Source organism: Streptomyces sp. GDS52, assembly GCF_052246875.1.
Taxonomy (GTDB): Bacteria; Actinomycetota; Actinomycetes; order Streptomycetales; family Streptomycetaceae; genus Streptomyces; species Streptomyces cathayae.
Genome location: NZ_CM125966.1, coordinates 113293 through 169631 on the forward strand (window position 1 = coordinate 113293; position 56339 = coordinate 169631).

The following is a 56339-nucleotide window of genomic DNA, read 5'->3' on the forward strand; positions in this document are numbered from 1 at the left end:
GGATCTCCCTCGGACCGTGATCGGTCAGGACCTGGCAGTGCAGGTGGTCGATGACCAGCGTTGCCATGCCTTCTCACCCCTCTTCTTCCTCGTGGAAACGGGACACGGCCGATCAGCGGGGCACTATGGACCTGCACGCGGAGCGTGCCGGTGATGGGGCTCACCGCAAACCGCGGCAGTATGCCGCTGACGGCCCCGGTCCCATGGCGTGACCAGGGGGAGGCGGTGGAAATCGACGTGATCGTGGAGATCCACGAGGGATCCCGCAACTAATACGAGAGGGACCACGAACTGCACCGCATCCGGCTGGACCGCATGCTGTTCACCTCGACCGAGTACCCGGCCGACCACGGCTTCACCGAGGGAACACTCGAGCGCGACGGGACCCGCTCGACGCACTTGTCATGGTCGGCGAACCGACGTTTCCCGGATGCCTGATCGAATGCCGGGCTGTCGGCATGTTCTGCATGAAGGACGAGCGCGGCCCGGACGAGAAGATCCTCTGCATGCCCGCCCACGTCCAGGACACAAGGGACAGCCCCGCCCTCGACGAGTTGGAGATCACCTACTCCTTCGAGACCCATAGGGCCTCGCGCCCGGCAAGAGCGCCAAGTCGCACTGGGCGGGCTAGCGGCCCGGTAGCGGTTTTCCGCGGCTTGCGAAACTGCTCACTCCAGGCAGCCGCCCCCGGAAAAGGAGGTTCAGCTCTGCGCCCGTGCCTCGGCTCTCGGTGCTGCCTCCAGTCCGGCAGCAGGAGAGTCGCACGCTCTCGCGCGTTGCACCCGCTCGGACGCGACGGGGCCCTCCCCCGAGGGGGAGGGCTGGGGGAGGGTCCCGCGGGGTGGGCCGGTGGAACGTCAGGCGGCGACCGGGGTCTGTTCGGCCGTGCGTTGTTCCGCGGTCCGCGGGCCGTTGTGGCGGGTGAAGAGCCGGTCCAGGCCGAAGGCGCCGGAGCCGGTGAACACCAGCAGGAACATGGCCCAGCAGTACATGGCCGCGCCCTCGCCGCTGTTCTGGAGCGGCCACAGGGCCTCCGGCTGGTGCACGCTGAAGTAGGCGTAGGCCATGGCGCCCGACGATATGAACGCGGCGGCCCGGGTGCCCAGGCCGAGCAGGACCAGGCTGCCGCCGACGAGTTCGATCACGGCCGCGTACCAGTTGGGCCAGGCCCCGGGTTCGGCGGTGCCGCCGCTGCCGTGCGCGCCACCGAGCACACCGAACAGTGCGGCGGCGCCGTGGCAGGCGAACAGCAGCCCGACGACGATGCGGAAAAGGCCGAGAGCGTACGGCTCGGCGCTGTTGAGGCGTCCGGACATGTGGGAGGTCTCCTTCGGTAGACCGGTCCGGCCCGAAAGGGACCGGACCGGGGACGGGGACCGAGTCGAAACCCCGCATCAGGTGCACCCCATTCATGCCCGCAAATGCGACAGTCGACTTGGGGGTGACGCGGGAATGAAGGGTCAACCGCTTGCCGTCGCGGGTGAATACGGCTCGACCCCGCCCTCACGCTCAAGGGTGTAACCGTATGCACACCCAGAGTCACACTCTGCGGCCAGGTGTGACTTCGCGCGAGCCGAGCCGAGCCGAGCGTGTCCGCGTCACCCGCTCGGTCCGGTCTCCGCCACCGCCCTCAGCCGGCCGCCCGCGGCCGTCCCCGGTGCCGGGCGCTCCGCCACGCGCGCGTGCTCCAGTCAGCGGGTGCGGCAACGCCGCCAGGAACACCCGATCGCCCGCATCGAATCGTGGCCCGCTCCGGGCCGGCCGCCGCTCGAGCACCGTGATCTGATGACGCAGCGCGAGAATCCCCACGTCCTTGCCCCGGTCGCTCATCGGCAGCAGGCGCAGCACGGCGAACGCGTTGGTCGCCCCCAGGCAAGCCAGTCGCAACAGCACGATCGATCATGTTGCCGCGGCCATCGACGGCCGCGGCAGAGCGCCGATTCGAGCGACGGCCCTCAGGGTCCGGCACTCCCCCACACCGGCTCCCAGCAGGACGGATGAGGATTTCGACACGGGCAGCGTCGGCGTGCGGTGCAGTCCTACGTGACAGCGACGAACCTGCGGTGCCAGGCGAGCAGGGCAGTGGGGGTGACCGGGAAGACCTCGCGCCAGCGTCGCCGGGGTATCAGCACGGACAGAGCGGCGCACCGGAACCGGTCGCCGGCTCGGAGCGGACCGGACCGGACCGGACCGGCGATCTGACGGCGCAGGACCGCATTCTCGCGCCGCGGCGCGAGCAGCTCAACGTCCTTGGCGGTGTCGCGGCGGGCAGCATCGACGGGACGGACAGCAACCCTCCGGGCCACCTTGTACAGCAGGGATACGGTCACGCGGACATGCTCCCGGGGCCGAACCGCACCACTCCCACCTGCACCGCCGGCTTTTCGAGCGGGACAAGGGGCAGCTTCGTCGCCGATCCCGGTACTGCTGTGTCCGGCGGCGACCACATCGACGGGCACTGGTAAGCGGAGAGCCTGGCGGCCGGCTCCCCCCTCCCCCGGCCGTGTTCAGTCGTGCCCACGGACATCCGTCCACCACTATGGCGGGAAGGATCCGATCTGCCTGGAGGTCTTGCATGCACCGTGATGGTTTTCCTGCCCCGGATTCCGGGCTCCTCCTCACCCACTTCCTGACGGTGGCCGACGTAGCCCGATCTCGCGCCTTCTACACCGACGTTCTCGGCGGTGAGGTGGTGCTCGAGGAGAACCCCTGCACCATCAAGCTCGGCAACGGATGGATCATCATGAACCCGGGCGGCGGCCCCACCCCGGACAAGCCAGACGTCACCCTGCGCCCGCCCACCGACCCCAGCACGGTCAGCGGCTTCCTCAACCTCCGCGTCGCCGACATCGAGACATGCCACCGAGAGTGGAGTGCGAAGGGCGCCGAATTCCTCACGCCACCCATCGATCGCACGGCCGAGCTGCGGTGCTACTTGCGCGACCCGGACGGCTATCTCATCGAAGTCGGGCAGGCCACCGGCATGCTGCACGGCGTCTACGCCGACCCGCCCGCCGGTACCGGCTAGTGCCGCATCAGACACGTTCACCCCGTTGACGACCTTGCGTAACGGGTGTCGGCGCCGTGGCGATTCCGCACCGTCGGGACCGCATCCTCGCTGCGCGGTTCAGGATGCAGCCGCCCTTGTGGACTGTCAGCCGGGATCGGTCGGCGGTTCCGCGGTACCGACGATGAAGCTGCCTCCCACGGTCCGGACATCGGCTGACCACCCCAGCGCGGCGAGCTTGTCCGTGAGTTCTCCGGCGTCGTGGAAGACCTTCACGACGCGATACGGGCTGCCGTCGTCGAGTCGGCGCTGCACCGCAGGGATGGGCTGCTGGACGAGAACTTCCTCGCGGGCGGCCTCTGCGGGGCCATCGTCGACGAAGATCGCTTTGCCGTGCGGTGCCAGCGCGGCGGCGATGGTGTTCCAGAAGTCCGGTAGGCGGGACGGCGGGATGTGGGAGAGCCAGAAGGCGAAGAACACGGTGTCGTAGCGGCGCGGCGGCCGCCAGGTGAACAGATCGGCCTGAATGAACTGGACGTTGGGGGAAACGACCCGCGCACGCGCGATACCCAGCGTCTCGTCCGACACGTCGACGGCGGTCACAGAGCGCGCCCGAGCAACGAGCGCCCCGGTCCACTGACCCGTTCCGCAGGCCAGCTCCAGCACGTCCCCGACAATCGGGAGGTCGTCCGCCGTAGCCAGCAACTCCCGCAGTTCCTCGCGCTCGGCATAGGGCCGGTCGTATCCGCCCGCGTGGGCCCGGTAGTAGGCGATCTGCTCCGTTAAAAGGGCATCCTCATCGCTGTCCACGGCCGCGACCCTACCGATCGTGTCAGCCTCCCGTCCCGCCCAGTGCGGCACCGGCGACAACCCGCAGGGCACGCTCCCGTGGCCTGCGCCTCTCCTCGCCGCACCCTGCCTCCTGCGGCGGACAAAGTGCGGCCGCCCGGCGCCCCCGGGAGGGTCGGACTGCCCCGGCCCGGCAGGACGCGCCCCGCGAGCCCGCGCGTGTTCCTCGAGCGCCCGGCCCGGGGCTGCGGCAGATGCGCGCCGGGCGACGTGGGGAGGGGCCGGGTGAACGCCTGCTGTGCGGCGTTCCCGGCCGGGCCGGGTCAAGTTGCCCGGCACCGGGCGGAACGCTCCGAAGGTGGCCCGCCCTCCACCGCCATGCAGCACCTGGGCATGACGCTGTCCCTGTGAGAGCAAGCCGCTGGACGCGCCCCAGGCCCGGAAGCGAGGTGCGTGGCGAGGTGGTGGTGACCGGCCGTGCCGGGCACCTGCGCAGCGGTGGCGGGGTGCGGATCGGCGAGGCGGTCTGTTGCCGTCGGCCGGGATCCGGAATGCTCCTGCGGCATGAGTAGACCCGTGAGACGCACCATCCGCATGCGCCACTGGATCTGGCCCGTCGTCGCCGTCGTGGTCGCGGCGACGTTCAGCTGGAGCTCGCCCGCGGGGGCGGACGGTGACCGGACCGGGCTGCCGGAGGCCATCGACACGCTCCTCGGCGACGCCCGCATGGACGGCGGCGCCGCAAGCGTCGTCGTCGCCGAGGCGAAGACCGGCGCCGTCCTTTATCAGCATCTGCCGAGCGGGCGGCTCATGCCCGCCTCCAACACCAAGTTGCTCACCTCGGCCGCGGCCATGGCGCTGCTCGGCCCCGACCACCGCTTCACCACCGACGTCCTGTCGACCGGTACCCGGCACGGCTCCGTGCTCGACGGCGACCTGTATCTGCGCGGCACCGGCGATCCGACCCTGCTCGCCGAGGACTACGACCGGCTCGCCGCCGCGCTCGCCGACTCGGGGGTGCGGCGCGTCACCGGGCGCCTGGTCGCCGACGACACCCGCTTCGACGACCAACGGCTCGGCCGCTCCTGGGCCTCCGACGACGAATCCTCGTACTACTCGGCGCAGACCTCCGCGCTGAGCGTCGCCCCCGACACCGACTACGACACCGGCACGGTCCTCGTGCATGCGGCGCCGGGGGACAAGCCCGGCGACCGGCCGCGCACCACCGTCACCCCGGCCAACCACTACGTCCACCTCGACGTGCGCGCGACCACCGTCGACCGGGACGGCCCGAGCGACCTCACCGTCGAGCGGCAGCACGGCGCCAACACCGTCACCGTCAGCGGCACCCTGCCTGTGGGCGGCGCCACCGCCAAGGAGTGGGTCAGCGTCTGGGAGCCCACCGGCTACGCCGCGGACGTCTTCCGCGACGCGCTGGCCGCGCACGGCGTGCGCGTCACCGGGGCGACCCGGCTCGGCGAGGCGGCTCCGAAGGGCGCGCGCAGGCTCGCCACGCACGAGTCCATGCCCCTCAAGAAGCTGCTGATCCCGTTCCTGAAGCTGTCCAACAACATGCACGCCGAGGCGCTGACCAAGGCGATCGGATACGAGACCTCCGGGCGCGGCACCTGGGATGCCGGCCTCGCCGGCATCAGCGGCTACCTCAAGCGCGTCGGCGTCGACCCGGGCAAGCTGCGCCAGGTCGACGGTTCCGGGCTGTCCCGGATGAACGGAGTCCCCGCGGACCAGCTCGCCAAGCTGCTCCTGTCGGTGCGCACCGAGCCCTGGTACGCCGACTGGTACCGGGCCCTCCCGGTGGCCTGTGACCCGAACCGCTCCGTCGGCGGTACGTTGCGCTCGCGTCTGTGCGGCACACCGGCCGCGCTCAACGCGCGTGGCAAGACGGGGTCGTTGACGGGCGCGTCGGCCCTGTCGGGATACGTCACCGACGCGGGCGGACGCGAACTCGTCTACAGCGTCGTCCTCAACAACTACCTCGTCGGCTCGGTCAAGAGCATCGAGGACGCCATCGTGGCCACCCTCGCCTCGTCCGACGAGAACCGGGCGGTGACGGTGCGGCCGAAGGCCGTCCGGAGCACGGAGAGCAACGGGGACCTGGAGTGCTCGTGGCGCAAGCCGGCGCAGTGCTGAGGCACCCCTGGGCGCTCGCGCGGGCCGCCGGGCAGTCCGCGCCGAGCAGGGCCAGGGCTCAGCGCGCGCCGCGCCGGGTCGCGTAGAGCGGCGGTGCGCGGGCGGCAGCGGTGACCGGGGCGAGGCGCCCGGTGGCAGGGCCCGCGTGCTCCCTCAGCCGGCCGCCGCCCGCCACGCCGCAGTCGATGCCTCCGAGGAGGCCGTTCACGGCGAGGGTCATGTCCCGGTTCAATGGAGGAGGACGACCAGGAGCACGTGCTCACCGTCTGGGAAGAGGGACCGGGTCGTAGGGGCGGAGCCGAACGACGGCGAGCCCACAGGGCCAACATCACGCTGAGCTACATGTCACTTGGCCCCCTGTTCGTCAACGGCGCCTGCGTTCGACGCGCGCCCGGGAGGCGCACGTGGGGAGAATGAAGCAAGAGTCCGTGGCGGGGCACTACCTGAACTGGGGAGCAGCGGTGGCCCCCCCTCTCGAAGGTGATGACGATGCCGGCGTGGCGATTTCGGGACTTCCACGACGATGATCTGGACCGCGCCATCCAGCTCTGGGACCAGAACCAGCAGGTGGACGAGGCTCCTGCCGTTTTCCCGGTATCGGAGGTCGTGGCCGCAGCCAGGGCCGCAGGACCGGCCGTGGTGGCGGTGGTCGGCGACGAACTGGTGGGCGTCGGCGTGGCGCAGGTCTCCGGCGAGAGGGGCTGGATCATCCTGGTGGCCCTGGCCGGGACGTGGCGCAGCCGCGGCATCGGAAGCTTCTTGATCGCCGAGCTTGAGCGGCGCTTGCGGTCCCAGGGAGTCCGCCGGATCGGCGCGCTCCTGGCCCCGGGGGCGACGGGAGCCGTTGCCTTGGAAAACTCGGGCTACCGGTCCCGGACCGGGTTCGTCTTCTACGAGAAGGTCGAGCAGCTCGGTGCGAGCTACGCCGGCCTCCTGGCGGAGCTGGGGGGAAGGATGCTTCCAGGGGATCTGTGGGACGGCCTTGCGGGAATGGAAGAGGTGAAGGAAGCCATCGAGCGGCGGATCGTGCTGCCGCTGGCCCGGCCCGCGCTGGCCGAGCAGTACGGAGTGAGGCCGCCGAAGGCGGTCATCCTCTTCGGGCCGCCGGGCACCGGCAAGACCAGCTTCGCCCGAGCGGTTGCCTCGCGGTTGGGGTGGCCCTTCGTGGAACTCTTCCCGTCCCGGCTTGCGTCGTTCCGGGAGGGAGGACTGGCGGCCTCGCTGCGGGAGGTGTTCACCGAGCTGGCCGATCTGGAGACGGTGGTTCTCTTCATCGACGAGGTCGAGGAGATCGCTTCTGCCCGGTCCGGTACGGCTGTCGACCCCAGTCATGGGGTCACCAACGAACTGCTCAAGCTGATCCCCGGCTTCCGCGACCACGACGACCGCCTGTTGATCTGCGCCACGAACTCCGTCCGCTTCCTCGACCCTGCGTTCCTTCGGCCCGGCCGCTTCGACTACGTCATCCCGGTCGGCCCGCCCGATCCGCAGGCCCGTTCGGCGGTCTGGCAACGCTACCTCGGGACCGCCGCCGCCCATGTCGATCTCCGCCGTCTGGTGGAGGCAAGCGCGATGTTCACGCCGGCCGATATCGAGTTCGCTGCTCGCAAGGGCGCCCAGACCGCCTTCGAACGCGAAGTCGCCCAGGGGAAAGGCGCACCGGCCGACACGGAGGACTATCTGCGGGCCATCGCACAGACCCGTCCCACACTCACCGACCAGGCACTGACGGACTTCGCCGAGGACACCGAGGAGTACGTACGCATGTGACTCTGCGCGTCATCCCGCGAGTTCGCCGTGGTCCTTGGTTCTTCGGCATGGGGCCTGACCAGGCACCTCGTCGCCTTCGGCCTGTGCGTCTGTGCGTCTGTGCGTCTGTGCAGGACTCATGACGGTTCTTCAGAAATCCCGGGGGTCCGTCATGATCTATGCGGATCCCTCACTTCCGTCTGCCGGGCTGACCTGCAGCAACGGGAGATGAAAGCCAGGACGAACCCGCAGGATGTCGCATCGCACACGCCGCTCGCGGCGGAACTTCTTCAACCACTCCGTCACCCGCTACCGCGACCTCTCGGGGCACGTCCAAGGAGTGCGTCGCGGCGGGTCATCCGGGCACGAGCACGGCGGCACCGCTGACCCGGTCGGCGGCCAGGTCCCTCAGAGCCTGGTCGGCGCGGCTCAACGGATACGGGCTGACGGTGACCCGCACACCGATCCGCGCGGCCGTGTCCAGGAAGTCGCGGCCGTCCTGCCGGGTGTTGGAGGTGACGCTGCGCAGATTCCGCTCTTCGAAGAGGTGACGGCGGTAATCGAGCACGGGGATGTCGGTGAGATGGATGCCCGCCACGGCGAGCGTTCCCGAACGGTCCAGTGCCTCCAGCGCCACGGGCACCAGATCCCCTACCGGCGCGAACAGGATCGCCGAATCCAGTGGTTCGGGCGGGCGGTCGTAGGCGCCGCCCACGGAGGAGGCACCCAGGTCGAGGGCGAGTTCACGGGCCCGTGCCGAACGGGTCAGCACGTGCACGGTTGCCCCTTCGGCCAGGGCGACCTGCGCCGCCAGATGGGCCGAGGCCCCGAAGCCGTAGATCCCGAGCCGGCCGTCGGGTGGCAGGGCGCTGCGGCGCAGAGCCCGGTAGCCGATGATCCCGGCACACAGCAGCGGTGCCAGCAGCACGGCGTCCTGGCCGTCCGGGAGCACGTAGGCGTAGTCCGCCGGAACCAGGGTGACATCGGCGAAACCGCCGTCCGCGTCCCAGCCGGTGTAGAGGGAGGCCGGGCAGAGGTTCTCGCGACCGGCCCGGCAGTAGCGGCATCGGCCGCAGGTGCTGCGCAGCCACGCCCCACCGGCTCGGTCGCCGACCCGGAACCCCGTGACGGACTCGCCGACGGCGGCCACGCGGCCGACGATCTCATGACCGGGAACGGTCGATGCCCGGTGCGGGCGCAGGTCGCCTTCGGCAAGGTGCAGGTCCGTGCGGCAGACGCCGCACGCCTCGACCCTCAGCAACAGCTCACCGGGCCCCGGCGAGGGCACGGTACGCCGCACGGACACCAGTGGGCCGTCCGCGATCGGACCAGGACTCTCGACAGCCCACCCGGTCAGCATGTTCGAAGCCGACGCGCGCACCATGCTCCCAGCCTGGCGCCGGCCGACAGGTCCGGCAAACGCTCGCCACAGCACGGCAGGCCGCAACCGCACGCCGCTCGGTGCGGCAACGGCCCTCGGCCGTTCGGGCGGCACTGTCATATTGGCCGGCCGGGTGGGATGACCGTCGGGTTGATCACGGTGGAGGGGGTTGTCCGTGTCGTCCGTGCCACCGTCGTACAAGGGTGTGGGGCTCGTGAAGTCATCGCTGCTGGTGGGAGCCCACGCGCACGACCCCTCGGCGGTGGCCGGGATGCCGCACCAGTGGTCACCTCGCTGCGATACCGGGCCGCCCGGGCGCTGCTGCCCGTGTCTGCGGTCCTGCTGCGCCGGGACACGGCCAAGGACGCCGAACTGCTGGTGCCGCGGCACGAGAACGCGGTGCTGCGACGGCACCTCGCCGGTCCGGTCCGCTACCAGCCCGCGGACCGTTTCTGGCCGGCCGCGCTGTCGCCGCTGATACCGTGCCGGCGTCGGAGCCTTCTCTTCCCGGTCACGCCGGGGACGCTGCCGGCCCGGCACCGCAGGCCGAGCGCCAAGAAGGGGGACTACGCCGACCGACGCCGCACCGGCCGCCCTCCCCCGGCCGCCACGCTCCAGTAGCGGGTTCTGCCTCTGGCACAGGAGAACCCGCGGTGGTGCCACCGGCGGATCCAGGGTGAGCCGGCCCGGCCGGGGCAGCCGAGCGCACCGTCCACCATCCGGGAAGTCCCGTGCGCGGCCGGCAGCGGCCCGAGCCGGCGCGTATTCCTCACCACCCAGGCCGAGGGAACCACCGCGGCGGACTCCTTCCACCTCGACACGATCACCGGCAGGTGGCCGCACGCACCGGCGTTCGGCGAACACGGCACCCGCCGGCTCCGCATCACCGGCATCACCACCCACCCCACCGCGCAGTGGGCGACCCGGTAGGCCCACCATCCGGCCGCCGGCCTCGGCGCACGCGTCGAGTCGCTCCGCCTCGTTCTCCGCAACCACGACAGCAGGGACACCGACTCCTTCGACGCTGTCTTCGCGGCCGAAGCCATGGACCTGCTGCGCAGCGCGCCCCAGGCGCCGCGTGGGGACGCCCACTGCGAGCGAGTGATCGGCACGATCCGGCGCGAGGTCCTCGACCACCTCCTGATCGTGAACCAAGCCCCCGCCCGTCAGGCCTTCGCCGAGTACCGGGAGCACTGCAACACGCATCGGCCACACCGATCACGAGACCGACGACCACCCGAAGCCCGGAAACAGCCGGCGGTAGGGCACGATCGCGGGGGCTCGCGAGCGGGGAACTGGATCCCCTGTGACTCATGCCCGTTCACGGTGGCCACCCTCATGGTGCGGATGTCGACGCTTTCGACGTCCCTCGGGCTCAGCCGGCCAGGCGGGACCGGTCGGCCGTGATGTGGGGTGGGCCGAGGCGTTCGAGCAGGAGCCCTTCCCGGGTGGACCACGGGCAGATCTCGACGCTCCTGGCCCCGCAGGCTTCCATGAGGGCCTGTGCGATCAGGGCTCCGGCCAGGGACTGCTCGGCGCGGTGCCGGGAGATGCCCGGCAGCTTGGCACGGCGAGCCGGTCCCGCATCGGCCAGCAGGGAGACTGACGTGCGCAGCTGGGGTAGCGCCAGCCGCCGTCCGGCTCGCGGTGCCTTGCCCTGGGCGGCGGCGCCCGGCCGCTTTCTCCGGTGGCCGGCTGCACGGGCCCAGCCGGTCCACGGTCTCGATGGCCGCCTGCTCGCACTCGGTGAAGGACCAGCCGATGGAGCACTCCCAGCGGAAGGTCGGGCTGGAGCCTCCGCCGGCGCTCGCGATCCAGGTGAGCAGTTCATGGGAGAACCCGGCCCCGTCCACCCGGAACAGGATCTTCTGTCTGCGCCACCAGGGCAGTTGCGCTACCGCGCGAGTGAGGATATCGATGTTCACGCTTGCGTCGTTGGCCGTGACGTTGCCCGAATACAGCCGGGTGGCGAACTGTTGGCGTTGTCACGTTGCTGGGTGCGTGACTGCCTGATGGTGCGTCGGGCATGGTGGCTCGCGTTCAGGCCGTGGTGGGTCGGCCGGCCGTGCCGGTGCTCTGGTCCCAGTTGACGAAGCGAGTGGTCATCGCGGCTCGGTGAGCCGAGGCGGTCATCAGGTGGCGGCATGGCCGGAAGTGGGGCGAGATGCCGCTGAACACGGACAGGAACCGCTGCGCCCCGCCGACACTGCGGAAGCCCTTCATGGCGCGCTCGCGCTGCCGGGTGGGCCGGTGGCTGTTCTCCGCCCGGTTGTCGAGGTACTTCGACTGCCGGTGCTCGACGCAGGACATGACCCCGCGGTGGGCGGCGCCGTGGGAGCGGAGCCTGCCGGTGACCACCACCCGAGGCACCACGCGCGTCTTCTTCATCAGGTGGCGGAAGAAGCGCCGGGCGGCGGCTTCGCCCCGGCGGCTCTGCACCAGGAGGTCCGGGACACTGCCGTCGGCGTCGACGGCCCGCCACAGGTACTTCCGCTCTCCGTTGATCTTGATGAGGGCCTCGTCCAGGTGCCACGCGTCCCCGGGCCTCGGCCGTCATCGGCGCAGTCCGTTCGCGTAGGCCTGCCCGAACGTGGCACACCGGCGGCGGACCGTCTCGTGGGAGACGACGGCACCGCGCTGCGGCATCCGCTCCTCCACCTCACGGAACGACAGCGGGAGGCGGAAGGACCGCCCCACGCAGGGGGAGATGCCCTCCACCGGGTACCGGTGCCCCCGGTACGACGGCGACGCGTCCCCCACGGACACCTCCTCCGACGTGATCAACCCGACGGTCATCCCACCCGGTCGGCCAACGTGACAGTGCCCCAGACCTCACGGACGAGGCGGGCCTGGGACATGGTGCCGTTGTCGAGTTCGAAGAGGCGGGGTGAGGGGGCCGAGGGGGATATCGGGGTGTGTGGCCATGGGCGCCAGGTCGAGCCGCTTGTCCATGTCGAGGCGGAAGGTCCCGTACAAGGTTGGTGTTCGACCAGAACAGCGCGGTCAGCCTGCGCCGGCCCTCATCCGTGTGTCTCCATGTCCCGGCCGGTTCGGCGAGGACCTGCTGAAGCAGCAGCGTGTTGACGTGCACGAGAGCCGACTGGAGCAGGTGCAGGGCGAGCAGGGAGGTCTCGGCGTGCTCCTTGTCCGGGCCGGTGAGGGCACCCTCCTCGCCGTAGTGGAGGACCGGAGGCCGCTGCCGTCGTGACGCCGCGGGGGTCAGCGGGCGGACTCGCCCGGGCCCGGGGTCGGTCTGTGAGCGATGGTCCGCTCGAGCCTCCGGTCGGGGACCAGCCACATCAACGCGACGCCGGCATAGATTGCCACCGCGAGCCAGTCGCTCAGGAAGGACAGCCCGATGCCGCTCGCATACAGCAGCGGCGAGACCTTGCCCTTCAGGTCCCTGCCCACGGCGGTGGCGAGCAGGGACTCTGCACCCTGGTCCCGGGTGATCGTCTTCTGCAGCGTGTAGTAGGCCAGGGCAGCGGCGAGCAGGTCGATGCCGTACGCGGCCGTGGGGACGGCGGCGAAGTGGTTCTGGCCCATCCAGGCCGTGGTGAAGGGGATCAGGGAGAGCCAGAACAACAGGTGCAGGTTCGCCCACAAGATCACCCCGTTCACCCGATCGGTCGCCTGCAGCATGTGATGGTGGTTGTTCCAGTAGATGCCGAGGTAGACGAAGCTGAGCACGTAGGTCAGCAGCACCGGAAGCCCGTCGTGCAGGGCCGCCCAAGTGGTGCCGTGCGGGGTGGGCAGCTCGAGCACCATGACCGTGATCAGGATGGCGATGACCCCATCGCTGAACGCTTCCATCCGCTCGGTTGGCATGAGCCGATGCTAAAGCTCTGCCCGGGAAGTGAAGCTTTTCCTTGATCGTGGACACCTGGAGACTGGGACCGGCCGCCGACGTGGACGTGGACGACAAAACCGGCGAGGGCGGAGCTGCGGAAGGTGATGCGGCGGGCGCCGAACAGCGGGCCCGGGTTGATCACCAGGTAGACGCGGACAGGGCGGCCGGCCATGACGTGGCCTCGCGACGGGGGGCAGCCCCGTGCGGGCCGCCCTGTACCCCGTCGCGGGCCGGGGCCCGGTCGGACAGGACCGGGGCGCCAGACGGGTTCCGGCAGCCTGCCGGACGTCGCCCTGCTCGAGGGCCGCGGCGGGGGCGCCCTCCAGTGGGTGCCGCTGATCCACAGGGATTTGCCGACGGTGACGGTGTGGCGGGTGAACGCGGCGCGCAGCAGATCAGCCGAGGGGGCAAGGCGGGCGGCGACGGTGTGGCCGTGCTCGCCGGGGCGAGAGTGTCCGAGTTCGGGTGTACGTAGAGTAAGGCAAAGGTCACACAAGCCGCTTTTCGAGCAAATTCTTCGAAGGAAGGCCAGAACATGAAATTCGCAGTCATCGGCGGAACCGGGCTGATCGGGTCACGGGTCGTGGAAAACCTGAACGCGGCCGGACACCAGGCCGTACCGCACTCCCTCTCCACCGGCGTGGACATCATCACCGGCCAGGGGCTGGAGGCGGCCGTGGCGGGCGTCGACGTCGTCATCAACCTGACGAATTCCCCGACCTTCGACGCCGCCTCGCTCGCCTTCTTCCGGACTTCGATGGACCACCTTCTTGCCGCGAGCGAGAAGGGCGGGGTCGGGCACTTCGCCATCCTCTCGATCGTCGGCGCGGACCGGGTGCCCGACCTGGACTACTACCGGGCGAAGGTGCTTCAGGAAAACATCCTCAAGGCCGGGCCGATCCCGTATTCCATCGTCCGCGCCACGCAGTTCATGGAGTTCATGGAAACGGCCCTGGCCATGACCGCCGACGGCGACACCGTTCGCCTGCCACGCACGCCGATCCAGCCGATCGCCGCTGCGGACGTCGCCGGCATCGTCGCCGAAGTCGCCACCGGCAGCCCTCTGAACGGCGTCCTCAACATCGCAGGTCCCGACGTCCTCCCCCTCGACGAACTCGGCCGGCTCACCCTGGCCGCCAGGGGCGACGGGCGCGCTGTCGTCACCGACGACAGCGCCGGCATGTTCGCCGCCGTCCACGGCGAGGTCCTCACCGCCCCGAGCGACGCCCGCATCGCCCCCACCCACTACACCGACTGGCTCTCCTGAACGGTCCCGCGACCTGCCGCGCCAGTCCAGGGCGATGCGCGCGTCGCTCCCACTCCGATTGCCTCAAAGAAGAGGAAACGCCATGTCGCACAACGAGTCGTCCGGCGGCGCCCTCCTGCCGGCCCACGTCAGCAAGGTCCTCGCACAAGCAGGGGTTGAGACTGGTAAGCCCGCATGGCGAGGTGTTGCGTAGCGGCCCCGCAGCCTCAACACGGGCGAGTCCGACTGTCATCACGGGACCCGTTGAATGCGGTGACGAGTTGGTTCGTGGTGACGATGGCCTGGGCGTAGGTGGGCCGTTGAGTTCGTGAGCGGCGTGCATCATCTCGGGGCTGAGGACCGCGGTGGCGTCGCTGACCAGCGTCAGGTGGTAGCCGAGCGGCACTGTCACGTTGGCCGACCGGGTGGGATGACCGTCGGGTTGATCACGTCGGAGGAGGTGTCCGTGGGGGACGCGTCGCCGTCGTACCGGGGGCACCGGTACCCGGTGGAGGGCATCTCCCCCTGCGTGGGGCGGTCCTTCCGCCTCCCGCTGTCGTTCCGTGAGGTGGAGGAGCGGATGCCGCAGCGCGGTGCCGTCGTCTCCCACGAGACGGTCCGCCGCCGGTGTGCCACGTTCGGGCAGGCCTACGCGAACGGACTGCGCCGATGACGGCCGAGGCCCGGGGACGCGTGGCACCTGGACGAGGCCCTCATCAAGATCGACGGAGAGCGGAAGTACCTGTGGCGGGCCGTGGACCGGGACGGGAACGTGCTGGACATCCTGGTCCGGCCCCGGCGCGACCTGAAGGCGCACTGCGGTTCCTTCGCCGGCTCCGAAGGATCTGGAGTACGTGCCGCGGGTGATGGTGACCGACAAGCTCCGCTCCTGTGGCGCGGCCCACCACCAGGTCATGCCGGGCGTGGAGCACCGCACCTCGAAGTGCCTGAACCACCGGGCCGAGAACTTCCACCAGACAACCCGCCGGCGCGAGCGCGCGATGAAACGCTTCACCTCACCTGGCTGCGCGCAGCGGTTCCTGTCCGCGTTCAACGGCATCTCGTCCCACGTCCGGCCCCGGCGTCACCGTCTGGCCGCGGCCCGGTACCGCACCGGGATGAACCAGCGCTTCACTGTCTGGCGGCAGGTTACCGGCGCCACCGCGGCGGCCTGATCACGGCGCCCCGCGCGGGCGAGCCATCACCCCGGCGAGCCGTCAGCACCACCCGACCCAACAACGTGACAGTGCCCTACAGACCGGCTGGTGCCTCTTCGGTGGCGACTGCGGGGGTGTCGCGGATTCCCATGCGCAGGTGTTCTACGTGGTAGAGCGCCTGGTCGAGGAGCTCGGCGACGTGGTTGTCGTAGAGGGCGTAGACGATCGAGCGCCCGTGGCGTTCACCCGTGACCAGTCCGAGGTTGCGCAGCAGGCGCAGTTGGTGGGAGCAGGCGGAGGCTTCCATGCCGACGGAGTCGGCGAGGTCGCCGACCGAGCAGGGGCCTTCCTGGAGCCGGGCCAGGATGTACAGGCGTGAGGGGGTGGCGAGGGCCTGGAGGGTCGCAGCGACGTCGGTTGCCCCCGCCGCGTCCAGTCGCTCGCGCGAGGTGGCGTTGTTCCTGTCGTCGGCTCCGTGACCCATGGTGCCCATCCTAGCGACCACACATGAAAACCTGTTCAGATATTCCTGTACCATGAGGGCCGTTGCCCCGCCCACCCGCGAAGGGTTGCTCCGTCATGCCCTCTGTCCTGGACCGGCGGCCCGCGCAGGCCGCCGTCGGGCCGCGTCCCTCCTTGCCGCGGCGCCGCACGCGCGTCCTGGCACTGCCGGAGGCTCGGTGGGCGCTCGCGGCGCTGGTGCTGTTCCTGCTCGCCCTGCCGCTGTACCTGCTGGGCGCCCCGGGGTGGCTGTGGGGGACGCTGTTCGCCACCGTCTACGTCACTGGCGGCTGGGAGCCGGGCTGGGAGGGGCTGAAGGCCCTCAAGGACAAGACGCTGGACGTGGACCTGCTGATGGTCGTCGCGGCGCTCGGCGCCGCCTCCATCGGCCAGATTCTGGACGGTGCGCTGCTGATCGTCATCTTCGCCACCTCCGGCGCCCTGGAGGCGGTCGCGACCGCCCGCACCGCGGACTCGGTGCGCGGCCTGCTCGACCTCGCCCCCTCCACCGCGACGAGGCTCCTGCCCGACGGCACGGAGGAGAGCGTCGACGCCGCACGGCTGAAGGTCGGGGACACGATCCTGGTGAGGCCCGGCGAACGGGTCGGCGGTGACGGCCAGGTCCTCACCGGAGCCGGCGACGTCGACCAGGCCACCATCACCGGCGAGTCACTGCCGGTGGCCAAGCAGGCTGGGGACGAAGTGTTCGCCGGCACCGTCAACGGCACCGGAGCCCTGCGCGTGCGCGTCGAGCGCGACCCGGCGGACTCCGTGATCGCCCGGATCGTGACGATGGTCGAGGAAGCCTCCGAGACCAAGGCCCCCACCCAGCTGTTCATCGAGAAGATCGAACAGCGCTACTCGATCGGCATGGTCATCGCGACCCTGGCCGTTTTCACCGTCCCGCTCACCTTCGGCGACGAGGTGCAGTCGGCCCTGCTGCGGGCGATGACCTTCATGATCGTCGCCTCGCCGTGCGCGGTCGTGCTCTCCACCATGCCGCCGCTGCTGTCCGCGATCGCCGACGCCGGACGCCACGGCGTCCTCGCGAAGTCCGCCGTCGTGATGGAACGCCTCGGACAGATCGACGCCGTCGCGCTCGCTGCCTCGGCCGAGCACCCCAGCGAGCACCCGCTGGCCCGCGCCGTCGTGGACGCCGCCCGCGGACGCAGTCTGATTCTTGCCGACGCGGGCGGCTTCGCCTCCGTCCCCGGGCGGGGTGTCAGGGCCACCGTCGACGGCCACGCCGTCCAGGTCGGCTCCCCCGCCCGGCTGCTGCCCGCCGACGCCGACCCGGCCCACCAGAAGGTGGTGCGGGAGCTGGAGGAGGCCGGGCGCACCGCGGTGGCGGTGCTGCGCGACGGAACACCGGTGGGGGTACTGGGGATCGCCGACCGGCTGCGGCCGGACGCCGCCACCACCGTCGCCGCACTCACCCGCCTGACCGGCCGCACCCCGGTGCTGCTGACCGGTGACAACGAGCGCGCCGCCCGGCGCCTGGCCGCCGAGGTCGGCATCACCGACGTCCGCGCCGGGCTGCTGCCGCAGGACAAGGTCACCGCCGTGCGGGAATGGCAAGAGCAGGGCCGCAAGGTGCTCGTCGTCGGCGACGGCGTCAACGACGCCTCCGCGCCGGCCGCCGCCCGCTCCGGCATCGCCATGGGCAAGGCCGGCTCCGACCTCGCCCCGGAGACCGCCGACGCCGTCGTGGTCCGCGACGAGCTGGCCACCATCCCCACCGTCGTCAACCTCTCGCGCACCGCCCGCCGCCTGGTCAGCCAGAACCTGGCCCTCGCCGGAGTGTTCATCACCGCCCTGGTCGCCTGGGACCTGATCGGCACCCTCCCGCTGCCCCTCGGCGTCGCCGGACACGAGGGCTCCACCGTCATCATCGGCCTCAACGGCCTGCGCCTGCTGCGCGAGGCCGCCTGGACCAACCCCGCCAAGGACACCGCGTGAGCAGACGAACCCGCCGTACCGCCCCTGCAACGGGAGCGGCACGGCCCACCATCACCGTCTGCCGTGGCTGCTGCTGCGGCACCCCCAAGATCCCCGGCCTCGACCACACAGCCCAACTGCGCGACCTGCGCCAGGCCGTGGACGGCGCCGCGACCGTACGAGTCACCAACTGCCTCGACGCCTGCGAACGCGCCAACGTCATCGTCGTCCAGCCCTCCACGGCCGGCCGCAAGGCCGGCGGGCTCCCCGTCTGGCTCGGCCTGGTCAACGACCCCGACGCCACCACCGACATCACCACCTGGGTCCAGGGCGGCGGCCCCGGCCTGGCCGAGCCACCGGGCATCCTTGACCTGTACGCCTTCCAGCCCTCCCGCCGCGTCCGGCACGAACTCGAGGACTGACCCGCTCGCCGCCGGACGCAGCGGCAGGTATTGCGGCGGTCCTGCTCAACGCCGTAGGGCTCGGCGGGTGCCGATAAATCACCCGCCCAGGCCACGGCCTTGGTCGGCCATCTCTGATGTGGCTGCCGGCTACCCCACTGTCTTCACCCGGGCGAGGGAGGACGACATCATGACCGGTCGTGCTGCTGCGCCTGGCCTACCTCGCCGCCACCGACATCTTCACCCTGCTACGTCTCCTGCTGATGAGCGACCGCGAAAAAGACGTGGAGATTCTCGCCCTGCGGCACCCACTGCTCGTCCTGCAAGGCGAGGTTGCCCAGCCCGCGTTCACCGACACTGAACCGCCCCGGGTCCGGTAGAGATCTCAGTTTGTGGTTGTGACCTGTGGTTTTGCGGCTGTGAGGTAGGAAGCGGCCTCGTATTCGACGGGTGGGACGTGGCCGATCTCACCGTGGAGTCGGCGGTGGCAGTGAGCGGTTTTCAGGAGTTCGGCGATCTCGCGGGCCGCATCACGGGCCGGGCGACCGACACCGATCAGGGTGGCGGAGGCCGGGCCGGTCCAGTCGCCGTAGCCGAGCAGGTGCAGGCGCGGCTCATCCACCGCTCGGGTGCCCGCAGTGGCGATGTGGCCCCGTACCCCGCGCAACCCGAGGGGCGCCAGGTGCGAAAGTGCCGGACGGAAACCGGTGCACCAGATCACCGTGTCGGCCGACGCCCGTCTCCCGTCGGCCCAGAGGATTCCGTGCCGGTCGAGCCGTAGGAACATCGGTGATGCCTTCAGCAGTCCGGCGTCCCGGGCCTGGCGCACAGGCGGTACGGCGACGATGTCGCCGAGCGCGGCGACGCCTGCGGTGTCGGTGCGGCCCTCGTCCAGGGCGCGGCGGCGGGCGGTGGCGACGTCGAACAGGGCGCGGCCGTCGATGTCGTCGGCCAAAAACCGCGGTGGCCGCTGGGTGACCCAGGTCAGCTCGGTGTCGTGGGCGAGGTCGGCAGCGATCTGGGCGCCGGAGTTGCCGCCGCCGACCACGATGACACGCTGGCCGGCGAAGTCGCCGGGGCGGCGGTAGCCCACGGTGTGCAGCTGCCGGCCCTGGAAGACTTCGCGTCCCGGGACGGCCGGCAGGAAGGGGCGCGTCCAGGTGCCGGTGGCGCTGATGACCGCGCGGGCCTGCCAGGTGCCGGTGTCGGCCTGGATGCGGAGGAAGGGCCCGTCGCGGTGCACGGCCTGGACGAGAGCGCCACGCTGGACGGGAAGGTCGTACCGCTTCTCGTAGTCCGCGAGGTACGCGACCACGTGCGAGGCATCGGGATATGTCTCGCCGGGCTGGGACGGCATGAGCCGGCCGGGCAGGGACGAGTGGGCGGCCGGGGAGAACAGGTGCAGGGAGTCCCAGGCGTGCTGCCAGGCGCCGCCCGGCGTGGACTGGCCGTCGAGGATGACGAAGTCCACGCCCAGGCGGCGCAGGTGGTAGCCGGCGGCGAGCCCGGCCTGGCCGCCGCCGATCACCACCACCTGTGGCGTCCGCGTCACTCGGCGACTTCCCGCCCGGGCGGGAAGATGAGGGCCACGAGCGCCAGTCCGACCACGGCGCCGATCAGCTGCATGCCGATGAAGCCCGCGACCGAGCCGGGCGCGATGCCCGCGAACGTGTCGCTGAAGGCACGGCCGATGGTCACCGCGGGGTTCGCGAAGGACGTCGACGAGGTGAACCAGTAGGCGGCGCCGATGTAGGAGGCGACGGCGACGGGGGCGAATCGCAGCTGGTCGGTGCGGGCCAGGCCGAAGATCAGCAGGATCAGGCCGGCCGTGGCGACGACCTCGCCGAGCAGCAGGTGCCCGGCGGACCGGTCGCGGGTCGACCACTCCACCAGCGGCTCGCCGAACATCGCGTCCGCCAGGATCGCTCCCGCGATCGCACCCACGATCTGCGCGGGGACATAGACCGCCGCCTCGCGGGTTGTCACCCCCGCGCCACCGCGCCTGCCCGTCCACCACTCGGCCAGCGTGACAGCCGGGTTGAAGTGCGCGCCGGAGACCGGGCCGAACAGGAGGATCAGGACGCCGAGGCCGAAGACGGTGGCCAGGGAGTTGGCCAGCAACTGCACCCCGACGTCCTTCGTCAGCTCGGTGGCCTGGATACCGGAGCCGATCACCACCGCCACGAGGCCCGCGGCGCCGACCAGTTCGGCGGCGGCCCGGGCGGCCAGCGGCCTGCGGGGCGGGGTGGCGCCCGGAGCAGGCTGCGGTTCGGCCGCGGGTATCGCCGACTCCGCGGCAAAGTCGTGCGTGGCGGTCAACAAGGACTCCTTGGTGCAGTCGCCGGGGAGGCGAGGGATCAGGGGCAGGACCGCTTGTTGTCGGCGGCCGTGCGGGCGGACTCGGCCAGCTCGGCGAACTGGCCCGCGAGGGAGGCGATGACGTCCGCGCGCAGCTTGTAGTAGGTGAACCGGCCGCACGGCTCCGTCTCCACGACCCCGGCCTCGCGCAGCACTCTCAAATGGTTGGAGAGGTTGGTCTGCTTGGCACCGGTCTCCTCCACCAGGTGGGTGGTGCACAGCGTCTCTTGGGCGAGCAGGGTCACGATCTGGAGCCTGAGCGGGTCGGCCAGAACCCGAATCAGATCAGTGTCGACTGACGTCAGCATGCGCTGATACTCTCACATCAGCGGTGACTGACACCACCGGGTGCTGTTGTGGTCCATCTGTTGTGATCCGTGCCCGTCCCTGTTGCGAGACAAGAGAGACCTCTGATGTCCGACAAGCCCTCCGTCCTCTTCGTCTGCGTCCACAACGCCGGCCGTTCCCAGATGGCCGCAGCGTGGCTGAGCCACCTGGCCGGGGGCCGCATCGAGGTCCGCTCCGCCGGCTCCAACCCGGGCGAGCACGTCAACCCGGCCGCCGTCGAGGCCATGGCGGAGGTCGGCATCGACATCTCCGCCGAGACCCCGAAGATCCTCACCGTCGACGCGGTCAAGGAGTCCGACGTCTGCATCACCATGGGCTGCGGCGACACCTGCCCGGTCTTCCCCGGCAAGCGATACCTGGACTGGCAACTGGACGACCCGGCCGGCCAGGGCGTCGAGGCCGTCCGCCCGATCCGCGACGAGATCAAAACCCTGGTCGAGGGCCTGATCGCCGAGATCGCCCCCGAGAAGCCGGAGGCCACGGCGTAGCGACATACGCGACGTCGCCATCATCGGCTCCGGCCCCGCCGGATACACCGCCACCCTCTACACCGCCCGCGCCCAGCCCAGGCTCCTGCTGCTCGGCAGCTCCATCTTCGTCGGCAACTCCCTGACGACCACGACCGGGGTGGGGAACTTCCCCGGCTTCCCCCCGAGGGCGTCGACGGGCCGGTACTGATGGAGAACATGCGGGTCCAGGCCAAGAAGTTCGATGCCAAGGCAATCGACGACGACATCGTCTCCGTCGGCCTGGCCGGTGACATCAAGTTGCTCACCGAATCCGTCGGCACCGTGCACCGCGCGAGGAAGGTGATCCTCGCGACCTGCTCCGGTTACCACAAGCTCGGCCTGCCCCGCGAGGAGGAGCTGTCCGGCCGGGGCGTGTCCTGGTACGCGACCTGTGACGGGCTCTTCTTCCGGGATCGGGACATCGTCGTCATCGGCGGCGGCGACACCGCCATGGAGGAGGCCACCTTCCTCACCCCCTCGCGAAGTCGGTCACCGTCGTCCACTGCCGCTCCAACCTGCGGGCCTCGAAGGTCATGCAGGACCGGGCGTCCTCCGACGACAAGATCTCCTTCGCCTTCGACAGCGAGGTCGCCGAACTCCACGAGGGGGACGGCATGTGGTCCGGCCTCACCCTGCGCGACACGCTCACCGGCAGGACACGCAAACTGGCTGCGACCAGCTTGTTCATCGCGATCGGCCACGACCCGCGCACCGAGTTGTTCAAGGGCCAGCTGAAGCTGGATTCCGAGGGCTATCTGAAGGCCCGGTCACCCTCGACCCTCACGAACGTCCCCGGCGTCTTCGGAGGCGGCGACGTCGTGGACCACACCTACCAACAGGCGATCATTGCGGCCGGGCCTGGCCTGCGCCGCCGCGCTGGACGCCGAGCACTACCTGGCAGCCCTCGGAGAGGCACGAGCAGCGCCCGTGACGACCGTCACCGTCTGACGTCGTCCGCCTCATCGCGAACGAGGAATTCACCGTGGCCCTCAAGAACCTCACCGACGACTCCTTCGAACAGGACATCCTCAAGAGTGACTGGCCCGTGCTTGTCGACTTCTGGGCGGCACGGCGCGGCCCGTGCCGTCAGATCACCCCCTGCCTTTTCCCGGAAGCGGCAGCAGACAACGACCCCGCCTTCATGGCGTACTCACCGCCCACCCAAGCACCGGAGAAGGTCCAAGCACGGCAAAAGCGCCGCACTGCCCGGCCGGGCTGGGCAGCGCGGCACGCGAGGAGCCCAATCAGTCGTGTGTGGCGAGAAAGCCGGACAGCGCGGCGAGGACAGCGGGCGCGACTCGGTAGTAGACCCAGGTTCCGCGCCGCTCGGACAGCAGCAGGCCCGCTTCGCGGAGCTTCTTCAAATGGTGGCTGACCGTGGGTTGGGAGACGCCGACATCGGCGATGTCGCACACACAGGCTTCCCTGTCGGGGTGAGATGCGACCTTGGAGAAAAGGCGCAGCCTCACCGGATCCCCCAGCGCCTTGAACATGGCGGCCGTGATCTCGGCTTCTTCTTCGGTGAGTTCCCTCTCCGTGAGGGAGGGGCAGCACGGCGGGGCGGAGGCACCTGTCACCGACTGCGCTAGCTTCGACATGCATCTATGTTGACACTTGTTTCAGCTCCTGCCAAGATCCATTGATTAGACACTCATCTAATCAATGGCTGGGGGAAGCGTGACCGACACGCATCATGCCGACACGACGAGGGCCGTGAAGACGGCCGTTGTCACCGGGGCCAGCAGCGGTATCGGCGCGGCGACCGCGCGGGCACTCGCACAAGAGGGCTTCCATGTCACACTGACCGCGCGGCGAGTCGACCGGCTGGAGGCAGTCGCCAAAGAGATCCAGGGCCAGGGCGGAACAGCCCGGGTGTTCCCGCTGGACGTGACCGACAAGGCGGCCGTCTCGGCCTTCGCCGACCAGCTGCCGGCGTGTGACGTACTGGTCAACAACGCCGGAGGGGCGTACGGAACCGAGTACGTCGAGAACGCCGATCCCGGCGACTGGCGGTCGATGTACGAAGTGAACGTGATCGGTGCGCTGCACATGACGCAGGCACTGCTGCCCCGGCTCAGGGCCTCGGGGGACGGCGTCGTGGTCGTCCTCTCCTCCACCGCCTCGTTCACCTGCTACGAAGGCGGGGGCGGCTACAGCGCGGCCAAGCACGGCGCTCACGTGCTGGCCGAGACACTGCGCCTTGAGGTGTGCGGGGAGCCGCTGCGCGTGATCGAGATTGCGCCCGGGATGGTTCACACCGAGGAGTTCTCCCTCAACCGCTACCGCGGGGATCTGGAGAAGGCCGATGCCGTCTACGACGGCGTCCCCCGCCCGCTGGTGGCCGAGGACGTCGCGGACGTGGTGACGTGGGCGGTGACCCGGCCCTCGCACGTCAACGTTGACCTGCTCGTGGTGCGGCCGAGGGCACAGGCGGCTCAGCACAAGGTGCATCGAACGGCTTGAGTCACTGGACGCGACGCCACCTCTCTCCCCGGCCCTGAGCCGGGGAGAGAGGCAGTCGCGGTTCAGCAGCCGGGGGCGCCGGGCACGTCGAACTGTTCGGCGGCGTAAGCGGCCAGCTGAAGGGCGGCGGTGTGATCGATGCCGAGCTCCGTGGCGGCCGCGAGGACGGCGTCCGCGGCACTGGACGAGGTGCCCAGATGCTTCGCGGTGGCGTGCAGCAGCTGCTCATGCTGTTCCTTGCTCAGTCCCAGCCGTTGCGCGATGGCCTCGCCGCCGGCGGTCACCGAGCAGACCCCGGTCTCCGGCAGCTGCAGTTCGATCGACTGGGCGGCCTCCATGTCGCCGGCCAGGGCGGCTGCGATGGAGCGGACCTGTTCGTAACCGGTGAGCATGAGGAAGGTCGGCGCGCGGCCGTAACTCTTCATACCGACGGTGAAGTAGCCCGGTTCGGGATGGGCCAGTTCGCGGTAGCCGTGCGGAGTGACGGTGCCGCAGGAGTGCTGGTTGGGGTCGATCAGCGGAGCCAACGCACGGGGCGCGGACATGATCGGGTCCAGCTCCAGGCGCAGTTCGCTGGTGATGCCAAGGTCCGGGCGGAAGCCGGTGGCGGCCACGATCCGGTCGGCGGTGATGGTCTGCTCGCTGCCATCGGGGCCGCGGGAGACGAGTTCGACCTGATCCCGGGTCGGGTCGTCGCCGAGGCAACGGACGGTGTGAGTGCGGAAGTTCGCGGCGAGGGTGACTCGGCCCGTGTTGACGAGCATCTTCAGGCCGGAGCCCAACGCGCCGCGGGCGGGCAGTTCGTCGTCGCTGCCGCCGCCGAAGGAAGCAGCCGGGTCAGCGGCCCGGATGGCCCACGTGATGGTGGTTCCCGGTTCGGCGTCGACCAGTTCGGCCAGGGCCAGCAAGGTGTTGGCGGCTGAATGTCCAGCTCCGACGACGACGGTGTGACGACCGGCATGCCGTGCGCGGTCGTCACCCAAGACGTCCGGCAGACCGTGGTTGATCCAGGCCGCGGCTTCCGCTTCGCCGTGGGCCGGCAGCCCGTTGGCACCGACCGGACTGGGCTGGCGCCAGGTACCGGAGGCATCGATGACGGCGCGGGCGAGCAGTTCCTCGCCGTTGGACAGGCGCAGGACGAAGGGAGTCTTCTCGCGGTCGGCGGTGCGCAGCCGGTCGACGTCGAGGCGGCTGATGGCGGTGACCGCGGCGCCGTAACGGATGTGGGGCGCCAGAGTCGGCAGTTCGGCCAACGGCTGCAGGTACTGCTTGACGAGGTCGCCACCGGTGGGCAGGGCGGACGGGTCGGGCTCTTCCCATCCGGCCGCCGCGAGCAGGCGTCGGGCGGCGGGATCGGTGTTGTACTCCCACGGGCTGAAGATCTGGATGTGGGACCAGGCCCGCACGGCTGCTGCTGGGACGTCACCGACTTCCACGACGACGAAGGGGACGCTGCGTTCGGCCAAGTGCGCGGCGGCGGCCAGACCGACGGGTCCGGCTCCGATCACGGCAACGGGAAGGCGGTCAGGGTTGGGGGCAACCACAGTGCGGTGTCCTTTCACGAAAGGGCTGGGCGGTCGGTCAGGCGTCGTGCACAGGTTCGGTCGACAGCGAGGCGAGGGGTTCGCCGGTGTCGGTCTGCACGCGCTGGGCCACACCCTGCTGCGCCCGGCGCTGTAATTCGGCGATCGCGGCACAGCAGGCACTTGCGGCCTGCTCGGTGTCTTCCGAGGGAGGAGCGGCGGAATCGCTCATCGGATCTGATCGGCTCCTGTCGCGGCATGTCCGAACGGCCGTGGAAGGGCTCTCACCACGACCACCTATATAGATAAACAACGAATCAAGCTTCCAGAGTTGCCCCTGATTCGATGAATGTCAACCTCGAACCAAGGGATCACTGAATGTGATGAGCATCACCCTGCGCCGCGTTGCATGGAAGCCCGTGGCGAGCCAATCTCGATACATGTCGAAACAGCGGGGGTATTCGGTGCGGGGCGTTCAACCGGCGCCGTAGCGACATGGGGATCGGTGGCTGTGCCGACAGCCACGTCCGGCCTGTGAACGGAACGACGCGCTCGCCACGCCTCACACCGTTCACAGTGGCTCCGGTCCCTCCCCCTCCATATTCATGCGTCCCTCGGTGCGTACGCCCGCCACCGGGCCGGCTGCTGCCGGTCCGCCGCGTGCACACCGCGGCTCCTTCCGTGCTGCTTCACCAGTGAACGGCTACGCCATGCCCGGAAGGACATCCATGCCTCACGACCCGACACCCGCGGCTGATCCCGTCAGCGAACCGATCGCCATCATCGGCATGGCGGGACACTTCGCCGACGCCACCAGCCCTGAAGAACTCTGGGAGATGCTGCTTCAGGGCCGCGACGCGATCACGGACATCCCGCCCGAGCGCTACGACGTCGACGCCGTCTACGACTCCACGCCCCGCACCCCCGGCCGCACCGTGAGCCGGTGGGGCGGACTGCTGCGCGACATCGACGCCTTCGACGCGGAGTTCTTCGGCATCTCCCCCCGGGAAGCCGACCGCATGGACCCCCAGCAGCGCCTGCTGCTGGAGGTCGCCTACGAGGCCCTCGAGGACGCGGGACAGCCCCTGCCGCGCATCGCGGGCACCGACACAGGTGTGTTCATCGGACAGCTCGGCGGGGACTACTGGCACCTGCAGTACGAGGACCGCGACCAGCTGGACCTGTACGCCATGACCGGCGCAGCATCGCGTGCCATCACCTCCGGCCGCCTGTCCTACGCCTTCGATCTGCGCGGTCCCAGCTTCACCGTCGACACCGCGTGCTCCTCCGCACTGGTCGCCGTCCACAACGCCGTCCAGGCCATCCGGCTGGGCGAATGCCCTCTGGCGATCGCCGGCGGCGTCAACATCGTCCTGCTGCCGGAAGAGGGCGTCGTCTACTCCGGCGCCGGCATGCTCGCCTCCGACGGCCGCTGCAAGTTCGCCGACGCCTCCGGTGACGGCTTCGTCCGGAGCGACGGCATCGGGGCGGTCATTCTCAAACCGCTGTCCGCCGCTCTCGCCGACGGCGACCGCGTCCGTGCCGTCATCCGCGGCTCCGCCGTCGGCAACGACGGCCAGAGCAGCGGCTATCTGGTCACCCCCGCCGTCGAAGGCCAGCGCGACGTGCTGCGCCGCGCTTACACCAACGCCGGCATCGATCCGGCCGACATCGACTACATCGAAGCCCACGGCACCGGAACCAGCGTGGGTGACCCGGTCGAGCTCGAGGCCCTGGCCGACATCGTCGGGCCCCGTGCCGCGGACCGGCGTTGCTTGGTCGGCTCGGTGAAGACCAACATCGGCCACGCCGAGGCGGCCGCCGGCATCGCCGGGCTCATCAAGGCTGTCCTGTGCCTGGAGCACAAGACCGTTCCGCCCAACCTGCACCTGAAGAACCCGAACCCGGCCGTCGACTGGGACAACCAGCCGTTGACCGTTCCCACTCAGGCCACTCCGATACCCGAACGGGGCCGGCCCGCCACCGCCGGGGTCAGCAGCTTTGGCTTCTCCGGTACCAACGCCCACCTGGTCCTCGAAGCGGCCCCCGAACCGGCAGCAACCGAAACGGACGGCGAGGAGCCGGCCGGGCGGAGCGAGTTGCTGGTGCTGTCCGCCCTGAGCCCAGAGGGTCTAACCGAGGCTGCCCGCCGCATGGCCGACTATCTCGACGGACCCGGCACCCGGCACTCCCTGCGCGACATCTGCTACTCCGCGGCGCAGCGCCGCACCACTCATGACGCCCGGCTGGCACTGCCCGCCGACAGCCACGCGGAGGCAGCCGCCGCGCTACGCGGCTTCGCCGAGGGCGAGGACGAACCCGGCCTGTCCTTCAGCGACTACACCGATCCCGGTGCCCGCCCCCGGGTCGTCTTCGTCTTCCCGGGCCAGGGCTCGCAGTGGCCGGGGATGGGGCGCGAACTCCTTGACACCGAGCCGGTGTTCACTCGGGCTATGGAGGCCTGCGACGAGGCCGTCAAAACCGAGACCGGCTGGTCGGTCATCGAACTGCTGCGCTCGGCCGACGAGGAACGTCTGAAGCAACTCGATGTCATTCAGCCCACCTTGTGGGCCATGGAAATCGCGTTGGCCGAGCTGTGGCGATCCTGGGGTGTCGAGCCGGATGCGGTCATCGGTCACAGCATGGGCGAATCCGCCGCCGCCTACATCTCGGGGGCGCTGTCCCTGCAGGATGCCGCCGCCGTGATCTGCCGTCGCAGCCGACTGGCTAAACGTCTGTCCGGCCGCGGGACCATGGCTTGGGTGGCGCTGCCCGCCGAAGAGGCCGCGGCCGCGCTGGTCGGCTTCGAGGACAAGGTCGCCGTGGCGGCCATCAACAGTCCCACCTCCACTCTGCTGTCCGGGGACGGTGATGCCCTCACCCAGGTGCTGGCCGCTCTCGACGCCCGCGGCGTGGACAACCGGCGGGTCAATGTCGACTTCGCCTCGCACTGTCCGCAAATGGACGCTCTGCGTGACGATCTTCTCACCGAGCTGTCCCACCTCACCCCGCGCGCAGGCCGCATCTCGCTGCACTCCACCCTGCTGAACGAGGTGATCGACGGATCCGGCATGGACGCCGACTACTGGGTCCGCAACATCCGCCAGCCGGTCGACTTCGTCGGCGCCGTGCGGGGCCAGCTCGATCTCGGTGACACCGTGTTCATCGAAGTCAGTCCCCATCCTCTGCTCGTGACAGGAATCCGCGAGACTAGCCGCCTGCACACCGGAGCCGATACCACCGCGGTCGGCAGCCTGCGCCGCCACACCGGCGAACGCGCCTGCCTGCTCACCTCCGCAGCCACCCTGCACACCGTCGGCACTCCGCTCGACTTCGACCGGCTGACCGAGGGCGGACTCTACGTGTCACTGCCCTCCTACCCCTGGCAGCGCACCCGTCACTGGATCAGCCGCACCCATGCCCCCGCGACACCCGCTGCCGCGCCCTCCTCGGTCGCGCCGACCACAGAGGGAACAACGGAGCAGTCCCCGCACCCGCTGCTGGGACAACCGCAGCCCGCCGGAGGAACCAGCCGCATATGGCAGGGACCGCTGGACCTGGCGGACAACGCCTACCTGCGCGACCACCGCATCCAGGACACGATCATCCTGCCGGGCACCGCCCATCTCGAACTCGTCTCCGCGGCGGCCCGCACCATGCTGAGGTCCGATGCCCTGTCGGTATCCGACGTTCACTACCACCGAGCACTGTTCCTGGACGAGGGCGGTCCCGCCCCGGAGGTCAGGGTCACGACCGACCCTCGCCCGGACGGCTCACTGCACTGCCGCATCGACAGCCAGGACCCCGACACGGGTGACTGGGCCCTGCACACCGAAGCCCGTGTCCGTGCTCTGGCCGAGGGCGCACCGGAGCCGTCCGAATCGCTCGAGGCGATCCGCGCCCGTCTGCCGCAGCATCAAGACGCGGCCGACTTTTACGCGTGGAACGCCGAACGCGGCAATCAATGGAACGGATCCTTCCAGGGCGTCGCAGAGCTGTGGCGCGCTGACGGCGAAGTTCTCGCCCTCCTCTCCTGCCCCTCTTCCCTCATCGAGGGCCTCGCCCATCACCACTTCCATCCGGCGCTGCTGGACGCCAGTGGCCACTCCATGGCCGCCGCACGGCCGCTGACCGTCCCCGGTGAGGACGGTGTCTTCGTCCTCGGCGGCATCGACGAAGTCCGCTTCTACCAGCGGGCGTCAGTCTCCATGTTCAGCCACGCCCGGCTGCTTTCCTCTCCGCGCGAGGACTCCTTCGTCGCCGACATCGACATCCGTGACGACGAAGGTCACCTGGTCGCGCAGATACGCGGCTTGCGCCTGCAGTACCTGGCCGGCCGCTCCCCCGCTCTGTTGCATCCCCGCCACGAGGAATCCGTGACAGTAATCAGCACACCCTCCGCCCCCACGGTCGACAGCGGTCCCGACACCTGGCTGCATGCCCTCTCGTGGGAAGAGGCCGCCTTGCCCGCCGGTACCGCAGCCGCATCTGCGGGGAACGGTTTCTGGTTCGTCCTGAGCGACAGCGGCTCCACCGGCCGTGCCCTGGTACGGGAGCTGACCAGCCGTGGACAGCGCGTGGTCGTCGTCACCGCCGGTGCGGGCCGCATGGCCGGAGCCGGCGACCGCTACCGCATCGACCCGTCGAAGGAAGAGCACTACCGCGAGGTTCTGGGTGACATCGCCCGCGACGGCACCTGCCGCGGCATCATCCACCTGTGGGCCCTGGATGCCCAGGTCGGCCTGGACGCCACACCCACCGAGATCCGTCGTGCCCAGCTCCGGTCCGCCCGCAGCGTCCTGCATCTGACCCGGGCGCTGGAGCATCACTCCCTCGGGAACCCACCGCTGTGGCTGGTCACCCAGCTCGCCCAGGCCACCGGCACCGGAGAGCAGGTGCGCCATCCCTTCCAGGCGGTGCTGTGGGGTCTGGGGCGCACCCTGGCCGCCGAGGCTCCCTCGTTGTCGCCCCGTCTGGTCGACCTCGACCGGTCCGCTGCGAGCATTCCGGCCCTGGCCGATGTACTGCAGCGAGCCGATGACGAGGACCAGGTCGCTCTGCGCGAAGGCCGGCGCCTTGCTGTTCGGCTGCGCCCGGCTGCCGACTGTGGTGCCGTACCGCGTGCGCTGTCACTGCCGGCACCCGGCGTTCTGGACGACCTGCAGCTGTCCGAGCTCCCGCCGCGCGCTGTGGCCGCCGACGAGGTCCGCATCCAGGTCAGTCACGCCGGTGTCAACTACCGCGATGTGCTGATGAGCCTGGGCATGTACCCCGGTCAGGACAACCGGCCGCCGGTGCTGGGCTGGGAGTGCGTCGGCACGGTCACCGAGGTGGGCAGCGCCGTCACCGATGTCGCCGTGGGCGACGAGGTCGTCGCCATCGCCGAAGGTGCACTGGCGCATGAGGCCATCACCCGCAGCTGCCTGACCGCGCCGAAGCCGACGCGGCTGACCGCAGCCGAGGCCGCGACCCTGCCCGCGGCCTACCTGACCGCGCACCACGCCCTGAACGGCCTGGCCCGCCTCGAGCGCGGTCAGAAGGTTCTCATTCACTCCGCCACAGGCGGCACCGGGCGAGCAGTGCTGAGCATCGCCCGCTGGAAGGGAGCCCGCGTCTTCGCCACCGCCGGGAACGAGGCCAAGCGTGAACTGCTGCAGAAGCTCGGTGTGGAACAGGTGGCCGACTCCCGCAGCCTGGCCTTCGTCGACGTCTTCAGGCGGGCCATCGGCGAGGAGGGATTCGACGTCATCTGCAACACCCTGGCCGGCGATGCCATCGAAGCGAACCTGTCGCTCATGGCCCCTTACGGGCACTACCTCGAGCTGAGCAAACGCGACATCCTCGACGACAACCATCTGTCGCTGGGAGCGTTCGCCCGCAACCTCTCCTTCCATGCCATCGACGTCGTCCACATGGTCCAGCACGCACCCGAACGGGCCGGCCGGATGCTGCGGGAGGCCACCGCCCTGGCCGACCAGGGCGTCGTCGAGGCGCTGCCGCACACGGTGTACCCGGTCGAGAAGGCCGCGGACGCCTTCCGGCTGATGGCTCAGTCCCGCCACACGGGAAAGATCGTTCTGTCGTTCGGGGAGACGACCACCAGCACGGCGCGTGGGGCACGGACCCGCCCCGTTGCCATCCACGCTGACGGCACTTACCTGGTCACGGGCGGGGCAGGCGGCATCGGCGGCCGCCTGGCGCTGTGGCTGGCCGATCAGGGGGCCCGGCACCTGCTGCTCACCGGCCGAAGCCCGATGCCCCGTTTGGACCTGCCCTCGGCGGAGAACCACCCCCAGGCAGCAGCGGTCGCCGTGCTGAGGCAGCTGAGCGCTCGTGGTGTGAACATGACCTACGAAGCCGTCGACGTCGCCGACGCCGAGGCCATGGAAGGGCTGCTCGCGTCCCGCCGCCGAACGGGGATGCCACCCATCCGTGGTGTCTTCCACGCGGCCGGCGTCATCGACTACACCCCGCTCAGCGAGATGACCGGTACCGAACTCGACCGGGTACTGGCTGCCAAGGTCTCCGGCGCGTGGAATCTGCACCGTCTGCTGAACGAGGAACCGGTGGACGCCTTCGTGCTGTTCTCCTCCGGTTCTGCCCTGCTCAACTCACCGATGCTCGGCGGGTACGCGGCCGGCAACAACTTCCTCGACGCCCTGGCGCACTACCGGCACGCCCACGGGATGCCGGCCGCCGTCGTCAACTGGGGCTTCTGGAACAGCGTCGGCATGGTGGCTCGCACGGAACAGCGGGAGGAGCGCACCCTGCTCCCGCAGGGCATGCGCTCCTTCAGCCCCGACGACGGACTGGCGCTGCTCGGAAGGATTCTTGCCGAGGGCCGGGTACACACCGCGGTACTGCCGGCAGACTGGTCCGCATGGGCGCGCGCCTATCCGTCTGCCGCGGCCGCGCCGCTGCTGAAGCACCTCATCAGGGGCACGCGAACCGACAACGAACATGCAGCGGAATCCGGTGAGCGGGTGACCCCGCCTGCCGCACCGACCACTGTCGGCCCCGCCGAGTCTCAGCAGCCCACCGCGTTGGCTCCCTCCCCCTCCCCCGTTGCAGTGCCTGCACCGCCTGCGTCCGTCGCCGAGACGGCATCGCGGCCTGCGACGACTCCCGTAGCGCCGGCCGGGGAGCTGCTGGACTTCCTCAAGCAGGAGGTCTCCGTGGTCATGGGCCTGCGCGCGGAACGCGTCAACGTCAACCGGCCGCTCAACCGGCTCGGCATGGACTCCCTCATGGCCGTGGAACTGCGCAACCGCATCGAACGCCGCTACCAGGTCAAGCTGCCCATGGTGCAACTCCTCAAGGACGGCACCATCACCACCGTCGCCCAGGCCCTGGCCAGCGAACTCGCCCCGACCGGGAACGCGGACACCGCCCCGTCGAACACCGCATCTGAATCCGCCGCAGCAGTCAGTAGCCCTGACGAGGGCACTACCACACGGGTGGCCGTGGCATCCGGCACCGAGGCGGTCGAGGAAAGTGCGCAGCCCGTCCGTCCGACCGACCGGCCGGAAGCCGGCACCGCAGATGGGGCGCCGGCCGGGGAGCTGCTGGACTTCCTCAAGCAGGAGGTCTCCGTGGTCATGGGCCTGCGCGCGGAACGCGTCAACGTCAACCGGCCGCTCAACCGGCTCGGCATGGACTCCCTCATGGCCGTGGAACTGCGCAACCGCATCGAACGCCGCTACCAGGTCAAGCTGCCCATGGTGCAACTCCTCAAGGACGGCACCATCACCACCGTCGCCCAGGCCCTGGCCACCGAACTGAACTCCACCAACGCCTCGGCCTGACCGAGCGAGTGACGAGGACCTCTCTGCCCATGAAGACCACCGACATCCGCATCGCCGGGCTCGGCACCTACATCCCGGACATCGTCGACGCCCGCAAGGCAGTGGCACTTGGCCTGTACGACGCCGACGACTACGAGTTCTACGGCTGGACCGGCGCCGCCGTCGCCGACGACATGCCCGCCCCCGACATGGCAATCGCAGCGGCCCGGCAAGCGCTGGAGCGCTCCGAACTGCACCCGCACGACATCGACATGCACATTCACGCGTGCGGCCATGAACAGGGTCCCGAGGGATGGTCGCCGCAGCACTACATCCTGCGGCACCTCACCGATCGCGACGTGCCCTCCTTCCGCGTCTGGCAGGCCTGCAGCGGTCTGATCGGCTCGCTGGAACTGGCCGCCTGCTACCTCAAGGCCGTTCCCGAGCGCACCGCTGCGCTGCTGACCGGTGCGGACAACGTCGGCACTCCGCACTTCAACCGGTGGGCGTTCGGCATTCAGAACGGCGTCGTGGGTGATGCCGGCAGCGCTGTGCTGCTGTCGAAGACCGAGGGATTCGCGAGCCTGCTGTCGATCAACACCGGCTCCACCGCGGAGGTAGAGGAACAGTACCGGGGCAATGAGCCGCTCTTCCCGCCGTCGCTGACGCTCGGCCGCGGGATCGACTTCAAGGAGCGACTCGCCGCCACTGGTGGGCTCGAAGAGACGGTCGCTGAAGTCGTGCGCCGTCAAGGAGAGTTGCGCACCGAAATAGCGTTGCGCACCCTGGCCGAGGCCGGCCTGGAGCCGGGCGATGTCACTCGGGTCTGCCACGTGTTCACCGGCCAGGAGAGCTACCTGAAGGTCATCCTCGACCCGATGGGGCTCTCCCCTGACCAGGGCCTGCTCGACTTCGGTCGCAATCTGGGCCATCTGACCGTCAACGATCAGATCGTCGGTCTCACCCACCTGGTCGAGACCGGTCAGGTCGGTCCCGGCGACCACGTTCTGATCGTGGCGCACGGTGGCGGGGTGTCCATCACCTGCGCCGTCGTCCGTATCGACCAGCGGCCCACCTGGGCCGCCCAGTAACGCCGCGCCGCACACCGGCCCTCCGCGGAGGGCCGGTGTGTGTGCTGTCCGCCCCACCATTTGACATCAGGGGGTCAACACCGATGTCGTATCTCGCATCCTCACCACTGCTCGATGCCGAAGCGCTGATATCCGCCTTCGGCCTGCTGGGCATCATGGCCACCGTGTTCGCCGAGTCCGGGCTGATCGTCTGTTTCTTCCTGCCAGGTGACTCGCTGCTGTTCACCGCGGGCCTGCTGGTGGCCAACGATCAGATCCTGCACCAGCCCCTGTGGCTGGTCATGCTCGCCATCATTGTCGCCGCCGTGCTGGGCGACCAGTTCGGCTACGCCTTCGGCCGCAGAGTGGGACCAGCCCTGTTCCGGCGGCCCAACTCGCGTTTCTTCAAGCAGGAGAACGCCGAGCGCGCCCAGGAGTTCATGCTCAAACACGGCCCCAAAGCACTGGTGATGGCCCGCTTCATCCCCGTCTTCCGCACCTTCATTCCCATCACCGCCGGTGTGGGACGCATGCCGTACCGCACGTTCTTCTTGTTCAACGTGGTCGGTGCGGTGCTGTGGTCGGTCAGCCTCACGCTCGTCGGCTACTACCTGGGCCAAGTCGCCTTCGTCCGCGACAACATCGAAGCCATCGTGATCGGCATTGTGTTGGTTTCGGGCATCCCGATCATCATCGAAGGCATCCGGATGCGACGCCGGGTGCGCGGAAGCAAGGCCGCCGCCCCCGTGCTGCCCACCTCACCGTCCGCTACCACTGAAACGGAGCTGCCCCACTCATGATTTCGGCCCAGGACTTCTGTGATCTCCTCGCCGACCGCGGCTTCTCATTCGCCAGCGGTGTGCCCTGTTCCCACTTCGGCGGTCCGATCGCCCATCTGAGCACCCAGCCCGGCCGCTACGTACCCGCCCCGAACGAAGGCAGCGCCCTGTCCGTGGCCGCGGGCGCCGCGCTGGGTGGGCGACGCGCCTACGTCATGCTGCAGAACTCCGGCCTGGGCAACCTCATCAACCCGCTCACCTCGCTGGTGATGACCTACCAGTTGCCGCTCCTGACCTTCACCAGCCTGCGCGGCTGGCCCGACCCGGCCACCGACGAGCCCCAGCACGCGGTGATGGGCCCGGCCACTCCAGGGCTGCTCGACAGCGTTCACACGCCTCACTACACCTTGTACGCCAAGGACGGCCCGGACGAGTTCGCCCTGGTTCTCGAACAGGCGGAAAAGGATTTGGCGGAGCAGCGCGCACCCTTCGTGCTGGTGGAGCGCGGCGCCATCGGAAAGGCCACCGCCGCCAACGATCCGTACTCCGAGGGGCTTGCCGCTGCGGAGGCCATCCGTGTCGTCACTGCCGCCGCTCCTCAAGCAGCCGTCATCGCCACGACCGGCTACACCGGCCGGGACACCTTCGCCGTGGCCGACGCTCCCGGAAACTTTTACATGCAGGGTTCCATGGGGCACGCCTCGTCCCTGGGCCTGGGAGTGGCGCTGACGCACCCGGAGCGGACCGTGGTGATCCTGGACGGGGACGGTGCACTGCTGATGCATTTGGGAGCGCTGTCGATGATCGGCCATGCAGCTCCTGCGAACCTGATCCATGTGGTGCTCGACAATCGGGTCCACGAGTCGACCGGAGGGCAGGCGACCACCTCAGCCACCACCTCGTTCCCCGGGATGGCCCTGGCGGCCGGCTATGCGAGCGCGATCGCCTGTGACAGCGAGGACACGGTGCGGAACGCGATGACACAGGCCCAGACCGTTCCGGGACCGCACCTGATCAACGTGAAGACGCTGCCGAGGACGGGGGCGATTCCTCCGCGCGCGACGAACGCGCTCAGCACACTGGACATACGGGATCGCTTCCAGCACAGCCTTCAGCAGTGACCCGACCCCCTGCCGGGTAAAGGGGAGCGGTGTCCCACGCTGAACGCGCGGGGCACCGCTCGCTCCCCTTCACCGACTCGTGCCTGTACTGTCAGGCTCCCTGTGCTGCGGCGGGCTGGTCGGCCTCCGGCTGGAGGCATGCCGCCACTGTCTCGGGGTCCATCGCGGCCAGGCTGGCAAACATGCGCAGAGGCTCGGCCAAGGTCTGGCAGCACATCACGTATTGGTTGCTGCGCCCCTTGGGGATCGCCTCGACTAGCTGCTGTTCCCTCAAGGGGGCCAGATGGTGGCTGACCAGCGTCTGGCTCAGACCGGTGGCCTCCTGCAACTCCTTGACGGTCCGGGGGCGCTGCGCGATCAACAGGATCAGCATCAGCCGGGTTTCGTCCGCCAGCGCCCGCAGTTTGGGCGCCAGCATCTGGGCCCGTTCGCGCTCGCTGAGCCACTGGGCGGGGTCACTGACCGCAACCCTCAGCTTCGATGGCCGGGCCATCGCCACCTCCCTCTCAACGCCGGGGCCGCCCTCCGGCCCCGCCCTGTCCTCGCCGGACAGGACGGACCGGACTGCGGATTCGATCCTACGCATGGTCCTGAGCCCGGATGATCAGGAGGCTGCAGGAGCGTCGGCGCTGCTGTGCGCAGCGGCGGTTTCGGCCTGCCCGGTGCCGTCGCCGTCGGCAACTCGGGCTCTGGGCAGGATGAAGGCCGCGGCCAGCGCCCCGACGACTGCGACACCTACGGCGATGAGCAAGGTAGCGGCGAACCCGTTGACAAAGGACTGCTGGGCGGCGTCCAGTACCCGTCGGCCGGCACCGCCGCCCAACTGCTGAGCGACGACGGACGCTCCCGCCAAGGACTCGCGTACCGCCTCTCCCGCCTCACCGGGCAGTTGTGCCGCCTCCGGAAGGTCGTCGCGGTAGAGGGTGGCGATCGCGCTGCCGCTGATGGCGATACCGAGCGCGCCGCCGACCTGCATACCCACGTCCGCCACAGCGGAGCCTGCGCCTGCTTGGCGGGCGGCGGAGACCACCAGGATGGCGTCGACGGCGGCCGGCAGGGCGATGCCCATACCGAAGCCGAACACGGCCAGCCCCCACAGCGCCTGGGCCTCGTCCTCAACCTGCAGGCCGGCCAGGATGCCCAGGCCGACGGCACACAGCAGCAGGCCGAACACGACCGTGGCCTTCAGTCCGGTGCGTTCCACCAGCTTCGCGGAGAGGGGAGCGCCGATCATCATGGTGCCGATGGCGAGCATGCGCAGGCCGGCGCCCAGCGGGTCGAGTTCGAGTACCGACTGCAAGTACTGGGTGAGCAGATACAGGCCGCTGTAGAGGCCGAAGGAGGTGCAGGCGATCGCCAGGGCTCCACCGCCGTAACGGGCGTTGAGGAGCAGGCCGACGTCGAGCATCGGATGGGCGGTGCGTCGTTCCCACACCAGGAAGGCGACCATCAGAGCAACGCCCACGAAGAGCGAACCGAGCGTGATGATGTCGCCCCAGCCGTTGTGCGGGGCTTCGACCAGGCCGTAGACGATGGCTACGAGGCCCGCCACCGACAGCAGAGCTCCGACGAGGTCCAGGCCGGGATGGCCCGCGGCCTTGGACTCGGGAATCAGCTTGGCGCCGCCGATCAGAGCGATGGCAGCCAGCGGCACGTTGATGATGAACATCGAGCCCCACCAGAAGTGTTCCAGTAGCAGGCCGCTGACCAGCGGCCCCAGCGGAACACCGATGGCCGCCGCGCCCGACCAGATACCGATCGCCTTGCCCTGCTCCTCGGGGGGGAAGACGTCCTTGATGATGGCGAGGGTCGCGGGCATCATCAGCGCCGCTGAAACACCCATCAGAGCTCGGAAAGTGATCAGCAGTTCGGCGTTGGAGGCGAACGCCGCGCCCAGACTGGTCAGTGCGAAGGCTGCCAGGCCGATGGACAGCAGCCGTTTGCGGCCAAAACGGTCGGACAGACCGCCGGCCATGAGCAACAGTCCGCCGAACGCCAGCGCGTAGGAGTCGACCATCCACTGCAGCTGGCTGCTGGTGGAGCCCAGGTCCTTCTGGATGCTGGGCAGGGCAAGGTTCAGGATCAGGGTGTCCAAGCCGATCAGGACTAGGCTCAGGCACAGAATGCTCAGGATCTGCCATCGTCGGGGATGGCCGGCGGGGCTGTTCACTCACGTACTCCTCAAACGCGTCAGGTTGACGCCCGGACAGGACTGCCGGAAGCCGACCGTGCCTGCGGGGGATGTGAGGCAGGCCGACCTCCGGCCACCCTCACATTAAGCAGCACTGCCTGCTATCAACAGTAAAGACTGTTGATAACGGCCGAGTTTGTGCGCTGAATTCGGCCATCTGCCCAATCCCCCCGCAACTACCCTTCCAAGCAGGAGTATTGCTCCCATGATGTGCACGTACTCCGGGTAAGACCTACATGGTCGATTACCTCACCCGCCCCAGGCGTCACCATGACACGCTCTCCGCGCACGCCATCCGCATATGACAACATCCCTGCTCAGCTCGCCCCGCAACGCGCCAAACCCATCGGAGGCACACACCCGGGGACGGACCGCAGGGTTGGCGCAAAACGCCCCCCGCAGGCAAGGAAGTCCTCGAACACTTTGACTGTCATCGATACATTGAGCGAGAAGCAGCACGGGGGCCTGCGCAGAGGGCCCCACAACGGGGTGCCAGGGGGGCTGGAGCACATGCGTACATCCGGCAAGCGAACACGCACAGCCACGCCATCGCCGGCACGGCGATAGGGACCCTGTACTTCATCTCATGTCCGAGGTCCGTGCGTGGCGGCACGGTCCTGACATCACCTCAGACAACACCTGGTTCACGCGTGGCATGACGCGTCGGCACGCGTCCTGCTGCGCTCACGAGGCTGGAACCGTCACTGGCGACGGCTGGTTCCGGACCCTTCCTGAAATACTTGAAAGGGAAAGCGATGTCAGTCTCTGCTCAGCCACGCCTTGCCCTGGTGGGCGACCGCGGCAACCACGGCGAGCCGTCCCACCCGAAGATCGATGCGATGCGTGAGCAATGGGACCTGGCCACTGAGTGGGTTCCGACCACCGACATCCACGACGCCTCCTTGCTGGAGGGCTTCGACGGCATCTGGGTGGTGCCCGGAGCACCGTACTTCAACCAGAAGGGCGTGCACATCGCCGTGCGGCACGCGCGTGAGAACCGGCTGCCGTTCCTGGGCACCTGCGGCGGCTTCTTCAGCGCCCTGATCGAGCACGCGCAGAACGTGCTGCGCCTACCCGAGGCGGAAGGCGTGGACGAGGATCCCGAAAAGATGATGCCCCTGGTCACCCCGCTGAAGTGCTCCTTCCGCGGAGAAAGGGCCCCTCTGAAGGTCAAAGAGGGCTCCCGCCTCGCCGCCGTCTACGGCACGACCGAGGTGGAGGAGATCTTCCACTGCGACTACGGGCTGACCGACGCCTTCATGGACGCCGCCAACCAGGGCACCCTGCAGATCAACGCCTGGGACGTCGACGGCGCGCCCCGCGCCCTGGAGATCACCGGGCACCCGTTCTTCATGGGCAGCCTCTTCCAGCCCGAGCTGTCCTCCGCGCCGGGTGCCGAGCACAAGATCCTCAGGGCGTTCCTGTCGGCCGTACGCACCAAGGCAGGTGCCATACCGACGCCGACGACCTGATCACCACAACACTCCTGCGGCTTTTGACAAGGCCGTGCGTCGTATGCGCGCACGGCCCGGGCACCGCCATGCCCGCCTCGTCCCCGCACCAGGCGGAAGGATCCCCAGCTCTTCATGAAGTCCGACCAGCACGGCCTCTCCCGGCGCGGCTTCGTTCGCGGCGGCATCATCGGTGGCGCCGGTCTCGGCACCCCCGCTCTGCTTCCGATGATCTCGGCGCACGCCGCCGACAGCCCCGCCGCGGCGGGCGGTACGGCTTCCAGCGGCGCTCCAGGAGCGGCTTTCACCGATCAGTCGGCCGCCCTGACCCCGGACAAGACCGTCGCCACGGCCTGCCAGTTCTGCAACTCCAACTGCCGTCTCAACGTCGACCTCAAGGCCGACCGCATCCTCGCCGTGCGCGGCGAGGACAAGGACCCCGTGCAACAGGGCCAAGTGTGCGTCAAGGCCGAGCTGATGCCCCAGCTGGTCTACAACACGGAGCGATTGACCCGGCCGCTGCGTCGCGTCTCCGGCGAGAAGGGATCGCCCCACTCCAAGTTCGAGGCCATCAGCTGGGACGAGGCCCTACGCACCATCGCCGAGAAGCTGCTGGCCCTGCGCGACGCCGGCCAGGCACACACCATCGCCAACCGGACCACAGGCCGTCTGCCCCGCGGCACCGGATCACTGGTGGCCCGTCTGTTCGCGATGCTGGGCAGCCCCAACAACACCGATGTCGGCCCGGTCTGCAACGACGCGGGCGGCAACGCCCTGGCAGCGACCTTCGGCCTGGGCAACTTCACCAACGGCTACGGCATCGACGGCGCCACCGGCAAGGACGACCTGAGCTCGGCCCGCCACTATCTGTTCTTGGGCACCAACCAGGCCGAGACCCATCCGGTGACCTTCGACTACCTGCTGCGCGGCCGCAAGAAGACCAAGGCCACCCTGACCGTGGTCGACCCACGTCTGACCCCGACCGGAGCGGTGGCAGACCGGTGGGTGGCGCCCAAGCCGCACACCGACTTCGCGCTGCTGCTGGCCATGCTCCACCACATCGTGGAAGAGGGCCTGTACGACAAGGCATTCGTCAAGCGGTGGGTGGTCGGCTTCGACGAGCTGCGCGCACACCTGAGGAAGCACCGGTACACCCCTGTGTGGGCAGCGAAGGTGACCGGCCTCGAGGCCGCCACCATCCGGGAGATGGCCGAGGAGTACGCGACGGCGAAACCGGCGGCAATCTTCTGCAACGCCGGCATCTCCCACCAGCTCGGCGCGTTCGACACCTACCGGGTCGCAACGTTCCTGGCGGCGGTGACCGGCAACATCGGCCGACCGGGCGGCGGTTGCAACTTCATGCACAACACCTGGCCCGGCGACCTGCACCTGCCGCCGCTGAAGGCCGGGGTTCCCGAGCGGCGCGAGGCGTTGCCGGTCGGTCCGGACTACTTTGCCGAGTCCATTCTGACCGGTGAGCCGTACCGACTGCGCGCGGTGATCACGCAGGGCAATCCGTTGGTGTCCTCCGCCAACACCACCAAGGTGAAGAAGGCATTCGAGCAGCTCGACTTCTACGTCTACACCGGCCTGTTCATGGAGGAGGCCGCGTACTACGCCGACATCATCCTGCCGGTGTGCAGCGGGCTGGAGATGGAAGGCGTCTACATGCGCCGCGACGACCGGGCCATCCGCTGGCAGGAGCAGGTCGTCGACCGGGTGGGTGAGTCCCGGCCGGACTGGGAGATCTGGATCGGCCTGGCGCACACCCTGGCGGAGCTGGACACCCACCGCCCCACCGCCGAGTGGCGCGAGGCGTTCCCGGAACGATGGATGGACTACAAGGAGTTGTGGGACGACTTCGTCGCCCACACCCCCGGCATGGGCGGCATGACCCGCAGCCGGATGCAGAAACGCACCGAACCGCTGCGCTGGCCATGCCCCACACCCGGGCACCCCGGGGTCAGCACCCTGTATCTGGACCACCCCAGCTGGTACGAGGCAGCGGAGTCGCTGGATGCGGCCAACCGCGGCAAACGCTTCCTCACCTCCAGCGGCAAGGTCGAGCTCACCACCCCGGAGCTGGAAAAGAAGCTGACCGTCACCGGGCACAGCGCCCTGCCGATCTTCTACACGCACCCCGAGGTCACGGGGAAGAACCCCACCCTGGCCTACAGCCCCAAGTTCGTCACCAATCCCATCAATCCCCAGGCCGTCACCCACCCGGTACGCCTGGGGGTGCCCGGCAGTGACGCGGTGCACCGCGACTTCCCGCTCATGGGCATGACCGGCCGCCCCAGCGTCGTGCACTTCGCCGAGGTCACCCACTGGACGCCCACCGGCAAGCAGCTCAACGGCATCCGCTTCGTCCAGATCCACCCCGACACCGCCCGTCGGGCCGGCATCCGCGACGGCGACGACATCCGCGTCGAGAGCCCGCGCGGCTCGGTGACGGGCACCGCGCTGCTGTGGGAGGGGATCAGGACGGACACCGTGTTCGTCCCCAACACCTTCGGTCCCGCCCAGAAGGTCGGCGACCTCTTCGACGACCCCCGCTATGAGGCGGCCAACACCCTCCCCGACGACCGCTACTACGACAACCTCTCCGGCCAGCAGGCCTTCAAGTGCTTCGCCTGCCGGGTCGTCAAAGCCTGACCCACCGCTCGAACCCGGCACCATCCGTCCCCTTTGCTGGAGGCAGTGCATGACCGCTACATCCGATCCGCGCCTCGAAGCCGAGTCCGTCACCGTCCGGACGCTGTCCGGCTTCGACGAGACCGTCCGCGTTTTGGGCTCCAAGAGCTACACCAACCGCTACCTGGCCATCGCCTCCCTGTCCGGGCAGGAGACGGTCATCGACAACGCGCTGCTGTCCGACGACACCGTCTACCTCGCCCGCGCCATCGAGACGTTCGGCCATGTCACCTGCGCCATCGACCAGTCGACCGCCCGCATCCGTGTCACCCCCACCGGCAAGCCGATGCGTGCGCCGAGTGAGGAGATCTTCGTCGGCGGCGCGGGCACCCCGCTGCGGTTCCTGATCTCCATGGCCGGGCACGCCGAGGGCACCACCATCATCACCGGCAATGCCCGCATGCAGGAACGCCCCATGGGCGACCTGCTCAAGACGCTGCCCGCGCTCGGTGTGGACGCCACCGCCGTGCGCGGCAACGGCAGCCCGCCCATCCGCGTGGTCGGCGGCTCCTTCAAGGGCGGCACCACCTCCATCAGCGGCGCCGTCTCCAGCCAGTTCACCTCCAGCCTCATCATCAACGCGCTGCGCGCCCAGACCGACACCGAGATCACCATCAGCGACGAGCTGGTCTCCAAGCCCTACGTGGAGATGACGCTCGCCGCGCTGAAGGAGATGGGCGTGAGCGTCGAGCGCGACGGCTACCGGCGTTTCACCGTCCCGGCCGGACAGCAGGCCCGCGGAGGCCAGGTCACCGTGGAGCCGGACGCATCGGGCATGTCCTACTTCCTGGCCGCCGCCGCCATCCTCCAGTCGCGGGTCGTCATCCCCGGTATCGGTGCCGGCTCCCACCAGGGCGACGTCCACCTGGTGGAGGCGCTGGAGAGGATGGGCTGTCGCACCGAGGTCACCGACGACTCCATCACCCTGACCGGCGGGCCGCTGCACGGCATCGACATCGACATGGAGGCCATGCCCGACGTCGTGCCCTCCCTGGCGATCGCCGCCGCTTACGCCGAGGGCACCACCCGCATCACCAACATCGCCTCCCTGCGAGTGAAGGAGTGCGACCGCATCGCCGCCGTCACCACCGAGCTGCGCAAGATGGGCGTCGGCGTGGAGGAACACGCCGACGCCATGTACATCACCGGCGGCACCCCGCACGGCGCGGTCATCGACACCTACGACGACCACCGCATCGCCATGACCTTCGCCATCGGCGGCCTGCGCACCGAGGGCGTGGTCATCAAGGACCCCGGTTGCGTCGCCAAGTCCTTCCCCACCTTCTGGCAGACCCTCGACACCCTCCACCCCACCCTGGAGAGCACCGTATGAGCACACCCGAGGCGGCATTCGCCGGCCCGGGCATCCTGCTGGTGCTCGACGGCTGGGGACAGGCCCCCGCAGCCGACGACAACGCCCTGGCCCTGGCGCACACCCCGGTCCTGGACGAGCTCGTCACCCGGTTCCCGAGCACGCTGGCCGACGCCTCCGGCGAGGCGGTCGGCCTGCTCCCGGGCACGGTCGGCAACTCCGAGATCGGCCACATGGTCATCGGTGCCGGACGGCCTCTGCCCTACGACAGCCTCCTGGCCCAGCAGGCCATCGACAACGGCACGCTGCGCGCCCACCCCCGCCTGGGCACCGTCCTGGACAAGACGGCTGCCGCGGGGCGCGCTCTACACCTGATCGGGCTGTGCTCGGACGGACAGATCCACGCTCACGTCGAGCACCTGAGCGACCTGCTGGCCGCTGCGGCCGCCCACCAGGTGAGCCGCGTGTTCATCCACGCCATCACCGACGGGCGGGACGTGGCCGACCACACCTCCCCGGCCTACTTGGCACAGGTGGCCGAGTTCACCGACCGCGCCGGGACTGGGCGGATCGCCACCGTCATCGGCCGCGGTTACGCCATGGACAAGGCCGGCAGCCTCGACCTCACCGAGCAGGCGGTCGCCCTGGTCGCTGACGGCCGCGGCACGCCCGTCGACAGCGTCGATCAGGCGGTGGCCGCCTCCGAGCGCGGCGACGAGTGGGTGCCCGCGAGCGTGCTCACCACCGCTGGAGAGGCGGCCATCACCGACGGTGACACGGTGGTGTGGTTCAACTTCCGCAGCGACCGCATCCAGCAGTTCGCCGACCGCCTGATCGAGCACCTGACGGCCACCGGACGCTCGGTGGACATGCTCAGCCTGGCCCAGTACGACACCCGCGCCGCCATACCCGCTCTGGTGCAGCGGGCGGACGCCTCCGGTGGTCTGGCCGACGAACTCGCCGCAGCCGGGCTGCGCAGTGTCCGCATCGCCGAGGCCGAGAAGTTCGAGCACGTCACCTACTACATCAACGGCCGTGATGCCACGGTGCGCGATGTCGAGGAGCACGTGCGGATCACGGGCGAGGGCAAGCCCGACTACATCGCACGTCCGCAGATGAACCTCGATCGCGTCACCGCGGCCGTCGTCCAGGCCGTCGGCCGCGCGGACGTCGACCTGGTCGTCGCCAACCTGGCCAACATCGATGTGGTCGGGCACACCGGCCATCTGGCCGCCACCGTCACCGCCTGCGAGGCGACCGACGCCGCGGTGGGACAGATCCTCGGCGCGGCTCGCGACAGCGGTCGGTGGGTGCTGGCCGTCGGCGACCACGGCAACGCCGAGAAGATGACCAAGCAGGCCCCGGACGGCACCGTCCGCCCTTACGGCGGGCACACCACCAACCCGGTGCCCCTGGTGATCGTCCCCGCGCGGGAAAGCCGGTCGGCGTCGATGCTGCCGGAAAAGGCCACGCTCGCCGATGTGGCTCCCACCGTCCTGCATCTCCTGGGACACAAACCCGGATCCGCCATGACAGGAAGGCCCCTGCTGTGAGCCCGCTCGCCCCTCCTCCCACCCAGGCCGCATGGCACCAGGCACCTGACCTGACCAGGTGCCTGGACAAGCCTCACCTCGCGGCCGCCTTCGCCGAGGACGCCGTCGTCCGTCTGCTGGATGTCGACGGCATCGAAGCCGTGCTGCGCGAGCCCGCCGACCGCTCCCGCACGGTCCTGGGCCTGCACAACCCGTCCACGGACGAGGCCCGCATCAACCTCCACGGTCTGCTGCCCGAACACGCCGAGAGCACCTGGCACTTCATCAGCGGAGCCATGCACACCCGTCGTGCCGCCGATGGGATGTACGTCCATCTCGCGGCGTCCGGCCACGTCTGGCTCACCGCGACCCCATAAAGAAAGGAAACCCCGAAGTCCGGGCCGCTGAGCCCGGTTCCTCGTTTTGACGTGCCGACATCGACGAACCGTCGGCACATCTGCGCCAGATCCACCGCAGCCTGCGCGGGCAGCCCCCTCAGGGCACCGCTGCCTCGCATTCACTTCAGGGCACCGCCAACCCCGAAGGATCTGACATGGAAATACTCGTACTCGTCGTGCTGCTCGCCTTGGCCACCGCCGGGCGAGCCGACGACGTTCCTCATCTCACCACTGCCGCCCTCGTCGGTGCCGATACCTCTCACAGGGTGCCGACACCGGCCGCTCAGGTGTCCGCCGATGCCGACTCCGGCACGGTGCGCACCGGCCTTTCCCGCATACCGCGGGACTTCGCGATCGCCTGGCGAGCATTCCTCCGGCCGTCACCTCCGTGACCTTCCGGGACTCAGGTACGTCCCACGTCACCTCATCACGCACGCCGCGATCACGCACGACGAAAGAAGGGTCCCAGTGGTGTTCAGCAAGAAGCGCCGTCTCGCATGCCTTGCCTCAACGGCTTTGATGGTCATGTCCCTTGCGACGGCATGCGCGGACAAGAAAGGTGGAGCAGCAGGTGCTCTACAGGTCAGCGGGTCGACCACGGTAGCCCCCGTGGCCGCGGACGCGGCCCAGGCCCTCAAGGCCGACGGACTCGACATCACCGTGGCCACCCAGGGTGGGTCCGCCGGCGGCATCTCACAACTCGCATCGGGTCAGATCAGCATCGCGATGAGCTCCAAGCCCTTGGCCGACGAAAACAAGGCCGCCCACCCCGACACCGACTTCCGTCCCGTCCAGATCGGTGCCGACGCCGTCGGTGTCATCGTCACCCAGCAGGTCGCCGACGGCGGCGTGAAGGACCTCACAGCGGCTCAGGTACGCGGCCTGTTCGAGGGGAAGATCACCAACTGGTCCGAGGTCGGTGGTCCGGACCTCGAGGTCTTCGTGTACGACAAGGAACCCGGGCGCGGCACGCGGGAGGTGCTCGACAAGTACCTTTACGGGGAGGAGAAGCCCCCGCCGCCGCCCGAGTCGGGCAACTTCGCCATCGTGGGCGGCAACCTCGAAACCCGCAACAAGCTGAAGTCGACACCCGGCGCTGTGGCGCCGCTGTCCACCAGTTTCATCGAAGGACACGATGATCTGCAGGCGGTGACGCTGGGCGGCATCGCGCCGACTCCCGAAAACATCGCCTCCGGCACGTACCCCATGTCCAGGCCCCTTTACTTCCTGACCGACGGTGAGCCGGAAGGAAAGGCCAAGAAGTTCATCGACTACGTCCTGTCCGCCAAGGGCCAGGCACTGATGACCAAGCACGGCTACCTGACCCTCGAGCAAATCGGGAAGTAGCCGATGAGCACCAGAACACTGACTCGGCAACCGGTCACACCGGACCCGGGCACCCGCCCACACCCGTCGAGGTGGGTCTGGAGCTGGGTGTACGCCGGGGCGTTCTCCGTAGCAGCCCTGCTCATGGTCCTCGTCGGGTATCTCGGCACAGGGGTCGGCAGTGGCGAAGTCGACTGGCCGGCGCTCCTGACCGAAGCCGCCTGGAGCCCGGCCAATTCCGTTTACGGCGGCCTGGCGATGATCTACGGCACGGCCGTCGTCTGCGTACTCGCCCTCGCCCTCGCCGTACCCGTCAGCTGGGCGGCGGCTGTCGCGCTGTCGGAGTACCTGCCGCCCCGCGTGGCTCGGCCGTTGCGCATGTGCGTGGAATTGCTCGCCGCCGTGCCCTCCATCGTCTACGGCCTCATCGGCATCATCGTCATCCGCCCGGTCATCGCCCAGCTGGCGGACGTACCGGGCGGTGACAGTCTCATCGCCGCCGGCATCGTCCTCGCCGTCATGATCACTCCGACGATCGTGGCCGTCAGCGTGGACGCGCTCGCCGCAGTGCCCGACCGCTGTCGGGAAGCCGCCTTCTCACTCGGCCTGACCCGCCGCGAAGTCGTCCGCTCAGCCGTGTTGCCGCTCGCGCGGTCAGGCATGCGGGCAGCCGTTCTGCTCGGCCTGGCCCGAGCGCTCGGCGAAGCCATCGCGGTCTTCCTGGTCGTGGGCAGAGCCGACGGACGGCTTCCCACCAGCTTCGGCGGCTTCCTCGACTCGCTGGTCCACCCCGGTCAGACGCTGACGACGAAGCTGGCCGGGCCGGAGCCCGTCCTGGCCGGCACCTCCGGCCCTCACTTCGCCGCCCTGTGCGGACTCGGTTTCATCCTGCTGGCACTGGTGGCTGCGGCGACGTTCTGGGGCACGCGGGGCCAGAGGCAAAGCACAACGACCAAGCGCACACCCCGGTACCGGACCTCGACCCGGATGCGTGTTCAGCGGGATCGACTCGCGATGTCACTGCGGCTGGGAGCTCTGCTGCTGCCCAGCCTCCTCCTCGTGGGCATGCTCGCTCTTCTGGTGACTCGAGGAAGCAATGCGTTCAATCCGTCCTTCTGGTTCACCTCAGCAACAGGAGCGGCCGGCGGAGGAGTTCGCGACCAGATAGTCGGCACACTCCTGCTGGTCGTCACGACGGGTCTTCTCGCCCTGCCACTCGGCTTCGGCGCCGGCGTCCTGATCGGTGTCCACGCGTCCGCCCGTACCGCGCGACTGCTCCAGACCCTGACGGTCGTTCTCGGAGGTGTGCCGACCATCCTGCTGGGACTGGCCGGATTCGTCATCCTGTCCACCACCATGGGATGGGGCAGGTCCTGGCTGGCGGGAGCCATCGTGCTCGTCCCCGTGGTCGTACCCGTGATCGCACTGTCCACCGCCACTCGGGTCAGGAGCCTGCCGCCCGAACTGAAGGAAAGCGCACTGTCCCTGGGCCTGACCCGTGCTCAGCTCATCCGGTCGGTCATCGTCCCCTACACCTGGCCCGCCACGGTCACCGGCCTGCTCCTCGGTCTGGCCCGCGCGGCAGGCGAGACCGCCCCGCTGCTGTTCACCGCCACGGTCTTCTTCGGGGCTCCCGCGTTGCCGAGCGGCATCGTCGAGTCCCCGGTACAGGCACTGCCGACCCACATCTTCACTCTCTCCCAGGACTCGGGGGATCCCCAGGCAGTCGCTCAGGCATGGGGGAGCGCCATGGTGCTGGTCCTCATCACCGCAGTCCTCCTCAGCGCGGCGGTCGCGCTGCGCAACCGCTTCGAAGGAGAGCGATGGACAACGTAATCACCGTGCGCCAGCTCCGCGTGCGCAGTCAAAACAAGGCCCTGGTCGGTCCCGTCTCCTTCAGCCTTGGGCAAGGGTCCACCACTGGTCTGTGCGGGCCATCGGGCGCCGGCAAGTCCACCATCCTGCGTGCTCTTGTGGACCTGCTCCCGAGCGGGCTCACCAGAGACGGCGACCTGCAGGTGCTGGAACGGACGATTGCCCCGGGCAAGGGAGACGCCGACCTCCGGGCCAAGGTGGTGCTCGTACCCCAGACGCCCGTGGTCTTCGGCGGCAGCATCCTCGACAACGCGCTCTTCGGCCTGAGGCATGTCCTGCGGGCCCCCCGAGAGGTGCTGCGCGAACAAGCGGAACAAGCACTGCACGAGGCCGGGTTGTGGAAGGAGGTCTCCGACAGACTCGACTCACCGGCCCACACCCTGTCCGCAGGACAACGGCAGCGGCTGTGTCTCGCGCGTGCACTGGCCCTGGAGCCGGCGGTACTGCTCCTCGATGAGCCCACCAGCGCACTCGACGAACAGAGCCGGGACAAAGTCGAGGAATCGATAGCAGCGCTGCACGGTCGCCGCGCAGTCCTTCTCGTCTCCCACGACCCGGCACAGATGGAACGTCTTTGCGACACGACCGTTCGCCTGGACCAACCCGTGGCAGCACCCCCCGCCGTCGCAGTCTCCTGACCACCCCAAAGCCGAGAGGACACCCCGAAACGCCCGGTTCCCTGGCTCCTCCAGCCCTGCACCCAGTGCTTTCACCGCCAGGGTGCGGGGCTGGAGTTCCGCCCATGGCGCGGTCCGGATTGCTACACACCCACCTGGCTACGCTGATGCAGGATCTGCATCAGCGCTGAGCGGACTCCTTCACCCAGCCGGTAGTAGACGAGGCGGCCCTCACGTCGGCTCTCGATCAGACCGATGCAGCGCAGCCGCTTGAGGTGGTGGCTCACGGTCGCCTGCGACACCCCGACATCGGCCAGCTCGTGCACAGCGGCCTCGGCACCTCGAAGCTCGGCCAGGTGTATCAGCAACTGCAGGCGGACCGGGTCACCCAACGTCTTGAAGACATTGGACCACCAGACCATGTCCGCCGCGCTCAGCTCCAGGCACGTCCCGTCGCACGTGGCACCGGCGCCCCTCTGACACATGTCGTCTCCTCACCCCAGCGTCGCTTCTGGGTTGCGTGACCGGCAGACATGCCCTACACCGACGACCGCTTGGCCCGGTGCGCGCCCCCCGCGGCCCGCCGGAGCGTACTGGCTCAAACGGCTCGTGACAGCAGACCGGCCATGCCCGACAGCACGCCGGGTGCCACGCTGTAGTACACCCAACTCGCCCGGCGCTCCGAGACCAGCAGCCCTGCCTCACGCAGTTTGCGCAGGTGGTGGCTGACTGTGGGCTGGGAGACTCCGACGTCCTGGATCTCGCAGACGCATGCCTCCCCGCCGGGCTGCGCCGCGACTTTCGAGAACAACCGCAGCCGTACCGGGTCGGACAGCGCCTTGAACATGGCAGCGATCTTCTCGGCGTCAGCAGCGGACAACTCCTCCTGCCCCAGTGGCTGGCAGCACTTCAAGGAAGCGGAGACGTCAGCAACAGAGCCCGAGGCCAAGTTAGACATGCCTCTATGTTGACAGCTATCTAATCACCTGCCAAGGGTGCCGCAGATCGCACCACAGAGACCGTAACGCCAATTCGATGAACTTCTATGTTGACGAGCATCGATCCCGGATGCATGCTGAATTGTATCGACGAACATCGAAACCGAGGAGTCGTCTATGTTCGCCCCCTCCCCCGCCGACCTCCCTGTCGCCGTCATCGGCGCCGGCCCCACCGGTCTGGCCGCCGCCGCCCACCTGACCGGACGCGGTCTGAGGCCCCTCGTCCTGGAGGCCGGGGCGGCCGCCGGCGCCACCGTGCGCGAATGGGCACACGTACGCCTGTTCTCCACATGGGGCGAGATCGTCGACCCGGCCGCCGAAAAGCTGCTCGCCCCCACGGGCTGGAGCAGGCCCGATGCCGCCGCCTACCCGAGCGGCCAGGACTGGGTGGAGCGCTATCTGCAGCCCCTCGCCGACACGCTCGGCAAGCGGGTCCGCTACGGCGCCCGGGTCACCGGCGTCTCCAGGGCGGGCCGCGACCTCATCGTGGACGCCGACCGTGAGACTCAACCGTTCGTCGTGCACGTGCAGCACTCCGACGGCCGCGAGGAGCGGATCCTCGCGGCAGCGGTGATCGACGCCTCCGGCACCTGGACCACCCCCTCCCCGGCCGGTGGAAGCGGCCTGCCCGCCCTCGGCGAGCAGGCGGCGCATGACCGCATCGCCTACCGCGTGCCCGACCTGACCGACCCGGCGGTACGTGCCCGCTACACCGGCAAGCGCATCGCGGTCATCGGCTCCGGCGCCTCCGCGTTCACCGCTCTCGCCTCGCTGGCCGACCTGGCTCGCTCCCAGGACGGCGCCGGCACGAAGGCGGTGTGGATCCTGCGTCGCGGTATCTCCGGTTCCACCTTCGGCGGCGGCGAAGCCGATCAGCTGCCCGCACGCGGCGCCCTCGGTCTGGCGGCGAAGACCGCCGTCGACGACGGCCACGCCGATGCGGTCACAGGCTTTCGCACCGAGGCCGTCGAGCGGGATACCGACGGGCGAGTGATCCTGGTGGCCGAGGACGGCCGGCGCCTGCAGGCGGTGGACGAAGTGATTGTGCTGACCGGATTCCGCCCCGATCTGTCATTCCTCTCCGAGGTGCGCCTGCGTCTGGACGAGCGCCTGCAGGCGCCGGTGGAGCTGGCCCCGTTGATCGACCCCAACCAGCACTCCTGCGGCACTGTCTACCCGCACGGCCACCGCGAACTGGCCCACCCCGACTCCGGTGTCTACCTGGTTGGTATGAAGAGCTACGGTCGCGCTCCCACGTTCCTGGCGATGACCGGCTACGAGCAGGTCCGCTCCGTGGTGGCCGCCCTCGCCGGCGACACGGACGCCGCGGACCGCGTGGAACTGGTCCTGCCGGAGACCGGCGTGTGCGGTGGTGCCGGACTGTTCGACACCCCCGACACCGCCGGAGCGGACGCAGGAGGCTGCTGTGCCGCCCCCGCCCCGCAACTGATCCAGCTCACTCCCGCCTCCGCCGGCTCCGCCACCACGGCCGGTGGCTGCTGCGACGCCTGACCGCCCCGCCTCGGGACCGCCTCAGCCTCGAGGGTCCGTCCCTTTCGAAATCAGCAGGAGGAATGCCCCGTGTCCCGGATACAGCTCGCCCTACGCGTCCCCGACCTGCACACAGCCATCACCTTCTACAGCAAGCTGTTCGGCGCCGAGCCGACCAAGCTCCGCGACGGCTACGCCAACTTCGCCCTCGCCGAACCCCCGCTCAAGCTCGTTCTCATCGAAGGAACAGCGGGCGAGGACACACACCTGGACCACCTCGGCGTCGAGGTGGCATCCACCCAGGAAGTGAAGGAGGCCACCACTCGGCTCGCCCAGGCCGGGCTGGCCACCGTCGAGGAGAACAACACCACCTGCTGCTACGCACTCCAGGACAAGGTGTGGGTGCGCGGCCCCGGCCAAGAGCCGTGGGAGGTGTACGTCGTCAAGGCTGACGCCGATACCCTCGCCAAGCAGCCGGCCGACGCCTGCTGCACCCCGGGCGACGACGCCGCGACCGAGCAGCAGCCTACGGCGCCGAACTGCTGCTGACCCTCCGATGACCCATCTCAACGCCCGGCCGCGCGCGGTCGCAGCCAGCCCTGACAAGCAGCTGCGTCCGCGCGCTGCTCTGCCCGCCCTGTGCCTGACCCAGATCACGAGCTGGGGCATCGTCTACTACGCGTTCCCCGTCCTCAACCCCGAGATCACTGCCACCACCGGCTGGTCCGCAGCTGCCACCACAGCAGCGTTCTCGGCCGCACTCGTGGTCTCCGCACTCGTTGGCATCCGCGTCGGCCGCATCCTCGACGCCCGCGGACCACGGATGGTAATGACCACCGGATCCGCCATCGGCACCGCCAGCCTGCTCGTCATCGCCACCGCGCCCAACCTGTTCCTCTTCACGGCCGGATGGCTGCTGGCCGGCTTCGCCATGGCCTCGACCTTCTACCAGCCCGCATTCGCCGCCCTCACCCGCTGGTGGGCCCCTGACCATGTGCGCGCCCTGACCGTGGTCACCCTCGCCGGCGGTCTGGCCTCCACTGTCTTCGCTCCCCTGACCGCTCAGCTCAGCGCCCACTTCGGCTGGCGACACACCTACCTGATCCTCGCCGCAGTCCTGGCCGCCGTCACCCTGCCCGCCCATGCCCTGGCCCTGCGCGCCTCCTGGCCCGCCCCCGCGCACTCGACCTCCGTCCAGGCCCCCACCAGCAGGACCGTGATCCGCAGCCGCACCTTCCTGCTGCTCACCACCGCCCTGACCTTGTCCGCCTTCGCGATGTACGCCGTGGTCGTCACCCTTGTGCCCCTGCTACTGGATCGCGGCTACACCACCAACCAGGCCGCATGGGCTCTCGGTCTGGGCGGTCTGGGCCAAACCCTCGGCCGCCTCCTCTACACCGCCATCGCCCGCCGGACCACGCCCGCCGTACGCGCCGCTGTTCTCATCGGCCTGGGCGGAGTGTCCACCGCCGCCTTCGCCCTGATTCCGGGCCCCTACCCGCTACTCGCGGCGCTCGCGGTCATGGCCGGCACCGTTCGCGGCAACCTCACTCTGCTCCAGGCCACCGCCGTCACCGACCGCTGGGGAGCGAACCAGTACGGACGCCTCTCCGGGCTACTCGCCGCGCCCACCACCACGGCATCCGCACTGGCCCCGTTCGCGGGTACCGCACTCTCCGTGCCACTAGGAGGCTACCCACACCTCTTCGCAGGTCTCGCTCTCGTCTCGGCCGCTGCCGCACTGATCGCACATCGCACGACACCTCCACTCACGCGCAGAAGATGAATGTGGGCGTTGCCGCGGTCGTCGTTTGCCAGGCCCAGCGCCCGGTGATGAGCGCCCTGCCCCAAGATCACTAAGGAGTGACCTTGATGAGTGCCGAGGAGCAGGAGGCCGAGCACGCGAGGAAGATGCGCGAGGCTGCGAGAGGGCGGTTCGTGAGTGTTTGAGCGGTTCTGCCGTCTCCTGATGGTGACGGAGCATCGTCACCGACACCCTCGGCCTGCTGCTGGCGGTGCTGGTCACCGCGGCGAGCGTGCAGGACTCCGACGCCGGCCAGGCCCTCGTCGACCACGTCGCCGCGGAGCATCCCACTGTCCGCAAGACCTGGGTCGACGGCGGCTACCGCCAACACCTCGTCGAGCACGCCGCACGCCTGGGTATCGACATGGAAATCGTCCAACGCACGCCCGGCACCAGGGGATTTACCCCGCTGCCCAAACGCTGGGCCGTGGAGCGCACGTACGGATGGCTGATGTTCCACCGCCGTCTGGCCCGCGACTACGAAACCCTGCCCGCCCGCTCCGAAGCCATGATCCACCTCGCCATGACCGACCTGATGGCCCGCCGCCTCACCGGCGAGAACACCATCTCCTGGCGCGACCCCGTAAATCCACATCAACCACAGATCCCGGGATGAAACAACGGGAGAAAACGACCTCGAAGAACCCACTGGTGGCGCTCGGACAGCACTTCTCTCACCAGATCAAGGAAAGCAGCGTTCACCAGCGGGCATCCACGGCCCCCGAACCTTGTCGACTCTCCACAAGACGACAGGGCACGTGCCGAGTTCACGCCCCGGCACCCGGCCCAGCCGCCCGCCGGGGCGGCATTCGTCCGGCCGGCACCGAGTCCGCAAAGGCCACCGCGCGCGAGGGAGCTGCGAAAAGAGTGCCTCAAACGCAGCTGACGAGGCGTCAGCAAAGTCAGCATCAGGTCGGCAAGAGTCCTGCCGCAGCTGCTCACGGACGGCCACCGCCACACCGGGGAACCGCCTGCCGTCCCGTTCCGGTCCGCACTCCGCTCAGCCGTCCTCCCGCGAGCGGCCGGAAGGCGGGAGGCAGCGCCCGGCCGACTCCCGCCCACCAGCCACCAGGACTCAGGCGTTCCCGCAGGTCAACGAACCCGTCCTCGTGGCTTCAGCGGCACCGGCGGCAGCTCGGGGGCCGGCAGTGGGGCGCCGTCGTAGCCCTTCACCTCGCCGAAGCGGGTGCCGGTCATCCAGTCCCGGCGGGCCTGTTCGATCTCCTCCTGGGTGCGGCCGATCCAGTTCCAGAACATGACCAGCTCCTCCTCGAACGGCTCTCCGCCCAGGAGCATCAGCGCCGCGTCGGACTCGGCGCGCAGCGGGAGTTCGTCGCGGCCGCAGCCGAGGTAGAGCATCGAGCCCGGGAGCACCGGTACGCCGTCCACGTGGACCTCGCCGGACATGGCGAGGACCGCGTACTCGAAGTCGCGCTCCAGGGGCAGCCGGACGTCCGCGCCGTTCGCCAGGGCCAGGTCGGCGCCGACGATCGGGGTGTACGCCGTGCCCGGAGAGGTGGCGCCGTCCAGGTCACCGAGGATGAGCGTGGCCTCGACACCCGGTGCCGTGACGACCGGGAGGTCGGTGTGGTGCTCGAAGCGCGGGTCGGTGTGGCGGTGGCCGTCCGGGAGGGCGACCCACAACTGGGCGCCGTGCAGGAACCGGGCGTGCGAGCGGGGGCTCTCCTCGGAGTGGCTGATCGCCCTGCCGGACGTCATCAGGCCCAGTTCGCGCGGGCGGATCGTCTGGAGGCTGCCCGTGGAGTCACGGTGCAGGACCTCGCCCTCGTGCAGCCAACTCACCGTCTGCAGACCCATGTGCGGGTGCGGCGGCACCTGCATGCCGGGCTCGTCGGCGATGTCGTCCGGGCCGTAGTGGTCGACGAAGCACCACGCGCCGACCATGCGCCGCCCCAGGTTGGGCAGTAGCCGCCGGACCTCGGTGGACTCGCCGAGCTTGACCTGTCGGGGACTGAGGAGCTCACGCACCGGCTCCGCCACCACGAAGCCGCGGCCACCGCACAGGGACGGAACGGCTTCCCGCTCAAGATTGCTCATGGGCACAACCTAGCTTCGAGAGGTGCGGTGCGTCACTCGTCCGCTCCCGCTCCGCATCCGAACCAATGGTGGAATATTCAACCAACTGGCTCCGTTGTCGGTGTCGAAGGAGGTCACGAGTGGACACCAGGTACTACTACGACCACGGAACCCCGGCCGAGCGCTGGGAGCGCGCCGGGCTGTTCTTCGACGCCAGGGACTACACCGCCGCGGCGCGCGTCCTGAGCGGGCTGGTCGAGGAGGTGCCGGAGCAGACCGGGCCGCGGCTGCTGCTGGCGCGCTCCTACTACCACTCGGCCCAGCTGCGCCGTGCCGAGGCCGAGTTGCGGATCATCGTGGAGCGCGACCCGGTGGAGCACTACGCCCGGCTGATGCTCGGCCGCACCCTCGAACGGCAGGGGCGGAACGAGGAGGCGGAGTCCCACCTGCGGATCGCCGCCGCGCTGGCGGGCGAGTTCGACGGCGGG

49 protein-coding genes and 7 pseudogenes (2 of these 56 only partly in view) are annotated in these 56339 nt (G+C 69.4%); 33 read left to right on the forward strand and 23 right to left on the reverse strand.

Annotated elements, in window-relative coordinates; translation table 11 throughout:
• On the reverse strand, positions 1-67 hold the 5' portion of the coding sequence (gene sufC / locus ACTWJ9_RS00525) for a Fe-S cluster assembly ATPase SufC (RefSeq protein ID WP_279332003.1). The gene continues 698 nt to the left of window position 1, outside the view; 67 of the gene's 765 nt are visible here — the first part of the coding sequence; it begins with the start codon at positions 65-67; its stop codon lies beyond the left edge, outside the window.
• A 158-nt stretch (positions 68-225) separates the two neighbouring features.
• On the opposite strand from sufC, the pseudogene ACTWJ9_RS00530 reads away from it, so the two are divergent.
• Positions 226-631, forward strand: a pseudogene (locus ACTWJ9_RS00530) (inorganic diphosphatase).
• 226 nt (positions 632-857) lie between these two features.
• On the opposite strand, the gene ACTWJ9_RS00535 reads toward ACTWJ9_RS00530, so the two are convergent.
• The 3 genes from ACTWJ9_RS00535 to ACTWJ9_RS00545 form a co-directional block, all read right to left on the reverse strand.
• Positions 858-1316, reverse strand: coding sequence for a DoxX family protein (locus ACTWJ9_RS00535; protein WP_279332004.1), 459 nt, complete (start codon positions 1314-1316; stop codon positions 858-860).
• 223 nt (positions 1317-1539) lie between these two features.
• Positions 1540-1893 carry a hypothetical protein gene (locus tag ACTWJ9_RS00540; protein WP_279332005.1) on the reverse strand — a complete coding sequence of 118 codons (354 nt, stop codon included), beginning with the start codon at positions 1891-1893 and terminating at the stop codon, positions 1540-1542.
• A 146-nt stretch (positions 1894-2039) separates the two neighbouring features.
• Positions 2040-2330 (reverse strand): integrase, encoded by a 291-nt coding sequence (locus tag ACTWJ9_RS00545; RefSeq protein ID WP_443295022.1) that lies wholly within the window; start codon positions 2328-2330, stop codon positions 2040-2042.
• Between the two features lie 245 nt (positions 2331-2575).
• Between ACTWJ9_RS00545 and ACTWJ9_RS00550 the strand changes: the two genes are divergently transcribed.
• The gene (locus tag ACTWJ9_RS00550; protein WP_387037987.1) at positions 2576-3028 is read left to right on the forward strand and encodes a VOC family protein; all 453 of its coding nucleotides are present in this window, start codon (positions 2576-2578) and stop codon (positions 3026-3028) included.
• Positions 3029-3154: 126 nt separating this feature from the next.
• On the opposite strand, the gene ACTWJ9_RS00555 is transcribed toward ACTWJ9_RS00550, so the two are convergent.
• Entirely contained in the window at positions 3155-3817 is a 663-nt protein-coding gene (locus ACTWJ9_RS00555) for a class I SAM-dependent methyltransferase (RefSeq protein WP_443295023.1), read from the reverse strand.
• A gap of 543 nt (positions 3818-4360) precedes the next feature.
• Between ACTWJ9_RS00555 and dacB the strand changes: the two genes are divergently transcribed.
• Positions 4361-5947 (forward strand): D-alanyl-D-alanine carboxypeptidase/D-alanyl-D-alanine endopeptidase, encoded by a 1587-nt coding sequence (gene dacB, locus ACTWJ9_RS00560; protein WP_443295024.1) that lies wholly within the window; start codon positions 4361-4363, stop codon positions 5945-5947.
• 58 nt (positions 5948-6005) lie between these two features.
• On the opposite strand, the gene ACTWJ9_RS00565 is transcribed toward dacB, so the two are convergent.
• Complete coding sequence (locus ACTWJ9_RS00565; RefSeq protein WP_341483652.1) at positions 6006-6167, reverse strand: hypothetical protein; 162 nt, start codon at positions 6165-6167, stop codon at positions 6006-6008.
• 263 nt (positions 6168-6430) lie between these two features.
• On the opposite strand from ACTWJ9_RS00565, the gene ACTWJ9_RS00570 reads away from it, so the two are divergent.
• Positions 6431-7717 (forward strand): ATP-binding protein, encoded by a 1287-nt coding sequence (locus ACTWJ9_RS00570; RefSeq protein WP_443295025.1) that lies wholly within the window; start codon positions 6431-6433, stop codon positions 7715-7717.
• Positions 7718-8051: 334 nt separating this feature from the next.
• Here ACTWJ9_RS00570 and ACTWJ9_RS00575 read toward each other — a convergent pair whose 3' ends face one another.
• Positions 8052-9080, reverse strand: a complete 1029-nt coding sequence (locus ACTWJ9_RS00575) for a zinc-binding alcohol dehydrogenase family protein (protein WP_443295027.1) — start codon at positions 9078-9080, stop codon at positions 8052-8054.
• Positions 9081-9359: 279 nt separating this feature from the next.
• Here ACTWJ9_RS00575 and ACTWJ9_RS00580 point away from each other — a divergent pair, with 279 nt between their 5' ends.
• Positions 9360-9698 carry an integrase gene (locus ACTWJ9_RS00580; protein WP_279332011.1) on the forward strand — a complete coding sequence of 113 codons (339 nt, stop codon included), beginning with the start codon at positions 9360-9362 and terminating at the stop codon, positions 9696-9698.
• A 423-nt stretch (positions 9699-10121) separates the two neighbouring features.
• Positions 10122-10484, forward strand: a complete 363-nt coding sequence (locus ACTWJ9_RS00585) for an integrase core domain-containing protein (RefSeq protein ID WP_443295028.1) — start codon at positions 10122-10124, stop codon at positions 10482-10484.
• Here ACTWJ9_RS00585 and ACTWJ9_RS00590 read toward each other — a convergent pair.
• From ACTWJ9_RS00590 to ACTWJ9_RS00605, 4 genes and pseudogenes are all read right to left on the reverse strand, one after another.
• A complete protein-coding gene (locus ACTWJ9_RS00590) occupies positions 10453-10908 on the reverse strand; it encodes a Ppx/GppA phosphatase family protein (RefSeq protein WP_279332012.1) in 456 nt (151 codons plus the stop codon). The genes ACTWJ9_RS00585 and ACTWJ9_RS00590 overlap by 32 nt on opposite strands.
• A 209-nt stretch (positions 10909-11117) precedes the next feature.
• Positions 11118-11837: pseudogene (locus tag ACTWJ9_RS00595) on the reverse strand (IS6 family transposase).
• A complete protein-coding gene (locus ACTWJ9_RS00600) occupies positions 11737-12375 on the reverse strand; it encodes a Tn3 family transposase (protein WP_443295030.1) in 639 nt (212 codons plus the stop codon). The pseudogene ACTWJ9_RS00595 and the gene ACTWJ9_RS00600 overlap by 101 nt, the downstream one beginning before the upstream one ends.
• Positions 12297-12905, reverse strand: a complete 609-nt coding sequence (locus ACTWJ9_RS00605) for a TMEM175 family protein (protein ID WP_279332014.1) — start codon at positions 12903-12905, stop codon at positions 12297-12299. Before ACTWJ9_RS00605 ends, ACTWJ9_RS00600 begins: the two co-directional genes overlap by 79 nt.
• A gap of 557 nt (positions 12906-13462) precedes the next feature.
• Between ACTWJ9_RS00605 and ACTWJ9_RS00610 the strand changes: the two genes are divergently transcribed.
• On the forward strand, positions 13463-14194 hold the full coding sequence (locus tag ACTWJ9_RS00610) for an SDR family oxidoreductase (RefSeq protein ID WP_279332015.1): 732 nt from the start codon (positions 13463-13465) through the stop codon (positions 14192-14194).
• 445 nt (positions 14195-14639) lie between these two features.
• Positions 14640-15348: pseudogene (locus ACTWJ9_RS00615) on the forward strand (IS6 family transposase).
• A gap of 76 nt (positions 15349-15424) precedes the next feature.
• Here the strand turns inward: ACTWJ9_RS00615 and ACTWJ9_RS00620 are convergent.
• On the reverse strand, positions 15425-15814 hold the full coding sequence (locus ACTWJ9_RS00620; RefSeq protein ID WP_279332016.1) for an ArsR/SmtB family transcription factor: 390 nt from the start codon (positions 15812-15814) through the stop codon (positions 15425-15427).
• 95 nt (positions 15815-15909) lie between these two features.
• Between ACTWJ9_RS00620 and ACTWJ9_RS00625 the strand changes: the two genes are divergently transcribed.
• The 3 genes from ACTWJ9_RS00625 to ACTWJ9_RS00635 all read left to right on the forward strand — a co-directional run bounded on the left by ACTWJ9_RS00625 (position 15910) and on the right by ACTWJ9_RS00635 (position 18550).
• Positions 15910-17790, forward strand: coding sequence for an HAD-IC family P-type ATPase (locus ACTWJ9_RS00625; RefSeq protein WP_279332017.1), 1881 nt, complete (start codon positions 15910-15912; stop codon positions 17788-17790).
• Positions 17787-18191: a (2Fe-2S) ferredoxin domain-containing protein gene (locus ACTWJ9_RS00630; protein WP_443295031.1), complete on the forward strand. Its 405-nt coding sequence runs from the start codon at positions 17787-17789 to the stop codon at positions 18189-18191. The genes ACTWJ9_RS00625 and ACTWJ9_RS00630 overlap by 4 nt, the downstream gene beginning before the upstream one ends.
• A 179-nt stretch (positions 18192-18370) precedes the next feature.
• Positions 18371-18550, forward strand: a complete 180-nt coding sequence (locus ACTWJ9_RS00635) for a hypothetical protein (protein WP_279332019.1) — start codon at positions 18371-18373, stop codon at positions 18548-18550.
• Positions 18551-18555: 5 nt separating this feature from the next.
• Here ACTWJ9_RS00635 and ACTWJ9_RS00640 read toward each other — a convergent pair whose 3' ends face one another.
• Genes ACTWJ9_RS00640 through ACTWJ9_RS00650 form a run of 3 tightly spaced genes read right to left on the reverse strand, consistent with a single transcriptional unit; the run spans position 18556 to position 20836 of the window.
• On the reverse strand, positions 18556-19722 hold the full coding sequence (locus ACTWJ9_RS00640) for an ArsO family NAD(P)H-dependent flavin-containing monooxygenase (RefSeq protein ID WP_279332021.1): 1167 nt from the start codon (positions 19720-19722) through the stop codon (positions 18556-18558).
• Entirely contained in the window at positions 19719-20489 is a 771-nt protein-coding gene (locus ACTWJ9_RS00645) for an aquaporin family protein (RefSeq protein ID WP_279332022.1), read from the reverse strand. Before ACTWJ9_RS00645 ends, ACTWJ9_RS00640 begins: the two co-directional genes overlap by 4 nt.
• Before the next feature lie 38 nt (positions 20490-20527).
• Entirely contained in the window at positions 20528-20836 is a 309-nt protein-coding gene (locus ACTWJ9_RS00650) for an ArsR/SmtB family transcription factor (protein ID WP_279332023.1), read from the reverse strand.
• A 105-nt stretch (positions 20837-20941) separates the two neighbouring features.
• Between ACTWJ9_RS00650 and ACTWJ9_RS00655 the strand changes: the two genes are divergently transcribed.
• The 3 genes and pseudogenes from ACTWJ9_RS00655 to ACTWJ9_RS00665 all read left to right on the forward strand — a co-directional run.
• Positions 20942-21364: an arsenate reductase ArsC gene (locus tag ACTWJ9_RS00655; RefSeq protein ID WP_279332024.1), complete on the forward strand. Its 423-nt coding sequence runs from the start codon at positions 20942-20944 to the stop codon at positions 21362-21364.
• Between the two features lie 4 nt (positions 21365-21368).
• A pseudogene (locus tag ACTWJ9_RS00660) lies at positions 21369-22333 on the forward strand (NAD(P)/FAD-dependent oxidoreductase).
• A gap of 34 nt (positions 22334-22367) precedes the next feature.
• A pseudogene (locus tag ACTWJ9_RS00665) lies at positions 22368-22517 on the forward strand (thioredoxin family protein); the annotation flags it as partial.
• 112 nt (positions 22518-22629) lie between these two features.
• Here ACTWJ9_RS00665 and ACTWJ9_RS00670 read toward each other — a convergent pair.
• Positions 22630-22983 (reverse strand): ArsR/SmtB family transcription factor, encoded by a 354-nt coding sequence (locus tag ACTWJ9_RS00670; RefSeq protein WP_279332025.1) that lies wholly within the window; start codon positions 22981-22983, stop codon positions 22630-22632.
• 79 nt (positions 22984-23062) lie between these two features.
• Between ACTWJ9_RS00670 and ACTWJ9_RS00675 the strand changes: the two genes are divergently transcribed.
• Positions 23063-23848, forward strand: a complete 786-nt coding sequence (locus tag ACTWJ9_RS00675; RefSeq protein WP_279332026.1) for an SDR family oxidoreductase — start codon at positions 23063-23065, stop codon at positions 23846-23848.
• Positions 23849-23910: 62 nt separating this feature from the next.
• On the opposite strand, the gene ACTWJ9_RS00680 is transcribed toward ACTWJ9_RS00675, so the two are convergent.
• Entirely contained in the window at positions 23911-25392 is a 1482-nt protein-coding gene (locus tag ACTWJ9_RS00680) for an NAD(P)-binding domain-containing protein (protein ID WP_388707401.1), read from the reverse strand.
• 37 nt (positions 25393-25429) lie between these two features.
• Positions 25430-25603, reverse strand: a complete 174-nt coding sequence (locus ACTWJ9_RS00685; RefSeq protein WP_279332028.1) for a hypothetical protein — start codon at positions 25601-25603, stop codon at positions 25430-25432.
• Between the two features lie 496 nt (positions 25604-26099).
• On the opposite strand from ACTWJ9_RS00685, the gene ACTWJ9_RS00690 reads away from it, so the two are divergent.
• The 4 genes from ACTWJ9_RS00690 to aepY all read left to right on the forward strand — a co-directional run bounded on the left by ACTWJ9_RS00690 (position 26100) and on the right by aepY (position 36125).
• Positions 26100-33176, forward strand: coding sequence for a type I polyketide synthase (locus tag ACTWJ9_RS00690; RefSeq protein ID WP_443295033.1), 7077 nt, complete (start codon positions 26100-26102; stop codon positions 33174-33176).
• Positions 33177-33205: 29 nt separating this feature from the next.
• Positions 33206-34246 carry a ketoacyl-ACP synthase III family protein gene (locus ACTWJ9_RS00695; protein WP_279332030.1) on the forward strand — a complete coding sequence of 347 codons (1041 nt, stop codon included), beginning with the start codon at positions 33206-33208 and terminating at the stop codon, positions 34244-34246.
• Positions 34247-34329: 83 nt separating this feature from the next.
• Positions 34330-35025 carry a DedA family protein gene (locus tag ACTWJ9_RS00700; protein WP_279332031.1) on the forward strand — a complete coding sequence of 232 codons (696 nt, stop codon included), beginning with the start codon at positions 34330-34332 and terminating at the stop codon, positions 35023-35025.
• Complete coding sequence (gene aepY, locus ACTWJ9_RS00705; protein WP_279332032.1) at positions 35022-36125, forward strand: phosphonopyruvate decarboxylase; 1104 nt, start codon at positions 35022-35024, stop codon at positions 36123-36125. Before ACTWJ9_RS00700 ends, aepY begins: the two co-directional genes overlap by 4 nt.
• Before the next feature lie 91 nt (positions 36126-36216).
• On the opposite strand, the gene ACTWJ9_RS00710 is transcribed toward aepY, so the two are convergent.
• Together ACTWJ9_RS00710 and ACTWJ9_RS00715 are read right to left on the reverse strand one after the other, a co-directional pair.
• Positions 36217-36618: an ArsR/SmtB family transcription factor gene (locus tag ACTWJ9_RS00710; RefSeq protein ID WP_279332033.1), complete on the reverse strand. Its 402-nt coding sequence runs from the start codon at positions 36616-36618 to the stop codon at positions 36217-36219.
• A gap of 111 nt (positions 36619-36729) precedes the next feature.
• Entirely contained in the window at positions 36730-38295 is a 1566-nt protein-coding gene (locus ACTWJ9_RS00715; RefSeq protein ID WP_279332034.1) for an MFS transporter, read from the reverse strand.
• Positions 38296-39071: 776 nt separating this feature from the next.
• On the opposite strand from ACTWJ9_RS00715, the gene ACTWJ9_RS00720 reads away from it, so the two are divergent.
• From ACTWJ9_RS00720 to ACTWJ9_RS00760, 9 genes are all read left to right on the forward strand, one after another.
• Positions 39072-39788, forward strand: coding sequence for a glutamine amidotransferase-related protein (locus tag ACTWJ9_RS00720; RefSeq protein ID WP_279332035.1), 717 nt, complete (start codon positions 39072-39074; stop codon positions 39786-39788).
• Between the two features lie 114 nt (positions 39789-39902).
• On the forward strand, positions 39903-42422 hold the full coding sequence (locus ACTWJ9_RS00725) for a molybdopterin-containing oxidoreductase family protein (protein ID WP_388707387.1): 2520 nt from the start codon (positions 39903-39905) through the stop codon (positions 42420-42422).
• Positions 42423-42471: 49 nt separating this feature from the next.
• Positions 42472-43794, forward strand: a complete 1323-nt coding sequence (gene aroA / locus ACTWJ9_RS00730; protein WP_443295034.1) for a 3-phosphoshikimate 1-carboxyvinyltransferase — start codon at positions 42472-42474, stop codon at positions 43792-43794.
• Positions 43791-45326, forward strand: a complete 1536-nt coding sequence (gene gpmI, locus ACTWJ9_RS00735; protein ID WP_443295035.1) for a 2,3-bisphosphoglycerate-independent phosphoglycerate mutase — start codon at positions 43791-43793, stop codon at positions 45324-45326. Before aroA ends, gpmI begins: the two co-directional genes overlap by 4 nt.
• Entirely contained in the window at positions 45323-45682 is a 360-nt protein-coding gene (locus ACTWJ9_RS00740; protein WP_443295036.1) for a hypothetical protein, read from the forward strand. Before gpmI ends, ACTWJ9_RS00740 begins: the two co-directional genes overlap by 4 nt.
• Positions 45683-45858: 176 nt before the next feature.
• Complete coding sequence (locus tag ACTWJ9_RS00745) at positions 45859-46095, forward strand: hypothetical protein (RefSeq protein ID WP_279332041.1); 237 nt, start codon at positions 45859-45861, stop codon at positions 46093-46095.
• A 76-nt stretch (positions 46096-46171) separates the two neighbouring features.
• Complete coding sequence (locus ACTWJ9_RS00750; RefSeq protein ID WP_443295037.1) at positions 46172-47050, forward strand: phosphate ABC transporter substrate-binding protein; 879 nt, start codon at positions 46172-46174, stop codon at positions 47048-47050.
• A 3-nt stretch (positions 47051-47053) separates the two neighbouring features.
• Positions 47054-48865 (forward strand): phosphate ABC transporter permease subunit PstC, encoded by a 1812-nt coding sequence (gene pstC, locus ACTWJ9_RS00755; protein ID WP_443295038.1) that lies wholly within the window; start codon positions 47054-47056, stop codon positions 48863-48865.
• Entirely contained in the window at positions 48853-49542 is a 690-nt protein-coding gene (locus ACTWJ9_RS00760; protein WP_443295039.1) for a phosphate ABC transporter ATP-binding protein, read from the forward strand. The genes pstC and ACTWJ9_RS00760 overlap by 13 nt, the downstream gene beginning before the upstream one ends.
• 122 nt (positions 49543-49664) lie before the next feature.
• Here ACTWJ9_RS00760 and ACTWJ9_RS00765 read toward each other — a convergent pair whose 3' ends face one another.
• Together ACTWJ9_RS00765 and ACTWJ9_RS00770 are read right to left on the reverse strand one after the other, a co-directional pair.
• Positions 49665-50006, reverse strand: a complete 342-nt coding sequence (locus tag ACTWJ9_RS00765) for an ArsR/SmtB family transcription factor (RefSeq protein ID WP_279332045.1) — start codon at positions 50004-50006, stop codon at positions 49665-49667.
• A gap of 113 nt (positions 50007-50119) precedes the next feature.
• Complete coding sequence (locus ACTWJ9_RS00770) at positions 50120-50479, reverse strand: ArsR/SmtB family transcription factor (protein ID WP_279332046.1); 360 nt, start codon at positions 50477-50479, stop codon at positions 50120-50122.
• Between the two features lie 157 nt (positions 50480-50636).
• On the opposite strand from ACTWJ9_RS00770, the gene ACTWJ9_RS00775 reads away from it, so the two are divergent.
• The 4 genes and pseudogenes from ACTWJ9_RS00775 to ACTWJ9_RS00790 all read left to right on the forward strand — a co-directional run.
• Entirely contained in the window at positions 50637-52031 is a 1395-nt protein-coding gene (locus tag ACTWJ9_RS00775; protein WP_443295040.1) for an FAD-dependent oxidoreductase, read from the forward strand.
• 69 nt (positions 52032-52100) lie between these two features.
• Positions 52101-52559 (forward strand): ArsI/CadI family heavy metal resistance metalloenzyme, encoded by a 459-nt coding sequence (locus tag ACTWJ9_RS00780; protein ID WP_279332050.1) that lies wholly within the window; start codon positions 52101-52103, stop codon positions 52557-52559.
• A 148-nt stretch (positions 52560-52707) separates the two neighbouring features.
• Positions 52708-53796: pseudogene (locus tag ACTWJ9_RS00785) on the forward strand (MFS transporter); the annotation flags it as partial.
• 190 nt (positions 53797-53986) lie between these two features.
• Positions 53987-54430 (forward strand): annotated as a pseudogene (locus ACTWJ9_RS00790) (transposase); the annotation flags it as partial.
• A 476-nt stretch (positions 54431-54906) separates the two neighbouring features.
• Here ACTWJ9_RS00790 and ACTWJ9_RS00795 read toward each other — a convergent pair.
• Positions 54907-55872 (reverse strand): pirin family protein, encoded by a 966-nt coding sequence (locus tag ACTWJ9_RS00795; RefSeq protein WP_279332052.1) that lies wholly within the window; start codon positions 55870-55872, stop codon positions 54907-54909.
• A 119-nt stretch (positions 55873-55991) separates the two neighbouring features.
• Between ACTWJ9_RS00795 and ACTWJ9_RS00800 the strand changes: the two genes are divergently transcribed.
• On the forward strand, positions 55992-56339 hold the 5' portion of the coding sequence (locus tag ACTWJ9_RS00800; protein WP_279332053.1) for a tetratricopeptide repeat protein. 27 nt of this gene lie beyond the right edge of the window; the window shows 348 of its 375 coding nt (coding positions 1-348); the start codon lies at positions 55992-55994; its stop codon lies off the right edge, out of view.

What these genes read in the sequence shown, in the direction of transcription:
- ACTWJ9_RS00535 (WP_279332004.1), bottom strand. Translation starts at nt 1,316, where the DNA reads ATGTCCGGACGCCTCAACAGCGCCGAGCCGTACGCTCTCGGCCTTTTC.
- ACTWJ9_RS00550 (WP_387037987.1), top strand. Translation starts at nt 2,576, where the DNA reads ATGCACCGTGATGGTTTTCCTGCCCCGGATTCCGGGCTCCTCCTCACC.
- dacB (WP_443295024.1), top strand. Translation starts at nt 4,361, where the DNA reads ATGAGTAGACCCGTGAGACGCACCATCCGCATGCGCCACTGGATCTGG.
- ACTWJ9_RS00565 (WP_341483652.1), bottom strand. Translation starts at nt 6,167, where the DNA reads ATGACCCTCGCCGTGAACGGCCTCCTCGGAGGCATCGACTGCGGCGTG.
- ACTWJ9_RS00570 (WP_443295025.1), top strand. Translation starts at nt 6,431, where the DNA reads ATGACGATGCCGGCGTGGCGATTTCGGGACTTCCACGACGATGATCTG.
- ACTWJ9_RS00575 (WP_443295027.1), bottom strand. Translation starts at nt 9,080, where the DNA reads ATGGTGCGCGCGTCGGCTTCGAACATGCTGACCGGGTGGGCTGTCGAG.
- ACTWJ9_RS00585 (WP_443295028.1), top strand. Translation starts at nt 10,122, where the DNA reads ATGGACCTGCTGCGCAGCGCGCCCCAGGCGCCGCGTGGGGACGCCCAC.
- ACTWJ9_RS00590 (WP_279332012.1), bottom strand. Translation starts at nt 10,908, where the DNA reads ATGAACTGCTCACCTGGATCGCGAGCGCCGGCGGAGGCTCCAGCCCGA.
- ACTWJ9_RS00605 (WP_279332014.1), bottom strand. Translation starts at nt 12,905, where the DNA reads ATGCCAACCGAGCGGATGGAAGCGTTCAGCGATGGGGTCATCGCCATC.
- ACTWJ9_RS00610 (WP_279332015.1), top strand. Translation starts at nt 13,463, where the DNA reads ATGAAATTCGCAGTCATCGGCGGAACCGGGCTGATCGGGTCACGGGTC.
- ACTWJ9_RS00620 (WP_279332016.1), bottom strand. Translation starts at nt 15,814, where the DNA reads ATGGGTCACGGAGCCGACGACAGGAACAACGCCACCTCGCGCGAGCGA.
- ACTWJ9_RS00625 (WP_279332017.1), top strand. Translation starts at nt 15,910, where the DNA reads ATGCCCTCTGTCCTGGACCGGCGGCCCGCGCAGGCCGCCGTCGGGCCG.
- ACTWJ9_RS00650 (WP_279332023.1), bottom strand. Translation starts at nt 20,836, where the DNA reads ATGCTGACGTCAGTCGACACTGATCTGATTCGGGTTCTGGCCGACCCG.
- ACTWJ9_RS00655 (WP_279332024.1), top strand. Translation starts at nt 20,942, where the DNA reads ATGTCCGACAAGCCCTCCGTCCTCTTCGTCTGCGTCCACAACGCCGGC.
- ACTWJ9_RS00670 (WP_279332025.1), bottom strand. Translation starts at nt 22,983, where the DNA reads ATGTCGAAGCTAGCGCAGTCGGTGACAGGTGCCTCCGCCCCGCCGTGC.
- ACTWJ9_RS00685 (WP_279332028.1), bottom strand. Translation starts at nt 25,603, where the DNA reads ATGAGCGATTCCGCCGCTCCTCCCTCGGAAGACACCGAGCAGGCCGCA.
- ACTWJ9_RS00690 (WP_443295033.1), top strand. Translation starts at nt 26,100, where the DNA reads ATGCCTCACGACCCGACACCCGCGGCTGATCCCGTCAGCGAACCGATC.
- ACTWJ9_RS00695 (WP_279332030.1), top strand. Translation starts at nt 33,206, where the DNA reads ATGAAGACCACCGACATCCGCATCGCCGGGCTCGGCACCTACATCCCG.
- ACTWJ9_RS00700 (WP_279332031.1), top strand. Translation starts at nt 34,330, where the DNA reads ATGTCGTATCTCGCATCCTCACCACTGCTCGATGCCGAAGCGCTGATA.
- aepY (WP_279332032.1), top strand. Translation starts at nt 35,022, where the DNA reads ATGATTTCGGCCCAGGACTTCTGTGATCTCCTCGCCGACCGCGGCTTC.
- ACTWJ9_RS00710 (WP_279332033.1), bottom strand. Translation starts at nt 36,618, where the DNA reads ATGGCCCGGCCATCGAAGCTGAGGGTTGCGGTCAGTGACCCCGCCCAG.
- ACTWJ9_RS00720 (WP_279332035.1), top strand. Translation starts at nt 39,072, where the DNA reads ATGTCAGTCTCTGCTCAGCCACGCCTTGCCCTGGTGGGCGACCGCGGC.
- ACTWJ9_RS00725 (WP_388707387.1), top strand. Translation starts at nt 39,903, where the DNA reads ATGAAGTCCGACCAGCACGGCCTCTCCCGGCGCGGCTTCGTTCGCGGC.
- aroA (WP_443295034.1), top strand. Translation starts at nt 42,472, where the DNA reads ATGACCGCTACATCCGATCCGCGCCTCGAAGCCGAGTCCGTCACCGTC.
- gpmI (WP_443295035.1), top strand. Translation starts at nt 43,791, where the DNA reads ATGAGCACACCCGAGGCGGCATTCGCCGGCCCGGGCATCCTGCTGGTG.
- ACTWJ9_RS00745 (WP_279332041.1), top strand. Translation starts at nt 45,859, where the DNA reads ATGGAAATACTCGTACTCGTCGTGCTGCTCGCCTTGGCCACCGCCGGG.
- pstC (WP_443295038.1), top strand. Translation starts at nt 47,054, where the DNA reads ATGAGCACCAGAACACTGACTCGGCAACCGGTCACACCGGACCCGGGC.
- ACTWJ9_RS00760 (WP_443295039.1), top strand. Translation starts at nt 48,853, where the DNA reads ATGGACAACGTAATCACCGTGCGCCAGCTCCGCGTGCGCAGTCAAAAC.
- ACTWJ9_RS00765 (WP_279332045.1), bottom strand. Translation starts at nt 50,006, where the DNA reads ATGTGTCAGAGGGGCGCCGGTGCCACGTGCGACGGGACGTGCCTGGAG.
- ACTWJ9_RS00770 (WP_279332046.1), bottom strand. Translation starts at nt 50,479, where the DNA reads ATGTCTAACTTGGCCTCGGGCTCTGTTGCTGACGTCTCCGCTTCCTTG.
- ACTWJ9_RS00775 (WP_443295040.1), top strand. Translation starts at nt 50,637, where the DNA reads ATGTTCGCCCCCTCCCCCGCCGACCTCCCTGTCGCCGTCATCGGCGCC.
- ACTWJ9_RS00795 (WP_279332052.1), bottom strand. Translation starts at nt 55,872, where the DNA reads ATGAGCAATCTTGAGCGGGAAGCCGTTCCGTCCCTGTGCGGTGGCCGC.